Origin of the sequence: Streptomyces sp. NPDC058308 (genome assembly GCF_042880275.1) — a bacterium.
Lineage (GTDB): Bacteria > Actinomycetota > Actinomycetes > Streptomycetales > Streptomycetaceae > Streptomyces.
In genome coordinates this window covers 57,672-112,635 of the sequence record NZ_JBHVZA010000024.1, presented here as the reverse complement: position 1 = coordinate 112,635, position 54,964 = coordinate 57,672, and the positions used below count along the sequence as shown (strand labels likewise).

At 72.2% G+C, this 54,964-nt stretch carries 52 protein-coding genes (2 of these 52 only partly in view); 16 read left to right on the top strand and 36 right to left on the bottom strand.

The genetic code is table 11. The annotated features are described in order from the left end of the window. From ACFVYL_RS28680 to ACFVYL_RS28670, 3 genes are all read right to left on the bottom strand, one after another. Positions 1 to 128 carry the 5' end (the start) of a GNAT family N-acetyltransferase gene (locus ACFVYL_RS28680; RefSeq protein ID WP_389720922.1) on the bottom strand. Its footprint begins 385 nt before the window's first position, so the window shows 128 of its 513 coding nt (coding positions 1-128); it begins with the start codon at positions 126 to 128; its stop codon lies off the left edge, out of view. 37 nt (positions 129 to 165) lie between these two features. Beyond that, positions 166 to 681 carry an RNA polymerase sigma factor gene (locus ACFVYL_RS28675; protein WP_389720920.1) on the bottom strand — a complete coding sequence of 172 codons (516 nt, stop codon included), beginning with the start codon at positions 679 to 681 and terminating at the stop codon, positions 166 to 168. 114 nt (positions 682 to 795) lie between these two features. Next, positions 796 to 1,986 (bottom strand): glycerophosphodiester phosphodiesterase, encoded by a 1,191-nt coding sequence (locus ACFVYL_RS28670; protein ID WP_389720918.1) that lies wholly within the window; start codon positions 1,984 to 1,986, stop codon positions 796 to 798. Positions 1,987 to 2,353: 367 nt separating this feature from the next. Here ACFVYL_RS28670 and ACFVYL_RS28665 point away from each other — a divergent pair, with 367 nt between their 5' ends. Beyond that, a complete protein-coding gene (locus ACFVYL_RS28665) occupies positions 2,354 to 3,043 on the top strand; it encodes a lysophospholipid acyltransferase family protein (RefSeq protein WP_079074771.1) in 690 nt (229 codons plus the stop codon). Between the two features lie 718 nt (positions 3,044 to 3,761). Here ACFVYL_RS28665 and ACFVYL_RS28660 read toward each other — a convergent pair. The 4 genes from ACFVYL_RS28660 to argH form a co-directional block, all read right to left on the bottom strand. Further along, on the bottom strand, positions 3,762 to 5,303 hold the full coding sequence (locus ACFVYL_RS28660) for an MFS transporter (RefSeq protein ID WP_389720916.1): 1,542 nt from the start codon (positions 5,301 to 5,303) through the stop codon (positions 3,762 to 3,764). After that, positions 5,300 to 5,851 carry a TetR/AcrR family transcriptional regulator gene (locus tag ACFVYL_RS28655; RefSeq protein ID WP_389720914.1) on the bottom strand — a complete coding sequence of 184 codons (552 nt, stop codon included), beginning with the start codon at positions 5,849 to 5,851 and terminating at the stop codon, positions 5,300 to 5,302. Before ACFVYL_RS28655 ends, ACFVYL_RS28660 begins: the two co-directional genes overlap by 4 nt. A gap of 142 nt (positions 5,852 to 5,993) precedes the next feature. Further along, the gene (locus tag ACFVYL_RS28650) at positions 5,994 to 6,968 is read right to left on the bottom strand and encodes an aldo/keto reductase (RefSeq protein ID WP_389720912.1); all 975 of its coding nucleotides are present in this window, start codon (positions 6,966 to 6,968) and stop codon (positions 5,994 to 5,996) included. 104 nt (positions 6,969 to 7,072) lie between these two features. After that, positions 7,073 to 8,503: an argininosuccinate lyase gene (argH, locus tag ACFVYL_RS28645; protein ID WP_389720910.1), complete on the bottom strand. Its 1,431-nt coding sequence runs from the start codon at positions 8,501 to 8,503 to the stop codon at positions 7,073 to 7,075. 145 nt (positions 8,504 to 8,648) lie between these two features. Here argH and ACFVYL_RS28640 point away from each other — a divergent pair, with 145 nt between their 5' ends. Together ACFVYL_RS28640 and ACFVYL_RS28635 are read left to right on the top strand one after the other, a co-directional pair. After that, on the top strand, positions 8,649 to 9,254 hold the full coding sequence (locus ACFVYL_RS28640; RefSeq protein ID WP_389720908.1) for a pyridoxamine 5'-phosphate oxidase family protein: 606 nt from the start codon (positions 8,649 to 8,651) through the stop codon (positions 9,252 to 9,254). A gap of 57 nt (positions 9,255 to 9,311) precedes the next feature. Continuing rightward, positions 9,312 to 10,331 (top strand): bile acid:sodium symporter family protein, encoded by a 1,020-nt coding sequence (locus ACFVYL_RS28635; protein WP_389720906.1) that lies wholly within the window; start codon positions 9,312 to 9,314, stop codon positions 10,329 to 10,331. Positions 10,332 to 10,451: 120 nt separating this feature from the next. Here ACFVYL_RS28635 and ACFVYL_RS28630 read toward each other — a convergent pair whose 3' ends face one another. Genes ACFVYL_RS28630 through argC form a run of 5 tightly spaced genes read right to left on the bottom strand, consistent with a single transcriptional unit; the run spans position 10,452 to position 15,288 of the window. Beyond that, entirely contained in the window at positions 10,452 to 10,997 is a 546-nt protein-coding gene (locus ACFVYL_RS28630; RefSeq protein ID WP_389720904.1) for an arginine repressor, read from the bottom strand. 7 nt (positions 10,998 to 11,004) lie between these two features. Next, positions 11,005 to 12,210 carry an acetylornithine transaminase gene (locus ACFVYL_RS28625; protein WP_389720902.1) on the bottom strand — a complete coding sequence of 402 codons (1,206 nt, stop codon included), beginning with the start codon at positions 12,208 to 12,210 and terminating at the stop codon, positions 11,005 to 11,007. Then, positions 12,207 to 13,115 (bottom strand): acetylglutamate kinase, encoded by a 909-nt coding sequence (gene argB, locus ACFVYL_RS28620; protein ID WP_389720900.1) that lies wholly within the window; start codon positions 13,113 to 13,115, stop codon positions 12,207 to 12,209. Before argB ends, ACFVYL_RS28625 begins: the two co-directional genes overlap by 4 nt. Continuing rightward, the gene (gene argJ, locus ACFVYL_RS28615; RefSeq protein WP_389720898.1) at positions 13,112 to 14,263 is read right to left on the bottom strand and encodes a bifunctional glutamate N-acetyltransferase/amino-acid acetyltransferase ArgJ; all 1,152 of its coding nucleotides are present in this window, start codon (positions 14,261 to 14,263) and stop codon (positions 13,112 to 13,114) included. Before argJ ends, argB begins: the two co-directional genes overlap by 4 nt. Further along, positions 14,260 to 15,288, bottom strand: a complete 1,029-nt coding sequence (gene argC, locus ACFVYL_RS28610; RefSeq protein ID WP_389720896.1) for an N-acetyl-gamma-glutamyl-phosphate reductase — start codon at positions 15,286 to 15,288, stop codon at positions 14,260 to 14,262. Before argC ends, argJ begins: the two co-directional genes overlap by 4 nt. 217 nt (positions 15,289 to 15,505) lie before the next feature. On the opposite strand from argC, the gene ACFVYL_RS28605 reads away from it, so the two are divergent. Further along, complete coding sequence (locus tag ACFVYL_RS28605) at positions 15,506 to 16,276, top strand: alpha/beta fold hydrolase (RefSeq protein ID WP_389720894.1); 771 nt, start codon at positions 15,506 to 15,508, stop codon at positions 16,274 to 16,276. A 114-nt stretch (positions 16,277 to 16,390) separates the two neighbouring features. Next, positions 16,391 to 17,587, top strand: a complete 1,197-nt coding sequence (locus tag ACFVYL_RS28600) for an epoxide hydrolase family protein (RefSeq protein WP_389720892.1) — start codon at positions 16,391 to 16,393, stop codon at positions 17,585 to 17,587. Positions 17,588 to 17,654: 67 nt separating this feature from the next. Here ACFVYL_RS28600 and ACFVYL_RS28595 read toward each other — a convergent pair whose 3' ends face one another. Continuing rightward, positions 17,655 to 18,068: a DUF5997 family protein gene (locus tag ACFVYL_RS28595; RefSeq protein ID WP_389720890.1), complete on the bottom strand. Its 414-nt coding sequence runs from the start codon at positions 18,066 to 18,068 to the stop codon at positions 17,655 to 17,657. Positions 18,069 to 18,125: 57 nt separating this feature from the next. Between ACFVYL_RS28595 and ACFVYL_RS28590 the strand changes: the two genes are divergently transcribed. Continuing rightward, positions 18,126 to 18,905 (top strand): LysR family substrate-binding domain-containing protein, encoded by a 780-nt coding sequence (locus ACFVYL_RS28590; protein ID WP_389720888.1) that lies wholly within the window; start codon positions 18,126 to 18,128, stop codon positions 18,903 to 18,905. 81 nt (positions 18,906 to 18,986) lie between these two features. Here ACFVYL_RS28590 and ACFVYL_RS28585 read toward each other — a convergent pair whose 3' ends face one another. Then, positions 18,987 to 21,206: an NADP-dependent isocitrate dehydrogenase gene (locus ACFVYL_RS28585; protein ID WP_389720886.1), complete on the bottom strand. Its 2,220-nt coding sequence runs from the start codon at positions 21,204 to 21,206 to the stop codon at positions 18,987 to 18,989. A 129-nt stretch (positions 21,207 to 21,335) separates the two neighbouring features. On the opposite strand from ACFVYL_RS28585, the gene ACFVYL_RS28580 reads away from it, so the two are divergent. Both ACFVYL_RS28580 and ACFVYL_RS28575 read left to right on the top strand, forming a co-directional pair. After that, a complete protein-coding gene (locus ACFVYL_RS28580) occupies positions 21,336 to 21,944 on the top strand; it encodes a TetR/AcrR family transcriptional regulator (RefSeq protein WP_389720884.1) in 609 nt (202 codons plus the stop codon). Then, positions 21,941 to 23,449 (top strand): MFS transporter, encoded by a 1,509-nt coding sequence (locus ACFVYL_RS28575; protein WP_389720882.1) that lies wholly within the window; start codon positions 21,941 to 21,943, stop codon positions 23,447 to 23,449. The genes ACFVYL_RS28580 and ACFVYL_RS28575 overlap by 4 nt, the downstream gene beginning before the upstream one ends. On the opposite strand, the gene ACFVYL_RS28570 is transcribed toward ACFVYL_RS28575, so the two are convergent. Next, the gene (locus ACFVYL_RS28570; protein WP_389720881.1) at positions 23,352 to 24,554 is read right to left on the bottom strand and encodes a serine hydrolase domain-containing protein; all 1,203 of its coding nucleotides are present in this window, start codon (positions 24,552 to 24,554) and stop codon (positions 23,352 to 23,354) included. The genes ACFVYL_RS28575 and ACFVYL_RS28570 overlap by 98 nt on opposite strands. Further along, entirely contained in the window at positions 24,551 to 26,047 is a 1,497-nt protein-coding gene (locus ACFVYL_RS28565) for an alpha/beta hydrolase (protein WP_389720879.1), read from the bottom strand. Before ACFVYL_RS28565 ends, ACFVYL_RS28570 begins: the two co-directional genes overlap by 4 nt. A gap of 246 nt (positions 26,048 to 26,293) precedes the next feature. Here ACFVYL_RS28565 and ACFVYL_RS28560 point away from each other — a divergent pair, with 246 nt between their 5' ends. Together ACFVYL_RS28560 and ACFVYL_RS28555 are read left to right on the top strand one after the other, a co-directional pair. Next, on the top strand, positions 26,294 to 27,283 hold the full coding sequence (locus ACFVYL_RS28560) for an aldo/keto reductase (protein ID WP_389720877.1): 990 nt from the start codon (positions 26,294 to 26,296) through the stop codon (positions 27,281 to 27,283). A gap of 34 nt (positions 27,284 to 27,317) precedes the next feature. Then, positions 27,318 to 27,821, top strand: a complete 504-nt coding sequence (locus ACFVYL_RS28555) for a DUF6314 family protein (protein WP_389720875.1) — start codon at positions 27,318 to 27,320, stop codon at positions 27,819 to 27,821. Between the two features lie 57 nt (positions 27,822 to 27,878). Here ACFVYL_RS28555 and ACFVYL_RS28550 read toward each other — a convergent pair whose 3' ends face one another. Together ACFVYL_RS28550 and ACFVYL_RS28545 are read right to left on the bottom strand one after the other, a co-directional pair. Continuing rightward, entirely contained in the window at positions 27,879 to 28,337 is a 459-nt protein-coding gene (locus ACFVYL_RS28550) for a GNAT family N-acetyltransferase (RefSeq protein WP_389720873.1), read from the bottom strand. A gap of 91 nt (positions 28,338 to 28,428) precedes the next feature. After that, positions 28,429 to 29,865 carry a PLP-dependent aminotransferase family protein gene (locus tag ACFVYL_RS28545; RefSeq protein ID WP_389720871.1) on the bottom strand — a complete coding sequence of 479 codons (1,437 nt, stop codon included), beginning with the start codon at positions 29,863 to 29,865 and terminating at the stop codon, positions 28,429 to 28,431. Here ACFVYL_RS28545 and ACFVYL_RS28540 point away from each other — a divergent pair. After that, positions 29,864 to 30,832 carry a DMT family transporter gene (locus tag ACFVYL_RS28540; RefSeq protein WP_389720869.1) on the top strand — a complete coding sequence of 323 codons (969 nt, stop codon included), beginning with the start codon at positions 29,864 to 29,866 and terminating at the stop codon, positions 30,830 to 30,832. The genes ACFVYL_RS28545 and ACFVYL_RS28540 overlap by 2 nt on opposite strands. A gap of 96 nt (positions 30,833 to 30,928) precedes the next feature. Next, entirely contained in the window at positions 30,929 to 31,123 is a 195-nt protein-coding gene (locus ACFVYL_RS28535) for a DUF1918 domain-containing protein (RefSeq protein WP_389720867.1), read from the top strand. 10 nt (positions 31,124 to 31,133) lie between these two features. On the opposite strand, the gene ACFVYL_RS28530 is transcribed toward ACFVYL_RS28535, so the two are convergent. Then, positions 31,134 to 32,369 carry a glycoside hydrolase family 10 protein gene (locus ACFVYL_RS28530; RefSeq protein ID WP_389720865.1) on the bottom strand — a complete coding sequence of 412 codons (1,236 nt, stop codon included), beginning with the start codon at positions 32,367 to 32,369 and terminating at the stop codon, positions 31,134 to 31,136. Between the two features lie 182 nt (positions 32,370 to 32,551). Here ACFVYL_RS28530 and ACFVYL_RS28525 point away from each other — a divergent pair, with 182 nt between their 5' ends. Beyond that, the gene (locus ACFVYL_RS28525; protein WP_361733701.1) at positions 32,552 to 33,412 is read left to right on the top strand and encodes a 3-hydroxybutyryl-CoA dehydrogenase; all 861 of its coding nucleotides are present in this window, start codon (positions 32,552 to 32,554) and stop codon (positions 33,410 to 33,412) included. Positions 33,413 to 33,659: 247 nt separating this feature from the next. After that, on the top strand, positions 33,660 to 33,917 hold the full coding sequence (locus ACFVYL_RS28520; protein WP_384258130.1) for a hypothetical protein: 258 nt from the start codon (positions 33,660 to 33,662) through the stop codon (positions 33,915 to 33,917). On the opposite strand, the gene ACFVYL_RS28515 is transcribed toward ACFVYL_RS28520, so the two are convergent. From ACFVYL_RS28515 to infC, 10 genes are all read right to left on the bottom strand, one after another. Then, complete coding sequence (locus ACFVYL_RS28515) at positions 33,918 to 34,460, bottom strand: NUDIX hydrolase (protein ID WP_389720863.1); 543 nt, start codon at positions 34,458 to 34,460, stop codon at positions 33,918 to 33,920. 119 nt (positions 34,461 to 34,579) lie between these two features. Next, complete coding sequence (locus tag ACFVYL_RS28510) at positions 34,580 to 35,929, bottom strand: transcriptional regulator (protein WP_389720861.1); 1,350 nt, start codon at positions 35,927 to 35,929, stop codon at positions 34,580 to 34,582. A gap of 282 nt (positions 35,930 to 36,211) precedes the next feature. Further along, positions 36,212 to 37,201, bottom strand: a complete 990-nt coding sequence (locus ACFVYL_RS28505) for a PP2C family protein-serine/threonine phosphatase (protein ID WP_389720972.1) — start codon at positions 37,199 to 37,201, stop codon at positions 36,212 to 36,214. Positions 37,202 to 37,572: 371 nt separating this feature from the next. Continuing rightward, complete coding sequence (gene pheT, locus ACFVYL_RS28500) at positions 37,573 to 40,101, bottom strand: phenylalanine--tRNA ligase subunit beta (protein ID WP_389720859.1); 2,529 nt, start codon at positions 40,099 to 40,101, stop codon at positions 37,573 to 37,575. Beyond that, complete coding sequence (gene pheS, locus ACFVYL_RS28495) at positions 40,101 to 41,231, bottom strand: phenylalanine--tRNA ligase subunit alpha (RefSeq protein ID WP_389720857.1); 1,131 nt, start codon at positions 41,229 to 41,231, stop codon at positions 40,101 to 40,103. Before pheS ends, pheT begins: the two co-directional genes overlap by 1 nt. Before the next feature lie 148 nt (positions 41,232 to 41,379). After that, positions 41,380 to 42,522, bottom strand: coding sequence for an ATP-binding protein (locus ACFVYL_RS28490; protein WP_389720855.1), 1,143 nt, complete (start codon positions 42,520 to 42,522; stop codon positions 41,380 to 41,382). A 132-nt stretch (positions 42,523 to 42,654) separates the two neighbouring features. Continuing rightward, on the bottom strand, positions 42,655 to 43,500 hold the full coding sequence (locus ACFVYL_RS28485) for a TrmH family RNA methyltransferase (RefSeq protein WP_389720853.1): 846 nt from the start codon (positions 43,498 to 43,500) through the stop codon (positions 42,655 to 42,657). Positions 43,501 to 43,696: 196 nt separating this feature from the next. After that, the gene (rplT, locus tag ACFVYL_RS28480; RefSeq protein ID WP_389720851.1) at positions 43,697 to 44,080 is read right to left on the bottom strand and encodes a 50S ribosomal protein L20; all 384 of its coding nucleotides are present in this window, start codon (positions 44,078 to 44,080) and stop codon (positions 43,697 to 43,699) included. A 97-nt stretch (positions 44,081 to 44,177) separates the two neighbouring features. Continuing rightward, positions 44,178 to 44,372 carry a 50S ribosomal protein L35 gene (rpmI, locus tag ACFVYL_RS28475; RefSeq protein WP_007829094.1) on the bottom strand — a complete coding sequence of 65 codons (195 nt, stop codon included), beginning with the start codon at positions 44,370 to 44,372 and terminating at the stop codon, positions 44,178 to 44,180. Between the two features lie 106 nt (positions 44,373 to 44,478). Next, positions 44,479 to 45,141, bottom strand: a complete 663-nt coding sequence (gene infC / locus ACFVYL_RS28470; RefSeq protein ID WP_268775508.1) for a translation initiation factor IF-3 — start codon at positions 45,139 to 45,141, stop codon at positions 44,479 to 44,481. Between the two features lie 392 nt (positions 45,142 to 45,533). Between infC and ACFVYL_RS28465 the strand changes: the two genes are divergently transcribed. After that, positions 45,534 to 45,911 carry a DUF1844 domain-containing protein gene (locus ACFVYL_RS28465; RefSeq protein ID WP_389720849.1) on the top strand — a complete coding sequence of 126 codons (378 nt, stop codon included), beginning with the start codon at positions 45,534 to 45,536 and terminating at the stop codon, positions 45,909 to 45,911. Between the two features lie 12 nt (positions 45,912 to 45,923). On the opposite strand, the gene ACFVYL_RS28460 is transcribed toward ACFVYL_RS28465, so the two are convergent. Genes ACFVYL_RS28460 through ACFVYL_RS28450 form a run of 3 tightly spaced genes read right to left on the bottom strand, consistent with a single transcriptional unit; the run spans position 45,924 to position 49,252 of the window. Beyond that, on the bottom strand, positions 45,924 to 46,658 hold the full coding sequence (locus ACFVYL_RS28460) for an SseB family protein (protein ID WP_389720970.1): 735 nt from the start codon (positions 46,656 to 46,658) through the stop codon (positions 45,924 to 45,926). A 60-nt stretch (positions 46,659 to 46,718) separates the two neighbouring features. Further along, positions 46,719 to 47,885, bottom strand: a complete 1,167-nt coding sequence (gene mycP / locus ACFVYL_RS28455) for a type VII secretion-associated serine protease mycosin (protein WP_389720847.1) — start codon at positions 47,883 to 47,885, stop codon at positions 46,719 to 46,721. Then, positions 47,882 to 49,252, bottom strand: a complete 1,371-nt coding sequence (locus tag ACFVYL_RS28450; RefSeq protein WP_389720845.1) for a hypothetical protein — start codon at positions 49,250 to 49,252, stop codon at positions 47,882 to 47,884. The genes mycP and ACFVYL_RS28450 overlap by 4 nt, the downstream gene beginning before the upstream one ends. Before the next feature lie 194 nt (positions 49,253 to 49,446). On the opposite strand from ACFVYL_RS28450, the gene ACFVYL_RS28445 reads away from it, so the two are divergent. Beyond that, positions 49,447 to 50,697: an amino acid deaminase/aldolase gene (locus tag ACFVYL_RS28445; RefSeq protein WP_389720843.1), complete on the top strand. Its 1,251-nt coding sequence runs from the start codon at positions 49,447 to 49,449 to the stop codon at positions 50,695 to 50,697. Positions 50,698 to 50,749: 52 nt separating this feature from the next. On the opposite strand, the gene ACFVYL_RS28440 is transcribed toward ACFVYL_RS28445, so the two are convergent. The 4 genes from ACFVYL_RS28440 to ACFVYL_RS28425 all read right to left on the bottom strand — a co-directional run. Beyond that, positions 50,750 to 51,703 carry a DUF2510 domain-containing protein gene (locus ACFVYL_RS28440; protein WP_389720841.1) on the bottom strand — a complete coding sequence of 318 codons (954 nt, stop codon included), beginning with the start codon at positions 51,701 to 51,703 and terminating at the stop codon, positions 50,750 to 50,752. 28 nt (positions 51,704 to 51,731) lie between these two features. Continuing rightward, positions 51,732 to 53,030 carry a haloacid dehalogenase-like hydrolase gene (locus ACFVYL_RS28435; RefSeq protein WP_389720839.1) on the bottom strand — a complete coding sequence of 433 codons (1,299 nt, stop codon included), beginning with the start codon at positions 53,028 to 53,030 and terminating at the stop codon, positions 51,732 to 51,734. Between the two features lie 22 nt (positions 53,031 to 53,052). Further along, a complete protein-coding gene (locus tag ACFVYL_RS28430; RefSeq protein WP_389720836.1) occupies positions 53,053 to 54,378 on the bottom strand; it encodes a haloacid dehalogenase-like hydrolase in 1,326 nt (441 codons plus the stop codon). 95 nt (positions 54,379 to 54,473) lie between these two features. After that, positions 54,474 to 54,964, bottom strand: partial view of a 3-oxoacyl-ACP reductase gene (locus ACFVYL_RS28425; protein WP_389720833.1) — the 3' portion only. Its footprint extends 298 nt past the window's final position; 491 of the gene's 789 nt are visible here — the last part of the coding sequence; its start codon lies off the right edge, out of view; the stop codon is at positions 54,474 to 54,476.

Sequence of the window (54,964 nt, the reverse complement as noted above, 5' to 3'; positions counted from 1 at the left end):
GGTTCGATCGAGTAGTCGCCGTAGACCTCGGCCTCGCTCTGGTAGCAGAGGTACTGCAGTTTGAGGATCTGCTCGACGGCGTCCTTGTCGTCGGCCGCCGCCACCGAGATGGTCACGCTCATGCCCATGTGTGCATGCCTCCCGCTCACCTGCTCCACCGGTTGTCTACCGCTCCATTCCCCACGGAGCAGGAGCCGCAACCTCCGCCGTCAGCATTCTGCGCAGGCATCCCAGGCATCGGGAACGTTCCGGCCCCAGACTGCCCTGTGACATTCCCAACGCCCCTGCGATTTCCCGGTAGGTGAGGTCCTCGGGGGACAGCAGTGCGGCCATGATGCGGGGGCAGCGGCCGGGCAGTCTGCGCACCGCGTCGTGCAGGGTGCGGTGCCGGTCGGCGGTCAGGGCGCGCTGCTCGGGGCCGCGGTCGGCGTCGTCGGCGGGCTCGCTCGCGTACGCCGCCTCGCGCCGACTGGTGTGCCGGGTGCGGCGCGCCTCGGACCGGACGGCGCCGCGCAGCCACAGCGCCGGGTCGGCGGGCGGCCCCGCCACCTCCAGGCGCTCCAACAGGCGCAGCCAGACGGCCTGTTCGAGATCGCCGGGGTCCGCGCCGGAGCCGAGGGCCTCCGCGGACGCCTCGGCGGCGAGCAGCGGCCGCAGGGTGGGGATCAGTTCGTGGGTCATGCCCGGCGGGACGCGGCCGCCGCGGTACGAGGTTTCCCCAGCGGCCGCTTCTCACCCCAACCGGGGCCGGGCGCTCGGCCGTTGACGCGAGTCACCCGGCGCCCGAGGGGGCCGTCAGTCCTGTGCGAAGTCCGCGGCGGCGAGCAGCGCGGTGTCGCAGTTGTCGGAGAAGATCCCGTCGATGCCCGTCTCGAAGTAGGCCTTGAAGGCGCCGAAGGCGTCTCCGTAGGCGTTCGGGTCGGTGCCCTTCCTGAAGTTCGCGGGCAGGAAGGTGTTCTCGTTGCGCATCGTGTACGGGTGCAGGATCAGGTCCGCCGCGTGCGCGTCGTCGACCAGCGTGGTCGGGGTGCCGAGGCTGCCGTCCGCCTTCTTCGGGATGACCAGGTCGAGGGTCGGGCCGATGCCCTGGGCGAAGCCCGCCATCCACCGCAGGCCCTTGGGCGTGATCAGGTCGGCGACGGTGCGCGGGTCGCCCGCCTCGACGAAGTCCCAGGGGCGGGAGTTCGCGGTGGAGAGCAGCACGACGCGGGGGCCCGAGACCAGTTCGGCCAGGCGCTGGAGGCTGGAGGGCTCGAAGGACTGCAGGAAGTTCGGCGAGTTCTTCTTGTGCCGGCCGTAACGGCGCAGGAGCTTGGCGAGCGGCTCCTCCAGGCCCAGGCCCAGCTTGCGGAAGTACGTGGGGTGCTTGGTCTCGATGTGCAGCCAGACCGGCCTGCCGCGCCGGCGCCCCTCCTTCTCCGCCCAGCGGAGGACCTCTTCGAGGGTGGGGACCTCCCAGCGGCCGTCGTAGAGGGTGTTGCGCTGGCGGGTGCCCGGGATGCGCTCCTTGGCGCGCAGCGTCTTCAGCTCGGCGAGCGTGAAGTCCTCGGTGAACCAGCCGGTGAGCTTGACGCCGTCCACGGACTTGGTGGTCTTGCGGGACGCGAACTCGGTGTGCGCCGAGACGTCCGTCGTCGCGGTGATGTCGTTCTCGTGACGGCATACGAGGTGGCCGTCCTTGGTGGGCACGACGTCCTGCTCGATCACGTGCGCGCCCATGTCGAGGGCGAGCTGGTACGAGCCGAGCGTGTGCTCGGGGCGGTAACCGCTGGTCCCCCGGTGCGCGACGACCGTCGGCACGGGCAGGCTCCGGTAACCGCCGTGCCCGCCGTGCTCCCCGTGACCGCCGCCGTGCCGCTCGCCGGCTCTTGCCACGCCGGGCACTCCTGCCACCGCCGTGCCCGCGCCGAGGACCGCGGCCCCCAGCACCGCCCGCCGCCCCGGACTCGTCCCCGGCTGCTGCTGACCCGATCCCTGCGTCGCCATTGGCGCTCCTCCCGATGTGCTGCCGCCTTGCACCTGACAAAGCGGGACTGATCGTAGGTGGCCGGGAGTGACGTGTGGGAGACCCCTGACGGAACGGCGGGATGACGCGGCGTGGCGAGTGGGCGCACCATGGAGGTGGCGGCCCGCGCCCCGCGGCCCGCCACGCAGAGCGACGGGTGTGCGTGACAAGGACCACTGGTTCGGGCCACAACGATCCCGCGGGGATACGGTCGTCACAAAGGCGACGGCTCAGGGCAAGATCCCGCAAAGTCAGGTCAACACTGCGTATCGAGTGCATGAACCCGATGTGCAAAGGGCGGTGGCCCGCGAGTATCGTCCTCACCTGCATTTACTCGTCGTCGACCCGTTGACACCGGAGGGCCTGTTGTCCCGTCTAGCGCTCATCAAGGCAGTGCTCGGACCGATCTTGCGCCTGATGTTCCGCCCACGGGTAGAAGGCGCCGAGAACATTCCTGGGACCGGGCCCGTCATCCTGGCCGGAAACCACCTGACGTTCATCGACTCGATGATCCTGCCGCTGGTGACCAACCGTCCGGTGTTCTTCATCGGCAAGGACGAGTACGTCACCGGCAAGGGCCTCAAGGGGCGCCTCATGGCCTGGTTCTTCACGGGCGTCGGCATGATCCCGGTGGACCGTGACGGTGGCCGCGGAGGCGTGGCCGCGCTGATGACCGGTCGGCGCATTCTCGACGACGGCAAGGTCTTCGGCATCTACCCCGAGGGCACGCGGTCGCCCGACGGGCGGCTGTACCGGGGCCGTACGGGCATCGCTCGCCTCACCCTGATGACCGGTGCGCCCGTCGTCCCCTTCGCGATGATCGGCACGGACAAGCTCCAGCCCGGTGGCAAGGGGCTGCCGCGGCCCGGCAAGGTGACGGTCCGCTTCGGCGAGGCGATGGAGTTCTCCCGGTATGACGGCATGGACCGTGACCGGTATGTGCTGCGTGCGGTGACGGACTCCGTGATGACGGAGGTCATGCTCTTGTCGGGGCAGGAGTACGTGGACATGTACGCCACCAAGGCGAAGGCGGCCTAGCCGCCCGGGTAACGGTTCTTATCGGCGCGCCCGCGCCGGGGTCGGGGTCTTCCCCCGGCGCCGGGGCGGGCGTTCTTCGTCCCTTGCGGGTCGTGCGGGGTTGGTCGCGCAGTTCCCCGCGCCCCTGGGGGCTGGCCATTGCTCGTCGCCTGCGGGCCGTGCGGGGTTGGTCGCGCAGTTCCCCGCGCCCCTGGGGGCTGGCCATTGCTCGTCGCCTGCGGGCCGTGCGGGGTTGGTCGCGCAGTTCCCCGCGCCCCTGGGGGCTGGCCATTGCTCGTCGCCTGCGGGTCGTGGGTGGTTGCTCGCGCAGTTCCCCGCGCCCCTGGGGGCTGGGCCTCTGTTCGTCGCCTGCAAGTCGTGTGGGGTGGCTCGCGCCGTTCCCCGCGCCCCTTAGAAGGTGGTTCGTCGTCTGCGGGTTGGATTCGGCTGGTCGCGCCGTTCCTCGCGCCCCTGGAGCCCCTGCCGGGGCAATCCCCCAGCGGGGGTGCGAGGAACGGCGCGAGCAACCACGCACTACCAGGGGCGCGGGGAACTGCGCGAGCAACCACCCACGACCCGCAGACAACACTCAACCCCTCAAGGGGCGCGGGGAACTGCGCGACCAGCCACACACGGCCCGCAGGCACAACACAACCCCCTCAGGGGCGCGGGGAACTGCGCGACCAGCCACGTAGCGCCCGCAGCCCGCACGGCATACACCCGCCCCCCCGGGGAGCCCCTAGTGATCGACGCCCGACTCCAGTTCCTGGCCCTTCAGGAGGAACCACGCCACCGCAGCCGTCGCGAGAAGCACCGCCGCCCCCACGCCCGCCGCCAGGCGCAGACCGTCCACGAAGGCCGTCTGGGCGGCTGAGAGCAGGACGTCCGCCTGCCCCGCCGGCAGGCCCGCCGTCGACTCCACCGCGCCGCCCAGCGACTCGTGCGCGGCCGACGCGACATCGGGCGGCGTACCCGGCGGCGCCGTGAAGTCGCGGTAGACGCCGGTGACGATGGAGCCGAGCAGGGCGATGCCGAGCGCGGCGCCCAGTTCGTACGCCGTCTCGGAGACCGCGGACGCCGCGCCCGCCTGTTCCTTGGGGACGCTGGAGAGGATGACGTCGGCGGTCACGGTGAACGAGAAGCCCGCGCCGATGCCGACGACCAGGAGCGAGGCGCCGAGCAGCGGATAGCCGGTGTGCTGGCTGAGCCCCGTGAGCGCGGCGAGGGAGAGGCCGACCGCCGCGAGGCCGCCGGCGACCACGATCCGTACGGAGAAGCGCCGCGCCACCATGCCCGCGATGAGACCGGCCCCCACCGCGCCGACCGCCGCGGGCAGTTCGGCGAGGCCCGCCTCGAACGGCCGTCGGCCTTGGACGAGTTGCAGGAACTGGGAGAGGAAGAAGACCAGGCCGGAGAGGCCGAGGACGGTGAGCAGGTCGGCGAGGACCGCCCCGGAGAAGCCGCGGTTGCGGAACAGCCGCATGTCAAGGAGCGGCGCGCTGAGCGTCAGTTGGCGGCGTACGAACCAGGTGAGCGCGGCGACGCCCACGACGGCGCCCGCGACGGCGTCCCAGCGCAGACCGTGCGCGGCCGCCTCCTTGATGGCGTACACGACGGCGATCATGCCGATGAGGGAGAGCACGACGCTGACCAGGTCCCAGGGGCCCGGCGCCGGGTTCTTGGACTCGGGCAGGAACTTGATGCCGACCAGCACGAGCACGGCCATCACGGGCAGGTTGATGAGGAAGACCGAGCCCCACCAGAAGTGTTCGAGCAGGAAGCCGCCGACGACGGGCCCGACGGCGGCGCCCGCGGACGCCATGGCGCCCCAGATGCCGACCGCGAGGCTGCGCTCGCGCGGGTCGTGGAAGATGTTCCGGATCAGCGCGAGCGTGGACGGCATGAGCGTCGCACCCGCGACGCCGAGCAGCGCACGGGCCAGGATCATCAGCTCGGGGCTGGTGGCGTAGGAGTTGAGCACCGAGACCGCGCCGAAGGCGACGGCCCCGGTGAGCAGCAGCTTCTTGCGGCCGATGCGGTCGCCGAGGCTGCCCATGGAGACGAGCAGGCCGGCGATGACGAAGGAGTAGACGTCGCCGATCCAGAGCAGCTGGGTGCCGGAGGGCTTGAGGTCCTCGCTGATGTACGGCGTCGCCAGGCCGAGCACGGTCGCGTCGACGGCGACGAGGAGCACCGCGAGGGCGAGTACGGCGAGGGCGAGCCAGCGGCCGGGGCTGCGCTCCGCCTCGGGCCCCGCCGTCTGCTGATGGGTGCTGGTCATGAGTCCACTCTCCGCTGTGCGCCGCCGATCAGCAGCTCGGCGATCATGTACGAGAAGTCGTTGGCGGCCACCCGGCCGTCCTGCACGGCCCAGGCGCCGGAGCCGACGAGGCCGTACAGCGCCTCGGTCAGCCAGGCGGGGGTGAGGTCGATGCGGAACTCACCGTTCTCCTGGCCGCGCCGGAAGAGCGCGGCGAGCCGGTCGTCGATGCGGGACCAGCCCACGTGCTGGGTGTCGCCCTCGAACAGCTGGTTCTCGGTGTACAGGAACGCGAGCAGACCGGCGGCCGGCTCGATCTCCTTCACCAGGCGCCGCAGCGCGTCGCTCGCGCTGCCCTCACGGAGGCGGGCCCGGTCGACGGCGGCTTCGCACTCCTGCAGGCCGAGGTCTTCGAGGGCGCGCACGAGCGCGTCGCGGCCCGCGAAGTGGCGGTGGAGGGTCGCCCTGCTGATGCCCGCGGCGCGGGCGACCTCGTCCATGGTGGAGGTGGCTTTACGGGTGAGCAGGGCCGCGGCGCTGCGCAGGACCTGCTCGCGATCGACTGACATGAAACAACCATAAGCCGCATGAGACATGAATGTCTCATGGGTTGGGTGTCAGTGAGCCGTCACCGGGCCCTCGTGGGGCCGGGGCGGAGCCATCGTCGAGCCGTCGCGACCCGGGCGACCTCCGTTCGAGAGGACAGGCTCTTCAGTTCCAGGGCAGCCGCGCCCGGCCCTCCCAGTACGCGGCGGGGTCCTGCGCGAGCCCCACGAGCCGCTCCAGCTGCCCGGCGTCCAGATCGACGGCTGCGGCGTGCAGGTTGGAGACGAGCTGGACCGACGTGGCCGCGCCGGAGAGCACGACGCCCGCCCACGGCTCGGCAAGGAGGACGGCGAGCGCGACCGCGTCGCAGCCGAGCCCCGTCTCCTGCGCGACCTCGCGCAGCGCGGGCGGCGCGTACGGCCCCGCGAGCCTGCCGTTGGCCATGCCCTCCTTGACGATCACGGTGAGTCCCGCGTCGTGCGCCTCGGCGAGCGCGGGCCCCGCCGAGGTCTCCAGGATGTTGTACGTGGCCTGGACGGTGCGGAAGAGCGGCTCGCCGTCGACGGTCACGGCGAGGGCGGCGCGGATCGCGGCCGCCTGGTCGGGACCGCTCACGGAGAGGCCGACCGTGACGCCTTCGGCGGCGAGCGCGGCCAGGTGGCCGTGGAGTTCCTTGTCGGTGAGCGCCGGGCTCTGGGGCGTCACGGAGTGGATCTGGTAGAGGTCGAGCCGGTCGCCGAGCAGTTCGGCGGTCTCGGCGCGCTGGCGGGCGTACGCGGCGACACTGTGGTCCTTGACCTCGTGCGGGCCCTCGACGTCGGTGCGCCAGTCCGCCGTGTACGTGTAGCCCCACTTGCTGCCGATGACGACGTCGGTGAGGTCGGGCCTGGCGCGCAGCCAGTCGCCGAGGAACTCCTCGGCCCTGCCGTACGACCGTGCCACGTCGAAGTAGCGGACCCCCGACGCGTAGGCGGCGTCGAGGAGTTCGAGGGCGCGCTCGCGCAGGTCATCGACGCTGCGGGAGGGCGGCAGGTCGGTCTCACGGCCCAGCGTGATGTAGCCGGGCCTGCCGACGGCGGCGAGGCCGAGTCCCAGGTGGGCGGTCGGGGTCGTGGCTGCGGCCAGCCGTGCGAAGGGCATCGCGGGCTCCTCGTCGTAGGGGGTTCCCCGTCAACGTAACCCGCGACGCCCTTTTGTCACCTACAGGCACCCGGTGTCACCGTTGTCCTCGCGGACACCGGCCGTCACTTACGGGCGCCCGCCCACTCCTGCTGCACCGCCAGGTCCGCCTTGACCTCGGCGAGTTGGACGGCGACGGCGGAGGGGGCGGTGCCGCCGCGGCCGTCGCGGGAGGCCAGGGCGCCGGGGACGTTCAGGACGGTCCGCACCTCGGGGGTGAGGTGTTCGGAGATCTCGGCGAACTGATCGTCGGTGAGGTCGTCGAGCTCCTTGCCCTCGGCCTCGGCGACCTTCACGCACGCGCCCGCGACATCGTGCGCGACACGGAACGGCACGCCCTGCTTGACCAGCCACTCGGCGATGTCCGTGGCGAGCGAGAAACCGGCCGGGGCCAGCTCCTGCATGCGCTCGCGGTGCACGGTGAGCGTCGCCATCATGCCGGTGAAGGCGGGCAGCAGGATCTCCAGCTGGTCGCAGGAGTCGAAGACCGGCTCCTTGTCCTCTTGGAGGTCGCGGTTGTACGCGAGCGGGAGCGCCTTGAGCGTCGCCATCAGGCCCGTCAGATTGCCGATGAGGCGGCCCGACTTGCCCCGCGCCAGCTCGGCGATGTCCGGGTTCTTCTTCTGCGGCATGATCGAGGAGCCGGTCGAGAAGGCGTCGTGGAGGGTGACGAAGGAGAACTCCTTCGTGTTCCAGATGATGACCTCCTCGGCGATCCGGGAGAGGTTCACGCCGATCATCGCGGTGATGAACGCGAACTCCGCGACGAAGTCCCTGGAGGCCGTGCCGTCGATGGAGTTGGCGGACGAGCCCTGCTCGAAGCCGAGGTCCCTGGCGACCGCCTCGGGGTCGAGGCCGAGCGAGGAACCGGCCAGCGCGCCCGAGCCGTAGGGCGACACGGCCGTCCGGGTGTCCCACTGGCGCAGCCGCTCCGCGTCCCGGGAGAGCGACTGGACGTGCGCGAGGACGTGGTGCGCGAAGAGCACCGGCTGGGCGTGCTGCAGGTGCGTCCGCCCGGGCATGGCGACGTCGGGGTGCGCCTCGGCGAGGCCGACGAGCGCGCCCTGGAGTTCGGCGAGCAGGCCACCGATGATGCGGGCGTGGTCGCGCAGGTACATCCGGAAGAGCGTCGCCACCTGGTCGTTGCGGGACCGGCCGGCCCGCAGCTTGCCGCCCAGGTCGGGGCCGAGCCGCTCAAGCAGGCCCCGCTCCAGGGCGGTGTGGACGTCCTCGTCGGCGATGGTCCCGACGAAGGAGCCGTCGGCCACGTCGGCCTCCAGCCGGCCGAGTCCGTCCAGCATGCCGGCGAGCTCTTCGTCGGTGAGCAGGCCCGCCTTGTGGAGCACGCGTGCGTGGGCGCGGGAACCGGCGATGTCGTACGGCGCCAGGCGCCAGTCGAAGTGGACCGACGCCGAAAGCTTCGCCAGGGCCTCCGCGGGCCCGTCGGCGAACCTTCCGCCCCAGAGCCGGACGTCACCGCCGTTGTTGCTGCTCACTGCACGTGCTCCTCAAGGCCGTTGCCTGCATGCACCGTCCTGCATGAGTATGCAGTACTCCGTATGTTTCGTCAATCGAGGCACTGCACGGGCGGTGGCCCATTTCGTTAGACAAACAAAAAGCCTTGCCCAATAATCACTGGCCATGGGAAAAACCTATGAACGCATCGACGGCAGACTCCGCACCTTCATCGAGGCGCAGCCGATGTTCTTCGCGGCGACCGCCCCGCTCGCCGACGACGGCACGATCAACCTCTCCCCCAAGGGCCTCCAGGGGTCCTTCGTGGTCCTCGACGAACTGCGCGTCGCCTACCTCGACTTCGCGGGCAGCAACGCCGAAACCATCGCCCATCTGCGGGAGAACGGCCGCATCACGCTCATGTGGTGCGCCTTCCAGGGGCCGCCCAACATCGTGCGGGTGCACGGGGCGGGCGAGCCCGTCTTCCGCGACGACCCGCGCTTCGCGGAGCTCCTCGGCCACTTCCCCGGCATCGACCCGACGCCGCACGGCCTGCGCGCCATCATCGTAGTGACGGCCGATCTCATCCGCGACACCTGCGGGTACGGGGTGCCGTTCATGACGTACGACGAGGACCGCGACCTGCACGGCAAGCGGTTCTCGCGGGAGGACGACGAGTCACTCAGCGCATACTTCGCCAAGAAGGACCACATCGCGCAGAGCATCGACGGGCTGCCGGGGCTGCCCTTGCCGCTGCCGCCCGGCGTCCCCCGTACGCGGACCTCCGTGTAGCGACCACATACCGAGACGGGGTTGCACGCGCGCCCGGCCGGGGCGTTGCATCGCGCCGTGCGATCCGAACAGCCCGTGCGACCCGACCAGACGCTCACCGGCCCGACCGGCGGGGCGGACCCGACCGGCGGCGCGGACCCGGCCGACAAGGCCGCCCGCCGCGCCGTCACCGTCTTCCCCGTCCTCGTCCTCGCGGCGGGCGCGCTCGGCCTCGCCCTGCCGGACGCCTTCGAAGGCTGGGGCACGAACGTCCCGTACCTGCTGGGTGTGGTGATGTTCTGCATGGGCCTGACCATGACCCCGCTCGACTTCCAGGGCGTGGTCAAGCGTCCCTGGGCCGTCGCGCTCGGCCTCGTCGCGCACTACGTCATCATGCCGGGGCTCGGCTGGCTGATCGCCCACGCGCTCGGCCTGTCGCCGCAGCTGGCGGCCGGCGTGATCCTGGTGGGCTGCGCGCCGAGCGGCACGGCGTCGAACGTGGTCACCTACCTCGCGCGCGGCGACGTGGCCCTGTCCGTCTCCGTCGCCACCGTCTCGACCGTCCTCGCACCACTGGTCACGCCCCCGCTGACGCTGCTGCTCGCGGGCGAGTATCTGCCGGTGGACGCGGGCTCGATGGTCACCGACATCCTCAAGACCGTGCTGCTTCCGGTCCTCGCCGGGCTGGTCGTACGGCTGCTCCTCGGGCGGTACGTCGACCGGGTGCTCGGCGCGCTGCCGTGGCTGTCGGCGCTGACCATCGCGGCCATCGTGGCGATCGTCGTCGCGGGCAGCGCCGCGGCCATCAAGTCGGCCGCGGCCCTGGTGTTCCTCGCGGTGTTCCTGCACAACGGGCTCGGTCTCGCGCTCGGTTACGGCGCGGGCAAGCTGGCCCGCCTCGGCCCGCCCGCCTCCCGGGCCATGGCCTTCGAGGTCGGCATGCAGAACTCGGGCCTCGCGGCGTCCCTGGCCACGGCCCACTTCAGCCCGCTGGCGGCGCTGCCTGCGGCGGTGTTCTCCGTGTGGCACAACGTTTCGGGGGCGCTGGTCGCGGCGTGGCTGGCGCGGCGGAATTCGAGCAGTCCGTCCGGCGCTTGAGGAGGACCCCGGCAAAGCCGGTGGTCAACGCCGCCGTCCAGCCCGTCCAGCCCGTCCGGCGCTTGAGGACGAACCCGGCGGAGCCGGTGATCAACGCCGCCCAAGGCCCCCGGGCCAGAATCAGTGCTCGTTCGACGCCAGCCGCAGCAAATGGTCCGCGAGCGCCTGCCCCCCGGTAGCCTCCCGGCTGATCAGCATCAGCGTGTCGTCGCCCGCGATCGTCCCGAGGATGTCGTGCAGTTCGGCCTGGTCGATGGCGGACGCCAGGAACTGGGCCGCACCCGGCGGGGTGCGCAGGACGACGAGGTTCGCCGAGGCCTCCGCGGAGATCAGCAGCTCCGCGGAGAGGCGCCGCATCCGCTCCTCCTTGGCCGACTCCCCCAGCGGCGCGCGCGGGGTGCGGAAGCCGCCCTCGCTCGGTACCGCGTAGATGAGGTCGCCCTCGGTGTTGCGGATCTTCACCGCGTTCAGCTCGTCGAGGTCGCGGGAGAGCGTCGCCTGCGTGACGGTCAGTCCGTCGTCGGCGAGCAGCTTCGCCAGCTGGCTCTGTGAGCGCACCGGTTGCCGGTTGAGGATGTCCACGATCCGGCGGTGGCGTGCGGTGCGGGTCTGCGGCACGGCGGGACCCGCGTGGTCGCCGTGCTCGTTGCCTTGCGCCTGGCTCATCGTCGTCTCATTCTCCGGATCGTCCGTCCCCGTCGGCTTCTGAAGCCCTGCCCAGGATGCCGGGCAGTGCCTCCAGGAACGCGTCCACCTCGTCGTCGCACACGTTCAGCGGCGGCATCAGCCGTACGACATCGGGGGCGGGCGCGTTCACGAGGAAGCCGGCGTCCTGAGCCACCTGCTGCACCCGCGGCGCGAGCGGCTCGGTGAGCACGATACCCAGCAGCAGCCCCGAGCCCCTTACATGACCTACGAGCGGGTGCCCCGATGACTCGATCGCGTCGCGCAGTTTCTCGCCCGCCCGCTTGGTGTTCTCCAGGAGCCCCTCGGCCTCGACGGCGTCGATGACGGCACGGCCCGCGGCGCACGCGACGGGGTTGCCGCCGAACGTCGTGCCGTGGTGACCGGGCTTGAAGAGCTCCGCGGCGGCGCCGAACGCGACGGTCGCGCCGAGCGGAAGACCGCCGCCAAGACCCTTCGCGAGCGTGACGACGTCCGGCTCCACGCCGTCGTGCGCGAGGTACTCGAACCAGTGCCCGGTGCGGCCGATTCCGGTCTGCACCTCGTCGAGGACGAGCAGCGTGCCGGTGGCCGCGGTGATCTCCCGGGCCGCCCTGAGGTAGCCCGCGGGCGGCACGACGACGCCGTTCTCGCCCTGGATCGGCTCGATGACCACGAGGGCGGTCTCGGTGGTGACCGCCGCGCGCAGCGCCTCGGCGTCGCCGTACGGGACGTGTGTGACGTCGCCGGGCAGGGGCAGGAACGGCTCCTGCTTGCCGGGCTGACCGGTGAGGGCGAGCGCGCCCATGGTCCGGCCGTGGAACCCGCCCTCGGTGGCGACCATGTGCCGGCGGCCGGTCAGCCGGCCGAGCTTGAACGCGCCCTCGTTGGCCTCGGCGCCGGAGTTGCAGAAGTACACCCGGCCTTCGCGCCCGAAGAGCTGCAGCAGCTTCTCGGCGAGCGCGACGGGCGGTTCGGCGACGAAGAGGTTCGAGACGTGCCCGAGGGCGCCGATCTGCGCGCTCACGGCCTCGACGACGGCCGGGTGGGCGTGACCGAGGGCGTTGACCGCGATACCGCCGACGAAGTCGAGGTACTCCTTGCCGTCGGCGTCCCACACCTTGGTGCCCGCGCCGCGCACGAGAGGCAGCCTGGGCGTGCCGTAGTTGTCCATGAGCGCGCCCTGCCAGCGCGCGGTCAGCTCCTGGTTGCTCATGACTCCCCCTCCTCGTCGGGCACGACCATCGTGCCGATTCCCTCGTCCGTGAAGATTTCCAGCAGGATCGAGTGCTGGACGCGTCCGTCGATGACGCGGGCGGTCTCGACGCCGTTGCGCACGGCGTGCAGGCAGCCCTCCATCTTCGGGACCATGCCGCTGGCCAGCTCGGGCAGGAGCTTCTCCAGCTCGGCGGCGGTGAGCCTGCTGATGACCTCGTCGGAGTGGGGCCAGTCCTCGTACAGGCCCTCGACGTCGGTCAGGACCATCAGGGTCTCGGCATCAAGCGCCGCAGCGAGTGCCGCAGCCGCCGTATCAGCATTGACGTTGTAGACATGGTGGTCGTCCTGGGAGCGGGCGATCGAGGAGACGACGGGGATGCGGCCGTCGGCGAGCAGCGCTTCGATGGCGCCCGTGTCGATCTCGGTGATCTCGCCGACGCGGCCGATGTCGACCAGTTCGCCCTCGATGCGGGGCTGGTGCTTGGTGGCGGTGATGGTGTGCGCGTCCTCGCCGGTCAGGCCGACGGCGAGCGGGCCGTGCTGGTTGAGCAGCCCGACGAGCTCGCGCTGCACCTGTCCGGCGAGCACCATGCGTACGACGTCCATGGCGTCCTCGGTGGTGACCCGCAGGCCCGCCTTGAACTCGCTCACGATGCCGTGCCGGTCGAGGGCCCTGCTGATCTGCGGTCCGCCGCCGTGCACGACGACGGGCCTGAGGCCCGCGTGGTGCAGGAAGACGACGTCCTGGGCGAAGGCGGCCTTCAGTTCCTCGTCGACCATGGCGTTGCCGCCGAACTTGATGACGACGGTCTTGCCGCGGTGCCGGGTCAGCCAGGGCAGCGCCTCGATGAGGATCTGTGCCTTGGGGAGCGCGGTGTGCTTGCGCGCGGTCGGCTGGCTCATGAGCTGTACGCGCTGTTCTCGTGCACGTAGTCCGCGGTGAGGTCGTTGGTCCAGATCGTCGCGGTCTCGTCGCCCGCCGCCAGGTCGGCGGTGACGACGATCTCCCGGTAGCGCATGTCGACGAGCTCGCGGTCCTCGCCCACGGAGCCGTTCTTGCAGACCCAGACGCCGTTGATGGCGACGTTCAGCCGGTCGGGTTCGAAGACGGCGGACGTGGTGCCGATCGCGGAGAGCACGCGGCCCCAGTTGGGGTCCTCGCCGTGCAGGGCGCACTTGAGGAGGTTGTTGCGGGCGATGGAGCGGCCGACCTCGACTGCGTCGGCCTCGCTCGCGGCGTTCACGACCTCGACCTTGATGTCCTTGCTCGCGCCCTCGGCGTCGCCGATCAGCTGCCGTCCGAGGTCGTCGCAGACCTCGCGTACGGCGGCGGCGAACTCGGCGTACTCCGGGGCGACTCCGGACGCGCCCGAGGCGAGCAGCAGGACCGTGTCGTTGGTGGACATGCAGCCGTCGGAGTCGACACGGTCGAAGGTGAGCCGGGTGGCGTCGCGCAGCGCCCGGTCCAGGACGTCGGCTTCGAGGTCGGCGTCGGTGGTGAGCACGACGAGCATGGTGGCGAGGCCGGGGGCGAGCATGCCCGCGCCCTTGGCCATGCCGCCGACGGTCCAGCCTTCCTTGGTGACCACGGACGTCTTGTGCACGCTGTCGGTGGTCTTGATGGCGATGGCGGCCTTCTCGCCGCCGTGCGCGGAGAGTTCACCGGCGGCCTTGTCGACGCCCGCCAGGAGCTTGTCCATGGGGAGCGTGACGCCGATGAGCCCGGTCGAGGCGACGGCGACCTCTCCGGCGTTCACGGACAGCGCGTCGGCCACCTTCTCGGCGGTGGCGTGCGTGTCCTGGAAGCCCTGCGGGCCCGTACAGGCGTTGGCGCCACCGGAGTTGAGGACGACGGCGGAGACCAGGCCGCCCTTGAGGACCTGCTCCGACCACAGGACGGGAGCGGCCTTGACGCGGTTGGAGGTGAAGACGCCCGCGGCGGCCAGGCGGGGCCCGGTGTTGAGGACGAGGGCCAGGTCCGGGTTGCCGTTCTCCTTGATTCCGGCGGCGATGCCCGCGGCCGTGAATCCCTTGGCTGCCGTCACACTCACGGCGCGACTCCGATCGTAGTCAGCCCGGTGGCCTCGTCGAGGCCGAGGGCGATGTTCATGCTCTGCAGGGCGCCGCCCGCGGTGCCCTTGGTCAGATTGTCGATGGCGCCGATCACGATCACGCGCCCGGCCGCCTCGTCGTACGCGACCTGGACCTGCACGGCGTTCGAGCCGTACACGGCCGCGGTGGCGGGCCACTGCCCCTCGGGGAGCAGCCGCACGAACGGCTCGTCGGCGAACGCCTTCGCGTACCCGGCCCGCACCGACTCCGCGGTGACGCCCGCCTTGGCCTTCGCGCTGCACGTGGCGAGGATGCCGCGGGGCATCGGGGCCAGGGTCGGCGTGAAGGAGACGGTGACGGGGGTGCCCGCGGCGGCGGAGAGGTTCTGGACGATCTCGGGCGTGTGCCGGTGTCCTCCCCCGACGCCGTACGGGGACATGCTCCCCATGACCTCCGAGCCGAGGAGGTGCGGCTTGACCGCCTTGCCCGCGCCGGAGGTGCCGGACGCCGCGACGATCACCGCTTCGGGCTCGACGAGGTCCGCCGCGTACGCGGGAAAGAGCGCGAGGGAGACCGCGGTGGGGTAGCAACCGGGCACCGCGATGCGCTTGGCACCCTCCAGGGCGGCGCGGCCGCCCGGCAGTTCGGGGAGGCCGTAGGGCCAGGTCCCGGCGTGCGGGCTGCCGTAGAACTTCTCCCACTCCCCCGCGTCCGTCAGCCGGAAGTCCGCGCCCATGTCGACGACGAGGACGTCGGGCCCGAGCTGCTCGGCGACGGCGGCGGACTGCCCGTGGGGCAGCGCGAGAAAGACGACGTCGTGCCCGGCGAGGACCTCGGCGGTGGTCGGCTCCAGAACCCGGTCGGCGAGCGGAAGCAGATGCGGTTGCAGCGCGCCGAGGCGCTGCCCCGCGTTCGAGTTGCCGGTGAGGGCGCCGATCTCGACCCCGGGGTGCCCGAGCAGCAGACGCAGCAGCTCGCCGCCCGCGTACCCACTCGCCCCTGCCACCGCTGCGCGTACCCTCATGGAACCCTCCTCTTGGATGGCATGACTATACGTTTCGCCACAGTTTTATGCAATGTGCTGCCTTGCGGATGCCCCGGCGAATGCCCCGGTCGGCGATCACCATCCATGATCGCTGCACGCGCGAAGTGCCTCTTGGCCGGCGGAAGCGACCGCGGTTGGCTTAAGGCCATCACCCACCGCGCGGCCCCCGCCGGGGCCCACGAGGCCGAGGAGAACCGTGCCCAGCCTGGACGTCAACGACACGACCCTGCACTACGAGGACGAGGGGAGCGGCCCCGCGCTGCTGTTCCTGCACGGGTGGGGCACCAGCGGGCGGGCCTGGGACGCCCAGGTGCCCGAGTTCGCCCGGGACCACCGGGTGGTCACTGTCGACTGGCGAGGCTGCGGGCGGTCGGCCCACCCGGCCCGGGGCAACACCGTCCCGGACGTGGTCGACGACCTGGTGGCGCTGACCGAAGCGCTGCGGCTGGCGCGGCCCGTGGTCGTCGGCTCGTCGATCGGCGGGGCCTTCGCCGTCGAACTGGGGGTACGGCGGCCCGAGCTGATCGCGGGCATCGTCTCGGTGGACGCGCCCGGGTACTGGCCGTCAGAGCAGGCCCAGGCGGAACTCGTCGCCGCCCTGCGCCGCGACCGGGCCGGCACGGTCGCCGACTGGGTGCCCACCTGGTTCGCGCCGGGCACCGCGCCCGCCCTCATCGACCGGACCGTCCGCCAGATCCTGGCATCCGGCGTCCACATCGACGCGCACCAGGCCACCGCCCACCGCTACGACCCGCGCCCCGCGCTGCCGGGGCTGCGGACACCGGTCCACTACCTCCACGGCGAACTGGACACCGCGATCCCCGTGGAGGTGGCCCGCGCCTGCGCCGCCCTCACCCCGGGCGCCACGCTCGACGTAATCGGCGACGCCGGCCACATGCCGCACCAAGAGCTCCCCCACCGCTTCAACGCGGCGCTGCGGGCCGCGCTCGCCGGGATGACGGGATGACACGGGCCGCCGACGCCTTCCGAAGTGCCGTGGGTCCGGCCGTGGGATTCCGCCACGGGCGATCATCCAGGTCATAGGGGGCGGGCCGGGGCACCCGACGTAGCATGCGCAGCGATGACGACCTTGGACGACAGCACCCTTTGGCCCTACCGCCTCGACATACCCCAGGCGGATCTGGACGACCTCCACGCCCGGCTCGACCGCACGCGCTGGCCCGACGAACTGCCCGGAGTCGGCTGGGCGTACGGCATCCCCCGTGACTACCTCAAGGAACTCGTGCACTACTGGCGGCACGCGTACGACTGGCGGGCCGCCGAAGCCGCGCTGAACGAGTGGCCGCAGTTCACGACCACGATCGACGGGGCGAACATCCACTTCGCCCACATCCGGTCCCCCGAGCCGGACGCGACGCCGCTCCTCATGACCCATGGCTGGCCCGGCTCGATCGTGGAGTTCGCCGACGTCGTCGGCCCGCTCACCGATCCGCGGGCGCACGGCGGCGATCCGGCCGACGCCTTCCACCTGGTACTCCCCGGCATTCCCGGGTTCGGCCTTTCCGGTCCGACCCGGGAGACCGGCTGGGAGTTCCGGCGGGTCGCCCTCGCCTGCGCCGAACTCATGGCACGGCTCGGCTACGAGCGGTACGGGGTGCAGGGCGGCGACTGGGGTGCGGGCATCTCCCGCGAGCACGGCAGGCTGCGGCCGGACCACGTCATCGGCGTCCATCTGAACCTGCTGCCGAACTCGGCGCAGACCCACGAGCCGGACGCGCGGGAGCTGGCCGCGCTCGACGCTCAAGAGCGCGAGCGGACGCTGGCCTCCTGGGAGCGGATGCGGGCGTGGAGCCGGGACCGGCAGGGGTACGCCGACATCCAGGCCACCCGCCCGCAGACCCTCGCGTACGGCCTGACGGACTCGCCGGTGGGCCAACTGGCCTGGATCGTCGAGAAGTTCAAGGAGTGGACCGACTCCGAGGACCGTCCGGAGGACGCCGTCGACCGGGACCGGATGCTCACGAACGTGATGCTGTACTGGCTGACCGGCACGGCGGGTTCGTCCGCCCGGATCTACTACGAGCGGGCGCAGGCCGCCTATACCGGCAACCCGCCCGCGCCGTCACCGACGCCGACCGCCCTGGCCGACTTCCCCCGCGACAACTTCATCCCGCTGCGCCACATCGCGGACCGCACCAACAACATCGTGCAGTGGACGACGTACGACCGTGGCGGTCACTTCGCGGCGATGGAGCAGCCGGACCTGCTGGTGGCCGACGTACGCAGGTTCTTCCGCACGCTCCGTACGGGAGGCTGACCGCCTCAGGAGCAAGGAGCGGCCGGAGTCGGCGGAGCAGGGGTCAGCCGGGGGGGGGCAGCGGGGGTCAGCGGCCGTCTTCGCCGCGTGCCGCGCGCTTCTCCGCCTGCTCGGCCCGCTTCTCCTTGATGCGCACGGTCTCCTTGCGGACCTCGGCCTGGGTGGCGCGCTCCTGGCGCAGCCAGCCGGGCTGCTCCTCCTTCAGCGCGTCGATCTGCTCCGTGGTCAGCGCCTCGGTGATCCCGCCGCGGGCGAGGCCCGCGATGGAGATCCCGAGCTTGGCCGCGACGACGGGGCGGGGGTGCGGGCCGTTGCGCCGCAGCTCCTGCAGCCACTCGGGCGGGTCGGTCTGCAGCGCGTTCAGCTCGCTGCGCGAGACGACACCCTCCTGGAACTCGGCGGGCGTGGCCTCGAGGTACACACCCAGCTTCTTCGCCGCGGTCGCGGGCTTCATGGTCTGGGTGGTCTGGTGCGACGTCATGGGTCAAGGGTATCGAGCATGTGCGCTACTCCTGACCACGCCGGGTAGCCTGGCGAGGTGACAGGCTCGGAAAGCTCCCCTTCGTTCCGGCTCGCCTACGTCCCCGGAGTGACGCCCGCCAAATGGGTGCGGATCTGGAACGAGCGGCTGCCCGACATCCCACTGACCCTCCTCCCGGTCTCCGCCGACGAGGCGCCCGGCGTGCTGCGCGCGGGCGGCGCAGACGCCGGTTTCGTGCGGCTGCCCTTCGACCGTACGGACCTCAGCGCGATCCCCCTCTACACCGAGACCACCGTCGTCGTGGCCCCCAAGGACCACGTCGTGGCCGCGGTCGACGAGGTGTCCTGCGAGGACCTGGCCGACGAGATCGTGTTCCACCCGCTCGACGAGACCCTGGAGTGGGAGCGGCGGCCCGGCCGGGCCGCGCACGAGCGCCCCGCGACCACCGAGGACGCCGTCGAGCTCGTCGCGGCGGGCGTGGGTCTCCTCGTCGTCCCGCAGTCGCTCGCCCGCCTGTACCACCGCAAGGACCTCACCTACCGCCCGGTGACGGACGCCCCGGAGTCGCGCGTCGCCCTGTCGTGGCCGGAGCACGAGACCACCGATCTGGTCGAGGACTTCATCGGGATCGTCCGCGGCCGGACGGTCAACAGCTCGCGGGGCCGCGCCCAGGCCCCGGCCAAGAAGCAGGCCAAGGCGGCGGCCCAGCCGAGGCGGAAGCCCGCGGCGGGCAAGGCGGGGAGCAAGTCGGGGGGCAGGACGGCCGGGAAGCCGCAGCGCGGCGCCGCCGCCCGGCCCAAGCCCGCCAAGCGCGGCAAGCCCCGGCGCCGCTCGTAGCACCGCATCGTCACGTCGTACGCGAAGGGGCCTCCCGCCACATCGGCGGGAGGCCCCTGTGTTCACTGCGTACCGGGAGCGTCAGCCCAGGATCGAGAGCGCCTGGTTGAGCGTCGCGGACGGGCGCATGACCGCGGCGGCCTTGGCGGCGTCCGGCTGGTAGTAGCCGCCGATGTCGGCCGGGGAGCCCTGCACCGCGACGAGCTCGTCGACGATGGTCTGCTCCTGCTCGGTCAGCGTCTTGGCCAGGGCCGCGAACGCCTCCGCGAGCTGCGCGTCGTCGGTCTGCCTGGCCAGCTCCTGGGCCCAGTACAGGGCGAGGTAGAAGTGGCTGCCGCGGTTGTCGATGCCACCGAGGCGACGGCTCGGCGACTTGTCGTTCTCCAGGAACGTCGCCGTGGCGCGGTCCAGGGTGTCGGCGAGGATCTGCGCGCGGGCGTTGCCCGTGGTGGTGGCGAGGTGCTCGAAGCTCACCGCGAGGGCGAGGAACTCGCCCAGGCTGTCCCAGCGCAGGTAGTTCTCCTTGACCAGCTGCTGGACGTGCTTCGGGGCGGAGCCGCCGGCGCCCGTCTCGAAGAGGCCGCCGCCGTTCATGAGCGGGACGACCGACAGCATCTTGGCGCTGGTGCCCAGCTCCAGGATCGGGAACAGGTCGGTGAGGTAGTCGCGCAGGACGTTGCCGGTGACGGAGATGGTGTCCTCGCCGCGGCGGATGCGCTCCAGGGAGAACGCGGTGGCGTCGACCGGCGACATGACCCGGATGTCCAGGCCGTCGGTGTCGTGGTCGGCGAGGTAGCGCTCGACCTTGCCGATGAGCACGGCGTCGTGGGCGCGGCTCTCGTCGAGCCAGAACACGGCCGGGTTGCCGGTGGCGCGGGCGCGCGTGACGGCGAGCTTGACCCAGTCCTGGATCGGCGCGTCCTTGGTCTGGCACATGCGGAAGATGTCACCGGCGGCGACGGTCTGCTCCAGGACGACGTTGCCCGCGCCGTCGAGGACCCGGACGTTGCCCGTGGTCGGGATCTCGAAGGTCTTGTCGTGGCTGCCGTACTCCTCGGCCTTCTGCGCCATCAGGCCGACGTTCGGGACCGAGCCCATCGTCGACGGGTCGAAGGCGCCGTTGGCGCGGCAGTCGTCGAGGACGACCTGGTAGACGCCGGAGTAGCTGCTGTCCGGCAGGACCGCGAGGGTGTCGTGCTCGCCGCCGTCCGGGCCCCACATGTGGCCGGAGGTGCGGATCATGGCCGGCATGGAGGCGTCGACGATGACGTCGCTCGGAACGTGCAGGTTCGAGATGCCCTTGTCGGAGTCGACCATGGCGAGCTCGGGGCCCTCGGCCAGCTCGGCCTCGAAGGACGCCTTGATCTTCTCGCCCTCGGGGAGCGACTCCAGGCCCTTGAAGATGCCGCCCAGACCGTCGTTCGGGGTCAGGCCGGCGGCGGCGAGGACGTCGCCGTACGCCGCGAAGGTCTTCGGGAAGAAGGCGCGGACCACGTGGCCGAAGACGATCGGGTCGGAGACCTTCATCATCGTGGCCTTGAGGTGCACGGAGAAGAGGATGCCCTCGGCCTTGGCGCGGGCGACCTGCTCCTTGAGGAACTCGCGCAGGGCGGCGACGCGCATCACGGAGGCGTCGACGACCTCGCCCGCGAGGACCGGTACGGACTCGCGCAGGACCGTGGTGGAGCCGTCGTCACCGGTGAGCTCGATGCGCAGCGAACCGGCGTCGGCGATCACGGCGGACTTCTCGGTGGAGCGGAAGTCGTTCTCGCCCATGGTGGCGACGTTCGTCTTCGAGTCGGCCGTCCAGGCGCCCATGCGGTGCGGGTGGGCCTTGGCGTAGTTCTTGACCGACGCGGGGGCGCGGCGGTCGGAGTTGCCCTCGCGCAGGACCGGGTTGACGGCGCTGCCCTTGACCTTGTCGTAGCGGGCGCGGATGTCGCGCTCCTCGTCGGTCTTCGGGTCGTCCGGGTAGTCGGGGAGCGCGTAGCCCTGGCCCTGCAGCTCGGCGACCGCGGCCTTCAGCTGCGGGATCGAGGCCGAGATGTTGGGCAGCTTGATGATGTTCGCCCCGGGCGTCTTGGCGAGCTCGCCGAGCTCGGCGAGGGCGTCGTTGATGCGCTGGCCCTCCTCCAGACGCTCCGGGAAGCTCGCGATGATCCGCCCCGCGAGCGAGATGTCACGGGTCTCCACGCTGACCCCGGCGGTCGAGGCGTAGGCCTGGATCACCGGCAAGAACGAATGGGTCGCCAGGGCCGGGGCCTCGTCAGTGTGGGTGTAGATGATGGTCGAGTCAGTCACCGGGTGCTCCGCTCCGCGTCTGCAACATTGCTCGACATCAAGATATCTCCTACCTCCCCCGTCCCGGACAGGGCCCTCGGGCCCCCAATCTTCGTAGACACTGTCTACGCGATGTAGTAGACAGTGTCTATGACGGAAACGGCGGGCAGGAACGAACAGGACGCCGGGCTGCGGGCCCGGCTGGTGGACGTGGGGGTGGAGCTCCTCGCGGCGCAGGGGGTGCAGGCGCTGACGCTGCGGGAGATCGCCCGCCGGGCCGGGGTCTCGCACGGAGCGCCCCGGCGCCACTTCCCCACACATGTGGCGCTGCTGTCCGCCATCGCCCGGCGCGGCTTCGCCGAGCTGGCGGCCGAGGCGGAGAAGGCCGCGGGGGACGGGGCCGACGGGGACGCGCGCACGCGGTTGAAGGCGCTGAGCCGCGCGTACCTCGGGTTCGCCGCGGCGCACCGCGGCATGTTCGAGCTGATGTTCCGCCACGACCTCCTGGAGAGCAATCAGCTCGGCCTGCGGGAGACCAGCCTGCCGCTCTTCGACGTCCTGGTCGGACTCGTCGCCGAGGCCCGGCCCGCCGCCGCCGGCTCGGGGGCGCGGGTCGCCGCGGCCGCGCTGTGGGCGAACCTGCACGGGATCGCGCAGCTGTGGGGGTGGGGCAGCCTGCGTCTCGCCTCGGGCGCGGACGACGTGGAGCCGCTGATCGACGCCGCGCTCCAGGCGCACCTCGGGCCGGAGCGCACATGACCCGGCCGAACGCGGTCGGGCGGACCCTCACCCTCGCCTGCAGCGTGGTCGGCGCCATGGTCGTCGCACTGGACGGCACCGTGCTGACCGTCGTCCAGCCCGCTCTGCGGCACGACCTGGACGCCTCGTTCGCCCAGGTGCAGTGGACAAGCACCGGATATCTGATCGCCGTGGCGAGCCTGCTCGTCTTCGCCGGGCGACTCGGCGACCGGTACGGGCACCGGCGGCTCTTCGCCGTCGGAACGCTCGGCTTCGCCGCCGCCTCCGCGGGCGTCGGCCTCGCCCCGGACGTCGGCTCGGTGATCGCGCTGCGCGTCGCCCAAGGGGTCTTCGGGGCGCTGCTGCAGCCCGCGACGCTCGGCATGCTGCGGGCCGCGTTCCCGCCCGACCGGCTCGGCATGCCGATCGCGCTGCGGACGAGCGCGATCGGCCTCGCGGCCGCAGCGGGACCCGTACTGGGCGGGGCACTCGCCACCCACCTGGGCTGGCGCTCCGTGTTCTTCCTCAGCGTCGTGCCCGCGCTCGTGATCGGCGTCCTGGCGCTGGTCGTGCGCGTGCCGGACCCGCGCGGGCAAGGACCGGCGCCCGGGCTCGACCTGCCCGGTGCCGGGCTGCTCGCGCTCGCGCTCGCCTGCCTCGTGCACACGCTGGTCGGCGTCCCGAAGAGCGGCTGGACGACGGCCACCGCGGCGGGTTCCCTGGTGGCGGTGGTCGCGGGCGGCGCGTTCGTCCGGCACGAACGGCGTACGGCGGGGCCGCTGGTGCCGCCCCGCCTGCTCCACTCGGCCGCGGTCGGCCCCGCGCTCGGCGTGCTCGTCACGGCGTCCGCATCGATGTTCGGGGCGCTCTACGTCGCGACGTACTTCCTCCAGGACGTGCTGGCGCTCGACCCGCTGCACAGCGCGCTCACCGCCCTGCCGCTCGCCGTGATGATGGTGGTGGGCGCGCCGCTCTCGGCCGTCCTGCTGCGCCGGGCGGGCCCGCGCCGGACGCTCACCGGCGCCATGGCGGTGCTCGCCCTCGGCGTGCTGGCCCTCTCCCGCCTTGACGAGGCGTCGGGACCGGTGGCGGCCGGCGGCGCGTTCGTCCTCGTGGGGGCGGGGTTCGGGACGGTGATGGTCGCGGCCACGGCTGTCGTCGTACGCCATGCGCCGGTGGCCGACGCCGGGGTGGCGGGCGGCCTCCAGCAGACGGCGATGAACGTGGGCCCGGCGCTGGGCATCGCCCTGGCGACCACGCTGATGACCGCGCTCGCCTCCCCCGCGGCGGGTCATCCACGCCGGCCCGGCGACGCGTTCCTCCCCGCGATGCCCCCGACGCTGACGGCCCTGGCCGTGGTGGCGGCACTCGGCACCCTGCTGGCGACGCGCACGCCGACACTCACCCCGAACCCGAACCCGAACCCGGCTACGGCCCCAGCCCCGGACTCAACACCGCGTCCACCATCCGGAGCGTCGCCCGCGCCTGCGCCTCATGGGGCTCGGGGCTGTCGATCCGCAGAGTGAAGGCCGCGCTGGTCACGGATGTCGTGCCGTCCGGGGTCACGCCGCCCTCGCTGACACAGCCGAGGCTCGTGCCACCGTGGAACCAGAGGCCGTCCGCACGCCCGGCGACGGGCCGCCACGCGATGCCCAGGCCGTAGCGGACCCCGTCGGCGGGTATCCAGTCCTTCACCGGCACGGTCCGCCTCATGGCCGTCAGCTGCGCGGGCCGCAGCAGCCGGCCGCCCAGCAGCGCGCGCAAGAAGACGCCGTGGTCGCGCGTCGTGGAGATCAGACAGCCGTCGGCTCCGCCGCCGAAGCCGAGCGTGGTGTCGATGGGGCGGGTCTCCCCGGGGAAGTACGTGTAGCCCGTGGCTGTCGGCCGCGGCACGTACGCCGAGGTGCCCGGCGCGAAGGTGTCGCGCAGACCGAGCGGTTCGATGATCCGCTCGTGGACCTCCTGGGCCCAGGGGTGCCCGGAGACCGCCTCGACGATCATCCCGGCGACGACGTAGTTGGTGTTGGAGTACTCCCAGCGCCGCTCCCCCGCCGGGTCGTCGGCGTCGGGCAGCCACTGCGGCGGCGCGCCGAGAGCCACCGCGAGCTGTTCCTCCGGAGTCTGCGAGCGGAAGCGGTTGCGCCGGTACGCCTCGGGCGTGAAGTCCCCGCTGTCCGCGCTGATGTAGTCGTTGAGGCCGCTGGTCTGCCGCAGCAGGTTGGAGACCGTGATCCGGCGGCCGTCGTTGCCGTGGCCGCGGACCGCTCCGGGCAGCCACCGCTCGACGGTGTCGGTGAGCTTCAGGCGTCCCTCGCCGACGAGTTGGAGGACGACCGTCGCGGTGAACGTCTTGGTGTCGCTGCCGATGCGGTAGTACGAGCCCCAGGGCACGGGCTGCCCGGCCGTGCGGTCGGCGACGCCCGCGCGGGCGGTCGTGCGGCCCAGCGGGCCGCCGCTCACCTCGGCGATGACGCCGGTCGCGCCGGTGGCGCGGATCGCGTCGACGTGGTGCTGGAGGGCGCGGTGCCGCCGGGAGGGGGCGGGAGTGGCGGAAGCGGGGGCGGCGGCCGCTCCCGTGAACAGTGCCGCCGCGGTGGCCGTAAGACCGGTACGCCTGCTGATCCGCGTCATCGGGAACCCTCCGGCTTCGCACACGTGCGGTCCGCCGCGGGCAGCTTCCCGTCACGCAGGTAGGTGTTGACCGTGCGGTCGGCGCACGGGACGGGGGTGAGCCCCTCGATGCCGCGTCCGTAGACGCCGTGCGAGCGGATGTCGGCCGTCACCAGGCGGGAGGCGGTGAGCTTCGCGTGCAGGGCGAGGGCGCCTTCGTAGGGGACGTTGTTGTCGTGGCGGGCCTGGAGCATGAGGAGCGGCACGTCGTTGCCGATCTCCGTGCCTGCTTCGCGCGGCTCGCCCCGCCAGAACGCGCACGGGGCGATCATCCCGTTGACGTACGGCCCGAACACCGGCTGAGCGGCCCGGCTGCGCTGCATGTTCTTCCAGTACGTCGCGGGATTCTTCGGCCACCCGCCCGCGGGCCAGCCCCCGTCGCCGCACATGAAGATCGCGCCGCCCACCATGCTGTCCGCGAGCTCGGGCGAGGAGAGCAGCTCCAGCATTGCGGCGAGCGCGGGTCCCGGCTCGACCTCCTCGCCCGCGGCGGCCTTCTTCACATCGGCCACGACACTGAGCAGTTGCGGGTCGTACTCCTCGTGCTGGACGAGCTGCTTGAGGATCATCCGCAGTACCGGGGCGTTGAGGCGCTGCCCCTTGACGGCGATGGGGTGCCGTTCGGCCTGTGCGAGCAACGCCCTTACGTCCGCGCCCACTTGACCGTCGAGGCCGCGCAGCGCGGCTTCCGCCGGCGCCCCCGACCGCTGGAACAGCTCGTACTGCGTGGCCGCCGGATCCGTCGAGGAGTCCAGGACGATCCGGTCCGCCCGCCGCGGGAAGAGCTGGGTGTAGACGGCGCCCAGGTCGGCGCCGTACGAGATGCCGTAGTACGACAGCTTGCGTTCGCCGAGCGCCGCGCGGATCGCGTCCATGTCGCGGGCGACGTTCCGCGTCGACGCGTGCGGGAGCAACGTGGCGTTGTCACCGTGCTCCTGGCACCGGCGCGCGGTGTCGCGCGACGACCGCACCGAGTCCTCGAAGTCCCTGCGCGGGGTGGTGGTCGCGCCGGGCGGCGTGGGCCTGGGGGCCTTGCCGCACGTGAGGGGCGTGCTCTCGCCGAGGAAGCGGGGGTCGAAGCCGATCAGGTCGTAGCGGTCCGCCACGTCCTTCAACGCGGGCCGCAGGGCCAGGGTGTTGGCGAGCCCGGTGCCGCCCGGGCCGCCCGGGTTGGAGAGCAGGATGCCGCGCCGTTTCCCCGGTGACTTCGCCTTGATGCGGGAGACGGCGATCTCGATCGTACGGCCGCCGGGGTCCGCGTGATCGAGAGGCACGGTCACCTTCGCGCACTGCGCGCCCGCCGCGTTCAGTTCCTTCTGGCCGGCGGAGCAGGGGCCCCAACCGAGCGTCTTCCGCAGCCTGTCGGGGGATGCGGGCCTCTCCGCGGCGGCCACCGATCCCCCGAGTAACGCGACAAGACCCAGTCCCGCGGTGACTGCTGACGCGACGCGCATGGTGCTCCTCGTTTCGACGGTCCCTGGTCCGGTCGCCCGGCCTGCGGGTTGATCACCACGCTAGGAAGGTCCACGCCGCCGGACCATCGTGCTGGCGGGCCGAACGCCCCTGGGGCCAGCCCCCGTACCCGGCCTCCGGTTCTCCGGAGAATCACGCCTTGACCTGGAGTCCGCTCCAACTCCTAGTGTCGTTCTCGATCACGGGGAAGATCCCGGATCACCCGGAACATCCCAGGAGGTACCCGCATGACCAGCCTTCCCACGCGCCGTCTCGGCGCGCTGACCGTCTCGGCGCAGGGCCTCGGCTGCATGGGGATGAGCCACGGCTACGGCACGTCGGACGACACGCAGTCGGTCGCGACGATCCACCGCGCCCTCGACCTCGGCGTCACCCTGCTCGACACCTCCGACTTCTACGGCAACGGCCACAACGAGCAGCTCATCGGCCGTGCGCTCGACGGCGCCCGTCGTGAACAGGCCGTCGTCGCCACGAAGTTCGGCTTCGCCAACCGGCTCGGCGAGGCGCCGCACATCCGGGGCGACGCTGCGTACGTGCGCGAGGCCTGTGACGCCTCGCTGCGCCGTCTGGGCGTCGACCACATCGACCTGTACTACCTGCACCGGGTGGACAGGACCGTGCCGATCGAGGAGACCTTCGGCGCGATGGCCGAGCTGGTCGCGGCCGGGAAGGTGCGCCACCTCGGGCTCTCCGAGGCCAGTGCGCGCACCATCCGGCGGGCGCACGCCGTGCACCCGGTCACGGCGCTGCAGAGCGAGTGGTCGCTGTGGACCAGGGACCTGGAGGCGGAGATCGTGCCGGTCTGCCGTGAGCTCGGCATCGGCCTGGTGCCGTTCTCGCCGCTCGGGCGCGGCTTCCTCACCGGCCGTTACACCTCGCTGGACGGGCTCCCGCAGGACGACCTGCGCCGCACCCAGCCCCGCTTCGCGGACGGCAACCTGGAACAGAACCTGTCCATAGTGGAGACCCTGCACGCGCTCGCCGCCGAGAAGGGCGTCACGGCCGGGCAGCTGGCGCTGGCCTGGGTGCAGCACCGGGGCGACGACGTGGTGCCGATCCCGGGCACGCGCCGCGAGAAGTACCTGACGGAGAACGTCGGGGCCGTCGCGATCGAGCTGTCCGCGGACGATCTCGCCGCGATCGACGCGGCGGCGCCCGCGGACGAGGTGGCGGGCCCGCGCTACGACGAGCGCAGCCTGACGGTGGTGAACGGCTAGGGCCTAGATGTATTGGCCCGCGTAACCTGCGGGTATGTCCTCTCATCCCGCGCCCCAGGCTCTCCATCCCGTGCCCCGGGCTCTGGAGCACCTCGCCGGGCAGTGGCGTGTCGAGCGCACGGTGTACGACCTCGCGGACGGTTCCGAGGGCCGCTTCACCGGGACGACGCTCTTCTCGCCGCTGCCCGCCCCGGAGGCCGGCGGACTCCTCCACCACGAGTCCGGCACCTTCACCTGGCGCGGCACCGCCCGCCCCGCCGAGCGCACGCTGCGCTTCCTGCCCGGTGAGGCGGCGGGCACCGCACGCGTGGAGTTCGCCGACGGACGCTTCTTCCACGACCTCGACCTGCGCTCGGGCCGCTGGACGACGGAGCACCCCTGCGTGCGCGACCTCTACCGCGGCGAGTTCGAGGTGGTCGACGCGGACCGCTGGCGCACCCGGTGGCGGGTCGGCGGTCCGGCCAAGGACCTGCTGCTCGTCACGGAGTACCACCGGCTGGATCGAGCCGGAGGTTCCAGCGGCCGCCGTGCCGGGTGAGGGTGACGGTCGGGAGGGGGCGCATGTCGAAGTTCCAGCCTCGCCGCGGGCGGACCCCTACTGGTTGCCGCGCGCCATCCACTTCTCCGGGGCTTCGAGCCCCTTGAAGCCGAGCTTTTCGTAGACGCCGTGCGCGTCGCCCGTGGCGAGCAGCATCCGGCGCACCCCGAACGGCTCCAGGTGTTCGCAGATCGCGCCCACGAGCGCGGTGCCGAGCCCCTTGCCGCGCGCTTCGGGGGCGACGTACACGTCGCAGAGCCACGCGAAGGTGGCCCGGTCGGTCACCACCCGGGCGTACGCGACCTGCTCCCCCGCACCCGAACTCCCCTCGTATACACCGTAGTTGAGCGATCCTGCGATGGCCGCGTCCTGCTTCTCGCGCGTGCGGCCGAGCGCCCAGTACGCGTCGGTGGAGAGCCAGTGGTGGACGCGGGCGGCGTCGATGCGGGCGGGGTCGGCGGACATCTCGTAGCCGTCGGGAAACGTGGCGCTGTCATACGTGGCACTGTCATTCATGGGCACGAGCCTGGCAGCGGCCACCGAATCGCGTCGAGCGGATTTCACCTGGCGGGACGGGCGCCCGCGGCCGGCGGACGGCACCCCTCGCTCACCCCAGCACTTCGTCGCAGGCCACCCGCAGCCGCCGTACCCCCTCCGTGATCTCCCCCAGCCCGGCGACCGCCGCGAAACTCAGGCGGACGTGTCCCGCCGGGGGTTCGGCCGCGAAGTACGGGCGGCCGGGGGCCACGGCAACCCCCGCGCGGAGGGCCGCGGAGGCGAACGCGGACTCGTCCGCGCCGTCGGGAAGCCGCAGCCACAGGTTGTAGCCGCCCGCCGGGACGTGCGGCACCGCGAGCTCCGGCAGGCGCAGCCGCAGCGCCGCCGTCATCGTGTCCCTGCGCTCCTTCAACTCCCCCGCCACCGCCCGCAGATGGCGCGGCCAGGCCGGGGAGCCCACCAGTTCGAGCGCCGCCTCCTGCAGCGGCCGCGGCACGAAGAAGTGGTCGACGACCTGGATGGCGCGCAGCCGCTCAAGGACCGGACCGCGGGCCACGAGCGCGCTGACGCGGAAGCTGGGCGAGGTGGCCTTGGTGAGCGAGCAGACGTGGACGACGACGCCGTCGCGGTCGTCGGAGGAGAGCGGGCGCGGCAGCGGGCCCGCGTCCTCGTGGACGAGGCGGCGCACGAAGTCGTCCTCGACGACGAACGCCCCCGCCGCGCGGGCGATCCGCAGGACCTCGGGGCGGCGCTCGGCGGACAGCACCGCGCCGGTCGGGTTCTGGAACAGCGGCTGGCAGACGAAGACCTTGGCTCCCGTCGCCTCGAAGGCGGCCGCCAGGAGTTGGGGGCGCACCCCGTCGGTGTCCACCGGCACCGGCACCGGACGCAGCCCCGCCGCCCGGGCGATGGCCAGCATGCCCGGATACGTGGGGGACTCGACGAGGACCGGCGCCCCGGGCGGGGCGAGCGCCCGCAGCGCCGTCGTGAGCGCGCTCTGGCCGCCCGCCGTGATCAGCACCTCGGCGGCCGTGATCGCCCCGCCGATCCCCCGCGCGAACCACTCGCGCAGTTCGGGCAGGCCGTCGACCGGCGGGCGCCCCCACGCCCCGGGCCGCCGTCCCGCCCGCGCGAGGGCCGCCGCCATCGCGCGCTCGGGCTGCAGGGCGGGGTCGAGGTAGCCGCCGTTGAACTCGATGATGCCCGGCGGCGGCGCGGCGAGGGTGGCGAGGACCCCGGACGCGTCGACCGAGCGCGGCACCAGCTCCGCGGCGGCGTCGGCGCTCAGCGTCACCTCCTGCCAGGACGTGTCGCCGACGGGCTCGGCGGGCGCGGCCGCCTCGGCGCGGAAGACGCCCGCGCCGGGGCGGGTGACGACCAGCCCCTCGGCGGCCAGCTGCGCCAGGGCCCGGGACACGGTCACCGGGCTCACCCTGAACCGCTCGACCAAGGCCCGGCTCGATGGCAGCTTTCCACCCGGAGAGTAGCGGTCGAGCTCCTCTCGCAGGCTTTTCACCAGTTCACCCACGCTGCTACTGTCATGCATGACAGCACAGGATAGCGCTACTCGCCCGACCCGGATAGCGGTCCCGGCCTCCGAGACCGCGCCCCCGACTCCGGCGCCGGGGCCGACCCCGGGCCCGGCCCCCGCGGGCACGCACCGAGCCGGCACCGTGATGGCCGCCCTCGGCGTGACGGCCTTCTCGCTCACCTTCCCCTCCACCGCCTGGGGTCTCGAAGGCATCGGCCCCTGGAGCTTCGTGACCCTGCGCGGCGTGCTCGCCGCGTTCGTCGCGGGCAGCGCTCTGCTCGCCCTGCGCGTCGTCGTCCCGCACCGCAGGCACTGGGCGGGGCTCGCGGTGGTGGGCGCCGGTGTGGTCGTCGGTTTCCCGCTGCTCACCACGCTCGCCCTGCAGACCTCGACCACCGCGCACGCGGCCGTGGTCGTGGGGCTGCTCCCCCTGACGACCGCCGTCTTCTCGGTGCTGCGCACCGGGGCGCGCCCCTCGCGCGCGTTCTGGGCGGCGGCGCTCGCCGGGGCCGCCGTGGTCATCGCGTTCACCGTGCAGCAGAGCGGCGGCGCCCTGACCACCGCCGACCTCTACCTCTTCGGCGCCCTGCTGATCTGCGCGGCCGGCTACACCGAGGGCGGTCGGCTGGCCCGCGAGATGCCCGGCTGGCAGGTGATCGGCTGGGCGCTGGTCCTGTGCCTGCCGCTCAACGTCGCGGGCGCGCTCGTGGCCCTGCCCCACGAGTCCTTCCACCTGACCGGGCACAGCACGGCGGGCCTGCTGTACTCCGCGATCGGCTCGCAGTTCCTCGGCCTGGTCGTCTGGTACCGGGGGATGGCGGCGATCGGCGTCCCCAAGGCCAGCCAGCTCCAGCTGGCCCAGCCGCTCCTGACACTGGTCTGGTCGCTCTTCCTGCTCGGCGAGCACCTCACCGTCGCGGCCCCGCTCACCGCGGTCGCCGTCCTCGCCTGCATCGCGGTCACCCAACGGGCCCGCGGCTGACCGGTCACTCGCCCGACAGGGCCCCAACTCCCGCCACACGTCGTACACTTGCGGCCACAGATCGCGACCACTGAGCGGGACGAGGGGGCACTGGAGATGCGTGCGACCGTAGGCGACGACCTGGTGGTGCACGGCAGGATCGTCGGGCAGCACGACCGGATCGCGCAGATCGTCGAGGTACTGGGCCCGGACGGCGGGCCGCCGTACCGCGTCCGCTTCGAGGACGGCCACGAGACCCTGATGTCACCGGGCCCCGACACCGTCGTACGGCACCAGGACCCGGCTCCGTAGCCCACCCGGATCAGCGCGGTGGCTTCGCCGGCTCCTGGTAGTGGTCGGCGACCACCCGGGCCATCGCGCCGATCCTGTCGACGCCGACCTCCTTCGCCGAGAAGAAGACGTGCCCGCGCACCTCGGGGTGGTTCTCGGCGAACGTGAGGTGGCGGGACAGCTCCGCCGGGTCCTGCCAGGCCGCGGGCTGCGCCGGGTCGCCCGCCTTGTACAGGGCCTCACCGATGTACAGGCGCACGTCCGTGCCGCGCACGACGTCGCTCCACCACGGGATCAGCTTGGCGTAGTCCGCGGCGGCGAAGCCGATGTTCCAGTAGACCTGCGGAACGATGTAGTCGAGCCAGCCCTTCTTCACCCAGCCGCGCGTGTCCGCGTACAGGTCGTCGTAGGTCTGCACCCCGGCCCGGGTGTCCGAGCCCGTGGGGTCCGTCGCGATGTTGCGCCAGACCGCGAAGGGGCTGACCCCGAAGTGGGCGCGCGGCCGCGCCTTCTTCACCCGGACGGACATCTCGCGCACCAGCCGGTCGATGTTGTCCCGCCGCCAGGAGGCCCGGTCGGGGAAGCCGCCGCCGTAGCGCTCGAAGGCCTCGTCGTCGTCGAAGACCTGGCCCGCGGCGGGATAGGGGTAGAAGTAGTCGTCCCAGTGCACCGCGTCGATCGGATAGCGGCGCACGGCGTCGAGCATCGCGTCCTGCACGAAGCGCCGCACCGCGGGCAGGCCCGGGTTGTAGTAGAGCTTCCCGCCGTAGGGCACCACCCAGTCGGGGTGCACGCGTGCGGGGTGGGTGGCCACCAGGCGGGACGGATCCGTGTGGTTGGCGATCCGGAAGGGGTTGAACCACGCGTGCAGCTCCAGACCCCTGCGGTGGGCCTCGTGCACGGCGGTGCCCAGCGGGTCCCAGCCCGGGTCCTTGCCCTGGACGCCGGTGAGGTACTCGGACCACGGCTCGTACGGCGAGGGCCACAGCGCGTCGGCCGTGGGCCGCACCTGGAAGACCACCGCGTTGAGTCTGCGGCGGACGGCCGCGTCCAGGTGCGCGAGGAGCTCGCTGCGCTGCTGCGCCGCCGGGAGCCCCGGCTTGGACGGCCAGTCGCGGTTGACGACGCTCGCCAGCCACATGCCGCGCAGCTCGCGGCCCTTCTTCGGGCGCCGGCGGCCGACGGCGGCCGCGTCTCCCGCCGTAGCCAGGCCCGCGACCGTCGCCGCGGCCGCCACCGAGAAAACCCGACGTGACATACGCCTCATCTGCAGGCCCCCTGAGCTAGCAGTCGTCCGGCACCCCTTGCCGGTTGCGCACAGCATGCCCGACCCGGCCCCTCATGGACCCTTCATTGCGGAGTAACGTTCACGGCCGAGGCAGGCACCGCATCCATACGGGGGACCTGCCGGCCCCGTTGATCAGCGAAAGGCACGAGGTGACCGACTCCATGACCGATATCGCACGCGTCGGAGTGGTGGGCTGTGGCCAGATGGGCGCCGGAATCGCAGAGGTCTGCGCCCGCTCCGGACTGGACGTGAAGGTCGCGGAGACCACCGGCGAGGCCCTGGAGATCGGCCGTACGCGGCTGTACAACTCCCTCTCCAAGGCGGCGGAACGCGGCAAGATCTCCGACGAGGAGCGCGACGCGACGCTCGACCGCCTCAGCTTCACCACCGACCTGGGCGAGTTCGCCGACCGTGACCTGGTCATCGAGGCCGTGGTGGAGAACGAGCAAGTCAAGACCGAGATCTTCCAGGTTCTCGACCAGGTGGTGACCCGGCAGGACGCGATCCTCGCCTCCAACACCTCCTCCATCCCGCTGGTGAAGCTGGCCGTCGCGACCTCGCGCCCTGACCAGGTCATCGGCATCCACTTCTTCAACCCGGCGCCGGTGCAGCAGCTCGTCGAGCTGATCCCGGCGCTGACCACCTCCGAGGGCACCATCAGCCGGGCCCAGGCCGTGGTGGAGAAGATCCTCGGCAAGCACGCGATCCGCGCCCAGGACCGCTCGGGCTTCGTGGTCAACGCGCTGCTCATTCCGTACCTGCTCTCCGCCATCCGGATGTTCGAGTCGGGCATCGCGAGCCGCGAGGACATCGACAACGGCATGGAGATGGGCTGCGCCCACCCGATGGGCCCGCTCAAGCTCTCCGACCTGATCGGCCTGGACACGGTCGCCTCGGTCGCCGACTCCATGTACGCCGAGTACAAGGAGCCCCTGTACGCCGCTCCCCCGCTCCTGCAGCGGATGGTGGACGCGGGCCGCCTCGGCCGGAAGTCCGGCTCGGGCTTCTACACGTACGCCTGACGAAGCGCATGCCTGACGGAACCTACGCCTGACGGAACGCACGCCTGACGCGCGCACACCCCGTACGAACACGTTCCGTACCGACGGGCCCGGCACTCCTGCGAGTGCCGGGCCCGCGGCGTTCACACACCGTGTGCGCAGGGGGCTCGCATATGCCCATCGCACACTCTCCCGCCCTGCCCACCACGCGGGTTCACTTTCTGTGCGGAAGGAGGGGGGACGCGCCACTACAGAGAGGAGCGGACTCGTGACCACCGACGGCGAAATGGCCGTGGTCCCGGAAGAACTCGCGGAGTTACGCCGTAGCTTGGACGTGGGCCTCGCCCGCGTCGACGGACGGCTGGCGTTGCTCACTCAGCACGACGAACAGACCGCCAAGAACGTGGAGACCATGGAGGCCCGGGTCGCCGCACTGGAGAACACCCGCTGGCCGCTGCCCACGATCGTCGCCCTCGCGGCGGTCGCGGCGATCGCCGTAGCGGTCTGGCAGGCCATCGGCCATTAGCTAGGGCCCGTCCTGGCCGAGGCGCAGATGGTGCAGGAGGAGGAGCGCCGCGGCCATGTTGGCGGCCGGGACCTCTCCGCGGGCCACCATGTCGGGGACCAGTTTGAGCGGTACCCACTCGCGGCGGTCCGACTCGAAGTCGTCTTCGGGGTGGCCGATGTACGTCCCCTCGTCGGACCAGTAGATGTGGTGCCGGGCGTCGGTGAGTCCGTTGGACGGCTCGACGCTCATGAGGTGCCGCAAAGGGCCCGGTCGCCAGCCGGTCTCCTCCTCCATCTCGCGTGCCGCCGCGTACGCGATGTCCTCGCCGTCCTCGACGACGCCGGCCGCCAGTTCCCACCCCCAGCTGTCGGTGATGAAACGGTGCCGCCACAACAGCAGCACCTCGTTGGCGTCGTTGACGACGGTGGCCACGGCGACGGGCCGCAGCCGTATGAGGAAGTGGTCCAGATGCCGGCCGTCGGGTAGTTCGACATCTGCGAGATTGACCGTGAACCAACGGTTTCCGTACACAGTTTGTTCGCTCTGTTTCGTCCACTGCACGGTTCTGCCACCTTCCGCCGAGTAGATGGCAATATCGCAGCAGGCCGAATGTCGGAGCAGAGTGTGTGCGGCTCGGAGCTGTGCGTGTGCGAGGGCGGCGAGGCGGCGCCGCTAGCGCGTCACAGCGGTACGCGCAGCGCGCCGTCGATCAGTTCGGCCGCCTCGGCCGTGCCCGCGCAGTCGCTGCGGACCAGGTGCTCCCGCACGGCGCGCAGCCGGTCACGAAGCCGCTGGGACTCCATCCCCCGCGCCTGTTCTGCCATTTTCACCGCCGAGGCCACCGCCTCGTCGGTGTTGCCCTGGCGGAGTTCGATCTGACTGAGCATGGCGAGGCGGTGCACCCGGCCCCGGTCGTGCGCCGGAGTGTCCACGGCCGCCGCGGCGTGCTCGTGGGCGCTCGCCAGATCACCCAGGCTGAGCAGCGCCTCCGCCACTTGCACATTGACGAGACCGGGCTGGACATAGCCCGTCTCGTCCGGCTCGCGGCCGCGCAGGATCCGGTCGGCCGCCACCTCCGCACGCCGGATGCAGGACAGCGCGCTCCTGCCGTCGCCCAGGTGCGCGTACGCCTTGGCCTGCATCGCGTACAGGTCGGAGGCGAGGGCCGGGGTGAGGTCACGCCCGGCGGCGCGCAGCGCGGCCTCGGCGAACGCCACGGCCTGGCGGTACTCGCGCATGAACAGGGACTGGTTGACGAGCAGCGCGATCACGTACGCGCCGAGCCCCTGGTCGCCGCTCGCCTTGGCCAGCCGCAGCGCCTGGTGGAAGTAGCGCTGGGCGAGGCCGTGCGCGTCGGAGTCGTACGCGCAGATGCCCGCGATGGCGACCAACCCGCCGGTGGAGCGGTGCAGTTGGCGGCCCATCTCGTCGGTGTAGCTGCCGCGCAGCAGCGGCGCGGCCTCGGCGTTGAGGAAGCCGACGATGCGGGTGCGGGTCGCGATGCCGCCGGTCTTGCGGTACATCTGCTCGTAGTGGGCGCGGGCGGCGCGCATCATCTCGATGTCGGCCGTGCTGACGGGGTGCCGGCCGCCGCGGGAGACGTCGACGTCCTCGGGCGGGTTCTCCCACTCCCAGACGGGCATCACGGCGGGCGTGCCCGTGACGGCGGGCGCGCCGAGCAGGTGCGGGCGCTGCTGTTCGTCCGAGCGCCACAGCGCGGTGGCCCGTTCCACGAAGCCGGAGAGCGTGGAGGACGCCGAGCCGGTCCGGGCGGCGGGGACCCCGGGCAGGCCGAGGCCGATGTCGTCGAGCGTGACGGACCGCTGCAGCCGGGCGGCGAGCACTTCGCAGATCAGGTCGGGGACCTGACCGCGCGGGCGCTGCCCCTTCAACCAGCGGGAGACGGCGGTGTGTTCGTAGCGCAACGCGAGTCCTCTGGATCTGCCCGCCTGGTTCACATGTGCGGCAAGTCCCGCGTGGGAGATGCCCGCTTCGTCGAGGATCGCGTCGAGCAGGGTGTTGGGCTGCATGGATGCCCTCCGGTGGCTCGGTGCTGTTCAGATTAGTGGAGGGCCCTTCACACGGGGTGTGAACGCAGTGCCCGGATCCGGGGGGTGTGCGCACTGCCGCATGGGGTGTGGAATCGCTTGACTGAGATGCCTCATCAGTTAAGGAGGCCGGCCGGGCCGCCGGCTCCCCCTCGTACAGTACGGCGGCCCTCACCAGCGCCATTCGTCCCGCCGTCTGCCCGACAACTCCATGGCGGGGCGGATGGCGCACGCCGCCGTCCCCGTTCTCCGTACGGGGGCGGCTCAGCTCATGGTGCGGGCGTGCCGCCCGGGCTCCGGCTGCTGGGCGGGGACCCTGGCCCGGTCGTTGCGCAGCACGAGCAGCGCCGCGTCGTCGGACGGCAACCGGCCTGCGTGGCGCGCGAGTCGGGCGTGGACCGCGCGGACGAGGCCCTGCGGCGAGACCGGCTGGGTGCGAGCGGCCTCGGTGAGGACGCTGCGCAGCGGGAAGTACGCCCCGGCGGCGTTCCGCTCGTCCTCCATCCCGTCCGTGTGCAGGATGAGCGCCTCGCCGGGCAGCAGCGGACCGCAGTGCAGTACGGGCAGTTCGGCCGGGAGCGGGAAGGAGCCGAGCGGCGGCAGTGGCTCGCCGTCCGTCAGGGGCCGCGCCTGCCCGCTCAGCAGATGGGGCCAGGGATGTCCGCAGTTCAGCGCCGAGATCTCGCCCCCCTCACTGATCTCCAGGAGCAGGACGGTCACGAACTCCTCGGCGAGCAGGGCGTCCTGCGCCGCCACGCCGGTCACGGGCGACTCGGTGTACGAGCGCTCCCGCAGGTGCCGCCCGAGGGCGCGCTCCAGCCTCCGCAGCACCAGCGGCAGTTCGGGCTCCTCGTGGGCCGCCTCGCGGAAGCTGCCGAGGACGGCGGCGACGGTCCCGATGGCGGCGAGGCCGTGCCCGCGCACGTCGCCCATGACCACCCGGACGCCGTAGTCGGTGGCGGCCACCTCGTACAGGTCACCCCCGACGGATGCGCCGCGCGACGCGGAGAGCCGCTCGGCGGCGAGCGCGAGTCCTTCGAGGCGGGGCGGCAGCGGCCGCAGGAGCACGTTCTGCGCGGCGCCCGCGACCTCGCGGATCTGCCGCAGCTCCCGCAGCAGCGCCCGGCGGACATGGAGGACGAGCCCGGTCCCGACGGCGAAGAACACGGCGCTGCTGACGATCCGCGCCCCCATGCCGTTCTGCTGCGCGAGCGGACAGGCCAGCTTGTACGTGATCGCGACGGCGCCCCACATGGTGGGCAGCCCCAGCGCGAACACCCGTCGGCACCGGACCGGGCGCACTCTGCGCAGCACACGGGGCAGCATGCGGGGCAGGGCACGGGGCAGCATGCGGACGACGCGTCGGGGACGCCCGTCCCGCACGCCCGCCCGGAGCAAGCCCCTGCGGGGCGCCCCAGCTCTGATACGACTCATGCTGTCGGCCCCCCTCGGCCCTGTCCAGCGAGCAGCCGACCCCTACGGCCGGACTGATTCTTACGACCGTATGGACCGATCGGACCAGGGTGACGCCCCATGTCACCCGAACGAGTGAGGGGCTCATCCGATGGTCCGGATAAGCCCCTCTATGCGCCTCTTGTGCGCCTGTTGCCGACTACGCGCGGTGGTTACGCTCCGCGCAGCACCGCACCCGTCCGCTCGGCCGCCAGGGCGACGGCCGCGTCACGGGCCGCGGAGGCCTCGTCGACGGTGAGCGTGCGGTCCGCCGCACGGAAGCGCAGCGCGTACGCCAGGGACTTCTTGCCCTCGCCGATCTGCTCGCCCTCGAAGACGTCGAACAGCCGGATGGACTCCAGGAGTTCACCGGCGCCGCCGCGCAGGAAGTACTCGACGACGGCGGCGGGCACCTCGGCGTCGACCACGAGGGCGACGTCCTGGGTGGCGACCGGGAAGGTCGAGATGCGCGGGGCCTGGACGGCTCCGTCGCGCGCCGACTCAAGGCGGTCCAGGTCCAGCTCCATCGCGCAGGTGCGCGCGGGCACGCCGAGCGCCTTCACGACGCGCGGGTGCAGCTCGCCCGCGTGGCCGACGGTGACGATCTCACCGTCGACGACGACCTTGAGCTCGGCGCAGCGGCCGGGGTGCCACGGGCCGTACTGCCCCTTGTCGACGATGAGCTCGACGCCGGCCTCCCGGGCGATGGTCCGCGCCGACTCGACGGCGTCGGCCCAGTCCGCCGGGCGGCCCTTGCCCCACCAGCCGCTCTGCTCGCGGGCGCCCGCGAGGACGACGGCGGCGTGCCGGGGCTGGACGGGCAGCGCGTCGGTCAGGGACGCGATCTCCTCGTCACTGGGGCGCCGGTCGACGGGCAGGCGCACCGCGACCTTGAGCTCCTCGCGCGGGTGGAAGACGAGGCCGGTCTCGAACAGGGCCTGGTCGTGCGCGCCGCGGCCGTCGTTGCGGCGCAGCGCGGCGAGCAGCCCCGGCAGCAGCGTCGTACGGAGCGCGGGCTCCTCGTCGGAGAGGGGGTTGGCCAGCTTCACGACGCGGCGGGCGGGGTCGTCCGCCGCGAGGCCCAGCTGGTCGAAGACGCCCTCGCCGATGAAGGGGTAGCTCAGCGCCTCCACGTAACCGGCGCCGGCCAGTGCGCGGCCGACGCGGCGGTGCAGCCGCTGCCGCTCGGTCAGGCCGCGGCCCGCCGGAGGCTTGGGCAGCGTGGAGGGCAGGTTCTCGTACCCCTCGAGGCGGATGACCTCTTCGGCGAGGTCGTTCGGCTCGGCGAGGTCGGGGCGCCACGACGGCACGGTGACGGTCAGGGCGTCCTGGCCGTAGACGTCGCAGCCGACCTCCTGGAGGCGGCGTACGACGGTCTCGCGGCCGTAGGCGACACCGGCGACCCGGTCCGGGTGGTCGGCCGGCATGGTGATCGTGCGCGGCGCGGTCGGGGCGATGACCTCGGTGACGCCGGCCTCGGCGCTGCCGCCCGCGAGGAGCACGAGCAGGTCGACGGTGCGCTGCGCGGCGGCGGCCGCGGCCTGCGGGTCGACGCCGCGCTCGAAGCGCTTGGACGCCTCGGAGGCCAGCTTGTGGCGGCGCGCGGTGCGGGCGATGGAGATCGCGTCGAAGTGCGCGGCCTCGATCACCACCTCGCGGGTACCGCGGACCTCGCCGGTCTCCGGGTCCGTCTCGGAGTCGGCGATCTCGGTGTTGGCACCGCCCATGACGCCCGCGATGCCGATGGGGCCGCGGTCGTCGGTGATGACGAGGTCCTCGGCGTCCAGGACGCGCTTGGCACCGTCGAGGGTGGTGAACTTCTCGCCCTGCTCGGCCCGGCGCACGCCGATCGTGCCCTGGACGCGGGAGCGGTCGTACGCGTGCAGGGGCTGGCCGAGCTCCATCATCACGTAGTTGGTGATGTCGACGGCGAGCGAGACCGGACGCATGCCGACCTTCTGCAGGCGGCGCTGCAGCCAGATCGGGGAGCGGGCCTCGGGCTGCAGGCCCGTGACGGTGCGCGCGGTGAAGCGGTCGCAGCCGCGCGGGTCACTGATCTTGACCGGGTAGCCGAAGGAGTTCGGCGCGGGCACGTCGAGCAGCGCCGGGTCGCGCAGCGGCAGGCCGTACGCGATGGCGGCCTCGCGGGCGACGCCGCGCATCGAGAGCGCATAGCCGCGGTCGGGCGTGACGGCGATGTCGAGGACCTCGTCCACCAGCTCCAGGAGCTCGATGGCGTCGGTGCCCACCTCGTGCTCGGGCGGGAGCACGATGATGCCGCCGCTGCCGTCGTCGCCCATGCCGAGCTCGTCGCCGGAGCAGATCATGCCGTGCGAGGTCTTGCCGTACGTCTTGCGGGCGGCGATGGCGAAGTCGCCGGGCAGGACGGCGCCGGGCAGGACCACGACGACCTTGTCGCCGACCTGGAAGTTCCGGGCGCCGCAGACGATCTCCTGCGGCTCGCCGGTGCCGTTGGCGGTGCCGACGTCGACGGTGCAGAAGCGGATGGGCTTCTTGAAGCCCTCCAGCTCCTCGATGGTGAGGACCTTGCCCACGACGAGCGGGCCCTTGAGGCCGGCGCCGAGCTGCTCGACGGTCTCGACCTCGAGGCCGACCTCGATCAGCTTGGCCTGCACGTCACGGCCGGTCTCGGTGGCGGGGAGGTCGACGTACTCCCGCAGCCAGGAAAGCGGGACCCGCATCAGATCTCCATCCCGAACGGCCGGGTGAACCGGATGTCACCCTCGACCATGTCTCGCATGTCTTCGACGTTGTGGCGGAACATCAGCATCCGTTCGATGCCGAACCCGAAGGCGAATCCGCTGTACTTCTGGGGGTCGACGCCACAGGCCGTGAGCACCTTGGGGTTGACCATGCCGCAGCCGCCGAGCTCGATCCAGCCCTCGCTGCCGCAGGTGCGGCAGGGGCGGTCGGGGTTGCCGACGGACTCGCCGCGGCAGACGTAGCAGACCATGTCCATCTCGGCGGACGGCTCGGTGAACGGGAAGTAGTTCGGCCGCAGGCGGGTCTTCATGTCCGGGCCGAAGAGCGACTGGACCATGTGGTCCAGGGTGCCCTTGAGGTCGGCCATGGTGAGGCCCTCGTCGACGGCGAGCAGCTCGATCTGGTGGAAGACCGGGGTGTGCGTCGCGTCGAGCTCGTCCGTGCGGTACACCCGGCCGGGGCAGACCACGTAGACCGGCGGCTCGCGGCGCTCGAGGAGCGCGCGCGCCTGCACGGGCGAGGTGTGCGTGCGCAGCACGACACCGGACTCGTCCCCGGTCCCGCCCTCGGGGCCCTGGACGAAGAACGTGTCCTGCATCTGCCGGGCCGGGTGGTCGGGCGTGAAGTTCAGGGCGTCGAAGTTGAACCACTCCGCCTCGGCCTCGGGACCCTCGGCGACCTCGTAGCCCATCGAGACGAAGACGTCGGCGACGCGCTCCATCATCGTGGTCAGGGGGTGCCGGGCGCCGGCGGGCGTGCGGTCGTACGGCAGCGTGACGTCCACCGCCTCCTCGACCAGGACGCGGGCGTCGCGCTCGGCCTCGAGCTCGGTCTGGCGGGCGGCCAGGGCCTTGCTCACGGCGCCGCGTGCCATGCCGACGCGCTTGCCCGCCTCGGCCTTGGCCTGCGGCGGCAGCGCGCCGATCTCGCGGTTGGCGAGCGCCAGGGGCGAGGTGCCGCCCGTGTGCGCGACCTTGGCCTCCTGGAGCGTTTCGAGGGAATCCGCGGCCGCGAAGGCGGCGAGCGCCTCGTCCCGCATGCGCTCGATCTCTTCAGGTTTCAGTGCCTCGACCTCAACAGGGTCGTACGACTTGTTCGGTGCCGACATCTCTTCCCGTGCTTCCGATTGGCTGGCGGATGGGTCCCCGTCAACGACTCGGAGACAAGCTGTCCCAGTTTTGGGGACACAAAGTGCCAACGACCGAGTCTAACGGGGGTGCGGTGAACGAATGAGCCCGCGGGCTGCTCACGGCGCCTTACTGGAGATACGCCGGGGCCCCCACGGGCAACGTAAATCGGAACTGGGCGCCGCCGCCGGGTGCACGGCCGACGGTGATCGTCCCGCCGTGTGCCTCCACGATGCCCTTCACGATGTACAGCCCCAGTCCCGTCCCGCCGCGCTTGCTGCCCCGCCAGAAGCGGGTGAAGACGCGGCCCATCGACTCCTCCGGAATGCCGGTACCTTCGTCGCTCACGGTCACGGCGGTCTCCTCGCCGCCCCCCTCGCGCGGCGAGGAGGATGCGGCCACCTCGATGGTGACGGTTCCCTCGCCGTGCCGCACCGCATTTTCCAGCAGGTTGCTGAGCACCTGGTCGATCTTGTCGGGGTCCGCCCAGAGATCGGGCAGCGGCTGTTCGACGCGGGCGAGGAAGCGGTCCGCGTCCTGTCCCGCGGCGACGTGGGCCTGGATGTGCCGGCCGACGGCGGCACCTATGTCGACGGGCTGGCGGCGCAGCTCCAGGCGTCCGGAGTCGATGCGGGAGATGTCGAGGAGCTCGGCGATCAGCCGGGTGACGCGGTTCGCGTCGGCGTCGACGGTCTCCAGCATCAGTTTCTTCTGGTCGTCGGTGAACCGCTCCCACTTGGCGAGCAGCGTCGCCGTGAAGCCCTTGACGGAGGTGAGCGGCGAGCGGAGCTCGTGGGCGACCGTGGCGATCAGCTCGGCGTGGCTGCGCTCGGTGCGGCGGCGGGCCTCGGTGTCGCGCAGGGAGACGACGACGCGGCGGACGGGCCCGGTGCGGGTGGTGCGTACGTAACGGGCGGAGACGAGGACCTCGCGGCCGCCGGGCAGGAGCAGGTTGCGCTCGGGCTGGGCGATGCGGATGGCGAGGCCGCCGTAGGGGTCGGTCAGCTGCCACCAGCGGCGGCCTTCGAGGTCCTCTAACGGAAGCGCGCGCTCCAGGGGGGCGCCGAGGGCGTCGGCCGCGGGGACCGCGGTGATCCGGGCCGCGGCCGCGTTGAAGCAGATGATCCGGCCGCCCTCGTCGGCGACGACGAGCCCGTCGGGCAGCTCGTCGGGGTCGAGTCCGAGGTCGCCGAGGTCACCGGGACCGCCGCGGTCCGCGCGAGCACGGACGACGTCCTGTACTCCCGGTGCTCTGCTCGTGCCGACACTCATTCCCCGTACCCCACCTCTCGGACTGTCGGTGGGGGTGCCTCCCTGCTCGGGGTCCCCCCTGACCGGGCGGAGCCGGGATTGCGGGGGGAAAGCCGAGAGCCTGGGGGAGGGCCCCCCGAGCCCGTCACACTACTAGCTCGATGTGACGGAGCGGCACCCTCCAGCGGCGCGCTGTGCACGGGCGGACGCATAGAGGCACACGGCCGCGGCCGTCGCGAGGTTGAGGCTCTCGGCTCTGCCGTGGATCGGAACACGCACCACCGCGTCGGCGAGTGCGCGGGTCTCCTCCGGGAGCCCCCAGGCCTCGTTGCCGAAGATCCAGGCGGTGGGGGTGCCCATGGTGCCCCGGTCGAGTTCGGTGTCGAGGTCGTCCTCACCGGCCCCGTCGGCGGCGAGGAGGCGTACGCCCGCGGCCTTCAGCCCCTGCACGGCCTGCTCGACGGGGACACCGACGGCGACGGGCAGATGGAAGTGCGAACCGACCGACGCGCGCACCGACTTGGGGTTGTAGAGGTCCACGGAGGCGTCGGTGAGGATGACGGCGTCGGCGCCCGCGGCGTCCGCACAGCGCAGCACGGTCCCGGCGTTGCCGGGGTCGCGGACGTGCGCGAGGACGGCGACGAGCTTCGGGCGCCCGGCGAGGATCTCCTCGAAGGGCACGTCAAGGAACCGGCAGACCCCGACGAGACCCTGCGGGGTGACGGTCGTGGAGATGTCGGCGATGACGTCCTCGTCGGCGAGGTGCACCCGGGCCCCGGCGGCGCGGGCCTCCCCCACGATGTCGGCGTGGCGCTCGGCGGCGTCGACGGTGGCGAACAGCTCGACGAGCGTCTGCCCGTGCCCCGCCGCCTCCCGCACGGCCTGCGGCCCCTCGGCGAGGAACAGCCGCTCCTTCCCCCGGAAGTTCCGCTTGGCCAGCCGCCGCGCGGCACTGACACGGGGCGACCTGGGGGAGATCAACTCGGGGGCGACGGCCATGAACTCACCTTCGGCATGGGGACGGCGGGGGCGCCCCGCCAGGGGCGCCTTCTGGGGCGCGGGGAACTGCGCGATCAGCCGGGACGGACCCGCGGACGGCAGCGAACAGACATGGGCGGACGAGCGGCCGAACAAAGTCGGACCCGCAAGCCAGACGGCTCACGGGTCCGAACATCACGCTCAGCTCAGCGCAGCGTCACGCAGCCTTCGGCGCGTTGACGTCCGACGGCAGCGCCTTCTGCGCGACCTCGACGAGCGCGGCGAACGCGTTCTCGTCGTTGACGGCCAGCTCCGCCAGGATCTTGCGGTCCACCTCGATGTTGGCGGCCTTCAGACCCTGGATGAGGCGGTTGTACGTCATGCCGTTCTGGCGGGCAGCAGCGTTGATGCGCTGGATCCACAGCTGACGGAAGTCGCCCTTGCGCTTCTTGCGGTCGTTGTAGTTGTAGACCAGGGAGTGGGTGACCTGCTCCTTGGCCTTGCGGTACAGGCGCGAGCGCTGGCCGCGGTAGCCGCTGGCCGCTTCGAGAATCGCCCGACGCTTCTTGTGGGCGTTTACTGCCCGCTTGACGCGTGCCACTTGTTAACTCCTTGTAGCGGGGCCGTGGTTGGACTCACACGGCCCGGTTTCGATTGGGTCCCGGTCAGAGGTCAGGTGCCGTGCCCGGCACCCGAGCTCACTTGCCGAGAAGCTTCTTGATCTTCTTGGCGTCGCCCGGGGCCATCTCGGCGTTGCCGGTGAGGCGACGCGTCAGACGGGACGACTTGTGCTCGAGCAGGTGGCGCTTGCCGGCGCGCTCGCGGAGCACCTTGCCGGAGCCGGTGACCTTGAAGCGCTTGCTGGCACCGCTGTGCGACTTGTTCTTCGGCATAGCGCCGTTCTCTCCTCGTCAGTGGCACTCCGATGCCCGGTCGTGGAACCGGGCATCCGGGAGCCATATGTGTCGATTGGCATCCCCTGGACTCACGTCCGGGGGATCAGGCCTCGGCAGGAGCCTCGGCCGGGGCCTCGGCGGGAGCTTCGTCGAGCTCCTCTCCCTCGGCGGAGTTCTGCGAACGGCCCGGATTGGCCTTCGCGTCCGCCTTGCGAGCCGCCTGGGCCTCACGGGCCTCGGCCATCGCCTCGGTCTTCTTCTTGTGCGGACCGAGAACCATGATCATGTTTCGGCCGTCCTGCTTCGGGTTCGACTCGATGAACCCGAGGTCCTCGACGTCCGAAGCGAGACGCTGCAGCAGTCGGAAGCCCAGTTCGGGGCGGGACTGCTCACGACCACGGAACATGATCGTGATCTTGACCTTGTCGCCCTGCTTGAGGAACCGGACGACATGACCCTTCTTGGTGTCATAGTCGTGCGGGTCGATCTTCGGCCGGAGCTTCATCTCCTTGATGACCGTGTGCGCCTGGTTCTTGCGCGCCTCACGGGCCTTCATGGCCGACTCGTACTTGAACTTGCCGTAGTCCATGAGCTTGCAGACCGGCGGACGCGCAGTCGCGGCCACCTCGACCAGGTCAAGGTCGTACTCCTGTGCAAGCTCCAGGGCCTTGGCAAGCGGAACAATCCCGACCTGCTCGCCGCTGGGACCGACAAGTCGCACCTCGGGAACGCGAATCCGGTCGTTGATGCGGGGCTCGGCGCTGATGGATCCTCCTCGGTAGCACCACGCGACCGTCTGGCGGACAGCCGCGTTACGTCTGTTGACTGGACCAACCGAGCGAGGCAACAAAAAATGCCCCGACCGATCACAGAAGGGGCTCCACGTACTACCGGAGCACCTCCGCGGTGATCGCGGGGCGCACATCGGGCGACCTGAAGCCTCGGGGACTTCGGCTGCCTGACCGGTGACCCGCCGCTCCGGAGAGCGGCCAGGTGGGAGATCGGAGCCTCCACTTGTGGGCCGGATCCTTGCGTTGACACACGGATGTCCGGCCGGTCGTTACACAAGGTTAGCAGCTCTGCGGGGGTGGGGCGAACCAGCGCGCGCACCGGCTCCCGCGGCTCGGGTCACCCGGGGCGCGGCTTATCGTGTGGGACATGAGCGACGCGACCCCCACCCCCGAGTCCCCCGCCGGTGACTCCCCCGACTTCGACACCCTGACCCGTGACATCGCGGACGTCCCCGCGGTCGAGGTGATCACCACGGTGGCGGTCCACCTGATGAGCGCCGCCGCCGTGAATCTCGGCCTCGCCGACGGCGGCGAGGGCCACAAGGACCTCGACGAGGCCCGCAAGCTGATCCACTCGCTGGCCGGCCTCATGGACGCCTCCGCCACGGAGATCAGCTCGTTCCACGCGGCGCCGCTGCGTGACGGCCTGAAGTCGCTGCAGCTGGCGTTCCGCGAGGCCTCGCTGGTGGCCGACGAGCCGGGTCAGGGGCCCGGCGAGAAGTACACGGGCCCGGTCTTCGGCTGAGAGCCTGAGTCCTCACACCGTACGTACGTAGAGGGGCCCGCCCGGCGGCGTCGCCTCGGCCGGCAGGAGTGCCAGGTCGAGGCCGCGCACCAGGCGGGCCCTCAGTGTTTCGTCGGCGGCGATCCGCCGGGCCACGCGCTGGGCGGCCTGCGCGGGGTCCGCGGCCGGGTCGAGGACCAGGGCGAGGGTGCCGTCCGCGGTGCCGGGGCCCAGGTGGGCGCGGAGCACGGCGGGCTCGGCGGCGACGGCCGCGCGCACCGCGCCGGTGACGGCCGGGTCGGCCAGCGGGTCGGCGCTTGCACGGCCCTCGGCGAGGGCGAGCAGGGCGGAGCGGCCGAGCTCGTAGGGGACGGGCCCCGCGAGGTCGAGGACGATGGTGTCGGCCTGTTCGTGGGCGGCGGCCTGCAGCGCCTGGTGCAGCGGTACGGCCACGGGGCGGGCCGCCGGGTCCCACAGGGCGAGGGCCTCGATGGAGGTGAAGGCGGGCAGCGCCTTGCGGTCGCCGGCCTTGAGGGTGGGAACCGCCATGTCGCTGGTCTTCTCGCGGCGAAGGCCGTTCTCGTCCTCCTCCACCTCGCCGAGCACGGCGACGACGGGGACGAGGAGCCGGGCGCCGGCCAGGGCTTCGAGGACGGGGCCGTGGGCCGTGCGGTCCGCGGACCAGGCGGTGAGCGCCTCGGTCAGCCGGGGGTCGGCCGTCCCGTCGTCGTCGGAGAAGCCGGGGTCGGGAATGTTCTTGTTCGCCATGTTCGCCACGGTGCCGACCCTACAGAGCGGGTCCGGCGCCCCGAGCGGGCGCCCGGGATCTCAGCCGCGGCGGGGCGCTGCCGACCTGGTCCGCCAGAGGTGGACCGCCGCCGCGAGCAGCGCGATGCCGAGACCGCCGGCGACCGGGCCCACCCAGCCCGCGGGGCCGTCGTCGCCCCGCGCCGCGTCCGGCCCCCGGCCGAAGTACTTCGCGCCGTGGGCCGCCGTGCGGGGCTGGTCGGGCCTGAGCCTGCCGCCGCGGGCGAGTGCGGCCGCGGGGTCGATCAGGCCGAAGCCCCGGGAGTCGTCGCGGCCGCCGGAGGGGACGTCGCGGGCGGTGTGCTCCAGGAGCTGCTTGAGCTGGGCGGGCGTGAGCGCCGGGTGGGCGGCGCGGATGAGGGCGACGGCCCCCGAGACGAAGGCGGAGGCGGCGCTGGTGCCCCAGCCCTCGTAGTACTTGTGGTCGGGGTCGGCGATGACGATGTCGTCGCCGGGCGCCGCGACGGTGGCGTACCAGCGCCGGGTGGAGAAGGAGGCGCGGGCGCCGTTCTCGTCGACGGCCGTCGCGGCGATGACCCCGGGGTAGGCGGCGGGGTAGGAGACGTGGTCACCGCGCTCGCCGCCGTTGCCCGCGGAGGCGACGACGGCGACGCCCTTCTTCAGGGCGTACTGCACGGCGGCGTCCTCGGCCGGTTCGGGATGGGCGGACTTGGAGTCGTCGCCGAGGGAGAGATTGATGACGTCCGCGCCGTGGTCGGCGGCCCAGCGGATGCCGTCGGCGAGGGCGTTGCCGCGGGTGCTGCGGGCCTTCTTGCGGGCGGGGTCGCCGTCCTCGAGGATCACGCGGACCGGCAGGATCTTCGCCTCGGGCGCGATGCCGAGCACGCCGTCGGCGCGGCCCTCGCCGTGTCCGTGCCCCGCGATGATGCCCGCCATGGCGGTGCCGTGCCGGGCCCAGGGGCGGTCGCCGCGGCCCGCGCCGAAGCCGACCATGTCCGTGCCGTCGAGGACGTTGCCCACGAGGTCCGGGTGCTCGGCGTCGATGCCGGTGTCCAGGACGGCGACGGTGATGCCCTCGCCCTTGGTGGTCTGCCAGGCCTGGCTGGTGTGCATGGCGTCGAGGGCCCACTGCTGGGCGCGGATGCCGTCGTCCGCGTACGCGGTGGTGGCCGGGGCCAGCGCCAGGGCTGCGGCCACGGTGGCGACGAGCGCCCGGCGGATGCTCATGACTTCTTCTCCGCGGCCGCGATGGTCTTGCGCAGGCCCCGCTCGACGCGGTCGGCTATGCCCTTCGCCTCGTGGCCGAGGCCGGACTGGGCGGGCGCCGACGTGGTGTTGGTGCCCATGGCCTCGGTGGCGGGCTCGGGGTCCGTGACGACGCGGCCGTCGGCGAACCCGGAGACGGCGTACGCGACGACGGGCGCGTCCGGGAGCACGGACATGGTCCAGGAGGCCCGTTGGGTGTCGCCGAAGCCGTCGGCCGCGGTGCCCTTGGCGGCGTATGGCCGGGGCATGAGGTCGGGGCGCCGGTCGAGCCCCTCCTCCGTGAAACGGTTCCGCAGCGTCTGCATGCCGTCGGCGTCGGCCTTGGTGAACAGCAGGCCCACGGTGGTGACGTGGCTGCGGGTGGCGTCCGTGTACGTGGCGCGCAGCAGCCGCAGACAGCCGACCGGGGCGAGCGCCTTCCTCAGCAGCGGGTCGAAGGCGTCCGCGCAGTTGCTGTCGGGTGCGACGGCGATCCGGGTCCAGGCGCGGTCGGCGCCGCCCGGGCCCGCGCCCTCGCCCTCCAGCGCGGGCGGGAAGAGCCGGTCGACGGGGACGCTGTGCCAGAGTCCGCCGGTGACGGTGTACGCGCTGCGGGTGGCGCCGCCCGCGGCGGACTCCCCGGTCAGCCAACTCCCGGTCACCGCGCCGCCGATGAGGCCGAGCCCGAGGACGACACAGGCCACGGCGGCGGCCGCGCGCGGGCGCGCCCAGGCGCCGACGGGGCGCGGTCGGGCGGTGCTGTCGTCGTACAGCCCGGGCCGCGCGAAGAACACGAAGGGCCGCCCGGCGCCGGGCCCCGGCGCCGGATCGACGGCTCCGGCCGCGCGGCGGGCGGCAGTTGTCCCGGTCGGCGCGGTACGGGGCGCAGCGGCCGCGAGCGGAGACCGGCCCTCGCACGCCCCCGAGTCGTCGGCCACCGGAGGCGGGGTGTCGGGCAGGCGGGCGGAGGCCGGGGGCGGCGGGGCCGTGGCGCGGGCCTGTTCGAAGGGGGCCAGCAGGTCCTGGATGCGGGCCGCCTGAGCGGGGTCCTCGTCGTCGTCGAGGGCGGCGGGGCGCGGGCTGTCGAGCACCCAGTCCCGGTCGACCGGCGGCCTGACGTCGGGGAAGCGGGCGGACGGCACGGGCGGCGGCTCGGCGGCCTCGTCGGACGGGTCCGCGGCGGCCTTGCCTGCAAAGGTCTGGTCCGCGGCGGCCTTGTCCGCAAAAGCCTGGTCCGGGGCGGGCTGTTCCGCGCGGGGCCGGTCCGTGGGGGCCGGTGGGGATATGGGACGAGGAGGAGGCGTGGTGGGGCGTGGGGGGATGGGGCTGCGAGGCGCCTCCGTGCTCATGCTCCCCCGTTTCCTCGCGCTCCGGCCGGCCGGAGCGCGAGCCGGCGAGGTTCTGTGCACACCGCTCGGTCGGGCTCCGTGCGCGTCACTCTACGGGCTGACGTCGGACCTACGGGAACCCAGTCCGCGCCCCCGGGCGATCTGCCCGGATCATCCCCCTACCCTCCGGTAATCGTGTCTGGCAGGCTTCGGCCATGACAGCCCACCCGACTCCCGGCCACCGCCCTTCACCGAGGCGTCACGCGTCGCGGAGCGCAGCAGACCGGGCCCGTTACGACCGGGCCACCGCGCACCTCGACGCCCCCGTCGCGATCGTCGATCTGGACGCCTTCGACGCGAACGCGGACGATCTCGTGCGCCGGGCCGCCGGCAAGCCGATCCGGGTCGCGAGCAAGTCCGTGCGCTGTCGGGCCCTGCTCGAACGGGTGCTGGCCCGTGACGGCTTCGCGGGGATCATGTCGTTCACGCTCGCCGAGTCGCTGTGGCTCGCCCGGTCCGGCTTCGACGACGTGCTGCTCGCCTATCCCTCGGCGGACCGCGCCTCGTTCGCGCGACTGGCCGCCGATCCGAAGCTCGCGGCCGCGGTGACCGTGATGGTCGACGACCCGGCGCAGCTGCGGCTGATCGACGAGGCCAGGGACGGCGGGACCGAAGAGGTGCGGGTCTGCCTGGAGTTGGACACGTCGTTCAAAGTGCTGGGCCGTCGCGTGCGCGTGGGCGCGCTCCGTTCGCCGCTGCACTCCCCCGTCCAGGTCGCCGCGCTGGCCCGCGCCGTCGTCCGGCGGCCCGGCTTCCGGCTCGTGGGCGTGATGGCGTACGAGGGTCATGTCGCGGGCGTGGGCGACGCGGTCGAGGGGCATCCGGCGCGCTCGCGGGCCATCCGGATGATGCAGGCCGCGGCCCGCAAGGAGCTGGCGGCGCGCCGGGGTCAGACGGTCGCGGCGGTGCGGGCGGTCGCGCCGGACCTGGAGTTCGTGAACGGCGGCGGGACCGGCAGCGTGCAGCACACCGCGGCCGAGCGTGCGGTCACCGAGATCGCCGCGGGGTCGGGGCTGTTCGTGCCGCGGCTCTTCGACAACTACACGTCGTTCAGCGGGAGTCCGGCCGCGCTGTTCGCGCAGCCCGTGGTGCGGCGGCCCGGAGTGGGGACGGTGACGGTGCTCGGCGGCGGGTATCCGGCGTCGGGTGTCGCGGGCGCCGACCGCTCGCCGGAGCCGTACCTTCCCGAGGGTCTTCGGTACGACCCGCAGGAAGGCGCGGGCGAGGTGCAGACGCCGCTGCACGGCCCTCCGGCGGACGATCTGCTGATCGGCGACAAGGTGTGGTTCCGGCACGCCAAGGCGGGCGAGCTGTGCGAGCGGTTCGAGACGCTGCAGCTGGTCAAGGGCGACAAGGTGACGGGGAGCGTCCCGACGTACCGGGGCGAGGGCAAGACCTTCCTCTGATCCTGGAAGCGTCTCCCCTGTCGCTTAATCCTGGGACCGTCTCCCCTGTCGCTCAGGGGGTCGCGCCTACGTCGTCGCCGACGCCGCCGCCCGTCCCGCTGTCGTCGACCGAGCGGATGCCGTCGGTGATCTCGTCCATGACGGCGACTTTCGGGTCGCCGTCCCCCGCGCCGACGGCGAAGCGGACGATGACCATCGACTCCGATCCGACGCTCGACTTGAACGCCAGCGACTGGACGTATCCGCCGGCGCCCTTGGCCGTGTGCACGCGCCAGCGCACGTAGTAGCCGGTGCGGCCCGCGACCGCCACCTGCCCTTCTCCTAGCTTCTCGTGGCCGGTGATGCCGCCGTAGGGCTCGTTGTCCAGCTTGTCGTGGTCGTAGGCCTCGTCCGCCGCGTCCTTGATGTCGCCCCGGGCGAGCGCCTTGGGGTCCGTCTCGTCCGTGCCGGTCACGGTGCTGGACGTGACGGTGCCCGCGCGGCAGAGCCCGGAGTCGCCCGGGCAGTCGATGATGTCCGGGGTCTGGACGGTCGCGCCGCCGCCCAGCGAGTCGTTGTTCTTCTCCCAGCCGTCGGGGACGGGGAGCGTGATGCCGTTGAGGTCGTCGACGAGGGTGTCCGGGTCGGGGTCGGAGGACGGGGACGCCGACTCCGACTCCGTCCCGGTGGGCGCCGGGCTGCTGTCGGCCGGCGCGCTCGGCGCCGCCACGCCGCTCGTCGGGTCGCCGTCGTCCTTGGTCAGGACGACGGCGCCGGTGACGATCGCGCCGACGAGGACGACCCCGGCGGCGGCCAGTGCGACGGCCTTGCCCCGGCCGCCGCCCGGGGCGGCCGGGGCCATCACGGCGGTGGTGTCGCCGGCCGGGCCGAAGCCCTGCCGGTCCTGCGGCACTTGGGCGTACTCGGGGGTCCGCCGGTGCTCGGTCCAGGCGGTCCCGTCCCACCAGCGTTCGACTGCCGGTGCCGACGGGTCCGGGTACCAGCCGGGAGGGGTCGTCATGCTCATCCCGGCACTCTAGGACGTGCCGCGAAGATCAGTACACCGAGTCCCGCTGGTCGGCGACGACGGAGCCGTCCGCGCGCCGGACGGGACCCTTGTCCCCGTTGTGCTCGTTGTACGCGCTCGTCGAGCAGGGGTAGCGGCCGGGCATCTGCTTCAGCGGCTCGATGAACATGGGGTTCACGATCCAGCGGCCGTCCGCGTCGTCGTACGCGCGGCACATGACCTCGTTCTTGTTGCGGTTGAGCACGAGGTGCGCGCCGGTCGCGTCGCCGACGAAGGTCACGTCGGTGTCGGCGTCACCGCCGCCGAGCGCGATGCGGTGGGCCCGGTCCTGCTTGTCCCAGGCCTTCTTGCCCTTGAGACGGAAGATCTCCTGGTTGATCCAGCAGCGCTTCCCGTCGATGTACGGGATGGCCTCGCCCTTGTTCACGGGGACGCCGCCGCAGCCCTGGTTCCAGGTGGTGATGCGGCCCGCGCGGTCCAGGACGGAGCGGATGGCGACGGTGTGCTCGCGGTCGATGCCCACGCTCTTCGACCAGACCTCGGTGACCGGCTCCGAGCCCGCCGAGACGATGTAGACGTCGAACCCGGCCTTCTTGAGGGTGCGGATCAGGTCGCGCTGCTGGTCGTAGTAGCGGACGTACCCGGGGATCTCGTGGGTGCCGACGGTCTGGGTGGCGCCGACGGGGGCGGCGAGCGCCTCCTTGCGGGCCTTCGCCGCGTACGACTCCAGCTCGGGGACGGTGTGCCCGGCGAAGATCTGCGGCACCCAGGCGTACTGCGGGACGGTGTGGCGGTGGTCCCACTTCCCGGCGAAGGCGGCCGCGCCGCTCATCGTCCTCCCGTCCTCGCGGACCTCGAAGATCTCGTCCGCACAGGCCTTGTTCGTGGAGGTCCGCAGCGGCTTGCCGACCGGGACCTTCGTGCCGCAGGCCTTGGTGAGCGCGCGGTGGGCTTCGTCGGTCATCCACTTGCTGGTGGACTTCCAGCTCTTGGGACGCAGGATCTTGTCGTGGCGCAGGGCCCAGGCGATGGTCGCGTCGGTGACGTCGTTCTTGGTGACGGTGTTGTCCCAGTCGAAGGCGGCGACCGGCCGCTTCTGGCCGTGTCCGAGGTGCGGGTGGGAGCAGCTGCCGCGCTCGTCGATCACCCGCTGCAGGTGGGCTCGGTTGTCGCCGTACCAGGTCAGCTTCTTCGACAGCTGGGGGCAGTCGCCGGTGGCCGTACGGGGGTTCGCGGGCGTGGCGGCGGCCGCGGGGAGAGCTGCCGGCACGGCCGCCAGGGTGGCGGCCGCTGCCAGGGTCAGCGCCAAAATGTTTCTGTTACGCATGCGAGTGGACCGTACATCAGTCCTACGGCGCTGACGACGGCGCCGACTCCCCGTACACCGTGTCCCTCTGATCGGGGATCACGGAGCCGTCCGTACGGCGCACCGGGGCCGGCGTGCCGTCCCCGCGCGTGTAGCCCGTGGTGGCGCAGGGGTAGGGGTCGGCCTTCTTGCCCTTGGGCTCGATGAACATGGGGTTGACCAGCCAGCGGCCGTCGCCGTTCTCGTAGGCGCGGCACATCAGTTCGTTCTTGTTGCGGTTCAGGACGAGTCGCAGGCCGGTGGCGTCGCGCAGGAAGGAGACGTCCGTGTCGGAGTCGCCGGCCGCGAACACCTGGCGCCTGTCGGCCGGTTGGACTTTCTGGGCGGCCGCGCCGTGCACGCCGAGGATCTCCTTGTTGATCCAGCAGCGCTTGCCGTCGATGTACGTGATCATCGAGTCGTCGCCGTCCCTGACGGTGCCGCAGCCCTTGAGGTGGGCGGTCTGCCTGCCGTGTGCGGTGATGTTGCGGATGCCGAGGGTGTGCCGGGCGTCGATGCCCACGGCGTCGGCCCACACCTCGGCGACGGGCTCGGGCGAGGCGGAGACGATGTGGACGTCGAAGCCGGCCTTCTTCAGGGTGCGGATCAGGTCGCGCTGCTGGTCGTAGTAGCGGACCCAGCCGGTGACCCGCTCCGTGCCGACGCGCTGTTCGGCGCCGACGGGTGCGGCGAGGTTCTCCCTGCGGGCGGCGGCCGCGAACCGCTTGACCTGGCGGGTGGTCCAGCCTCGGGTGAGCTGGGCGAGCCAGGCGTACTGCGGTTCCATGCGGCGGCGGTCGAAGCCGTCGAAGGCGTGCTTGCCCGCGGTGGTGGTGGCCTCGCTGTAGACGGAGAGGATCTCGTCGGCGCAGGCGGTGTTCCGGTGCGTGGGCAGGGTGGTGCCGGTGGCGGGGCAGGCCTTCGCCAGGGCCTTGGCCGCCGGGTCCGTCAGATAGCGGCTCGTGGTGTGCCAGTCGCCGCGCTCGGGCGTGCGGATTTTGCCGTTGCGCAGCAGCCAGAACATGGTGGCGTCGCCGATGTCGTTCTTGATGACGGTGTTGTCCCAGTCGAAGGTCGCGACCGGCCTGGCACCGCCCTTGTGCCGCTGGGGGCCGCAGTGACCGTACGTGTCGATCATGCGCTGGAGCCGCGCCTTGTTCTCGCCGTACCAGCCCTTCGAGACGGTGAGGTCCGGGCAGGCCTCGGGCCGCCCGCGGGCCGGGTGGGACGCGGGCTGGGTGGCTTCCGCGGTGGCCTGGACGGTGGCGAGACCGGCCCCGGCGACGGCGAGCACGGCTGCGGCCGCGACGGCGCGGCGCTTGAAGTTCACGAACACACTCCAGTTCTTACGCAGGTCAGCCGGGCGTCGCGCGACGCCCGGCTGACGGGTGGGTGGCTGCTGGGTGAACTACGAGGAGGCCCGGCCTAGAGTGGGGTGACGTACGCCCCGGAGATCCCGCCGTCGACGAGGAAGTCGGTGGCGTTGACGAAGGAGGAGTCGTCGCTGGCGAGGAACGCCACGGCGGCGGCGAGCTCCTCGGCCTCGGCGAAGCGGCCCACCGGGATGTGCACGAGGCGGCGCGCGGCCCGCTCGGGGTCCTTGGCGAACAGCTCCTGGAGGAGGGGGGTGTTGACCGGGCCGGGGCAGAGCGCGTTGACGCGGATTCCCTCGCGGGCGAACTGCACGCCGAGCTCGCGGGACATGGCGAGGACGCCGCCCTTGGACGCGGTGTACGAGATCTGTGACGTGGCCGCGCCCATCTTCGCCACGAACGAGGCGGTGTTGATGATCGAGCCCTTGCCCTGCCGCCGCATGTAGGGGATGGCCGCCTTGCAGCACAGGTACACGGAGGTGAGGTTGACCTCCTGGACGCGCTTCCAGGCTTCGAGGCCGGTGTCCAGGATGGAGTCGTCGT

What these genes read in the sequence shown, in the direction of transcription:
- ACFVYL_RS28640 (WP_389720908.1), top strand. Translation starts at nt 8,649, where the DNA reads ATGGGAAAAACCTATGAACGCATCGACGGCAGACTCCGCACCTTCATC.
- mycP (WP_389720847.1), bottom strand. Translation starts at nt 47,885, where the DNA reads ATGAGCATCCGCCGGGCGCTCGTCGCCACCGTGGCCGCAGCCCTGGCG.
- ACFVYL_RS28580 (WP_389720884.1), top strand. Translation starts at nt 21,336, where the DNA reads ATGACGGAAACGGCGGGCAGGAACGAACAGGACGCCGGGCTGCGGGCC.
- ACFVYL_RS28655 (WP_389720914.1), bottom strand. Translation starts at nt 5,851, where the DNA reads ATGTCAGTCGATCGCGAGCAGGTCCTGCGCAGCGCCGCGGCCCTGCTC.
- ACFVYL_RS28485 (WP_389720853.1), bottom strand. Translation starts at nt 43,500, where the DNA reads ATGGCCGTCGCCCCCGAGTTGATCTCCCCCAGGTCGCCCCGTGTCAGT.
- ACFVYL_RS28445 (WP_389720843.1), top strand. Translation starts at nt 49,447, where the DNA reads ATGACAGCCCACCCGACTCCCGGCCACCGCCCTTCACCGAGGCGTCAC.
- ACFVYL_RS28600 (WP_389720892.1), top strand. Translation starts at nt 16,391, where the DNA reads ATGACGACCTTGGACGACAGCACCCTTTGGCCCTACCGCCTCGACATA.
- argC (WP_389720896.1), bottom strand. Translation starts at nt 15,288, where the DNA reads ATGAGGGTACGCGCAGCGGTGGCAGGGGCGAGTGGGTACGCGGGCGGC.
- ACFVYL_RS28625 (WP_389720902.1), bottom strand. Translation starts at nt 12,210, where the DNA reads ATGAGCAACCAGGAGCTGACCGCGCGCTGGCAGGGCGCGCTCATGGAC.
- ACFVYL_RS28650 (WP_389720912.1), bottom strand. Translation starts at nt 6,968, where the DNA reads ATGCCCTTCGCACGGCTGGCCGCAGCCACGACCCCGACCGCCCACCTG.
- ACFVYL_RS28560 (WP_389720877.1), top strand. Translation starts at nt 26,294, where the DNA reads ATGACCAGCCTTCCCACGCGCCGTCTCGGCGCGCTGACCGTCTCGGCG.
- ACFVYL_RS28570 (WP_389720881.1), bottom strand. Translation starts at nt 24,554, where the DNA reads ATGACGCGGATCAGCAGGCGTACCGGTCTTACGGCCACCGCGGCGGCA.
- ACFVYL_RS28450 (WP_389720845.1), bottom strand. Translation starts at nt 49,252, where the DNA reads ATGAGCACGGAGGCGCCTCGCAGCCCCATCCCCCCACGCCCCACCACG.
- ACFVYL_RS28630 (WP_389720904.1), bottom strand. Translation starts at nt 10,997, where the DNA reads ATGAGCCAGGCGCAAGGCAACGAGCACGGCGACCACGCGGGTCCCGCC.
- ACFVYL_RS28675 (WP_389720920.1), bottom strand. Translation starts at nt 681, where the DNA reads ATGACCCACGAACTGATCCCCACCCTGCGGCCGCTGCTCGCCGCCGAG.
- ACFVYL_RS28535 (WP_389720867.1), top strand. Translation starts at nt 30,929, where the DNA reads ATGCGTGCGACCGTAGGCGACGACCTGGTGGTGCACGGCAGGATCGTC.
- ACFVYL_RS28595 (WP_389720890.1), bottom strand. Translation starts at nt 18,068, where the DNA reads ATGACGTCGCACCAGACCACCCAGACCATGAAGCCCGCGACCGCGGCG.
- ACFVYL_RS28505 (WP_389720972.1), bottom strand. Translation starts at nt 37,201, where the DNA reads ATGTGGGGCGCCGTCGCGATCACGTACAAGCTGGCCTGTCCGCTCGCG.
- ACFVYL_RS28660 (WP_389720916.1), bottom strand. Translation starts at nt 5,303, where the DNA reads ATGACCAGCACCCATCAGCAGACGGCGGGGCCCGAGGCGGAGCGCAGC.
- ACFVYL_RS28565 (WP_389720879.1), bottom strand. Translation starts at nt 26,047, where the DNA reads ATGCGCGTCGCGTCAGCAGTCACCGCGGGACTGGGTCTTGTCGCGTTA.
- ACFVYL_RS28545 (WP_389720871.1), bottom strand. Translation starts at nt 29,865, where the DNA reads ATGCATGACAGTAGCAGCGTGGGTGAACTGGTGAAAAGCCTGCGAGAG.
- ACFVYL_RS28670 (WP_389720918.1), bottom strand. Translation starts at nt 1,986, where the DNA reads ATGGCGACGCAGGGATCGGGTCAGCAGCAGCCGGGGACGAGTCCGGGG.
- ACFVYL_RS28490 (WP_389720855.1), bottom strand. Translation starts at nt 42,522, where the DNA reads ATGAGTGTCGGCACGAGCAGAGCACCGGGAGTACAGGACGTCGTCCGT.
- ACFVYL_RS28510 (WP_389720861.1), bottom strand. Translation starts at nt 35,929, where the DNA reads ATGCAGCCCAACACCCTGCTCGACGCGATCCTCGACGAAGCGGGCATC.
- argB (WP_389720900.1), bottom strand. Translation starts at nt 13,115, where the DNA reads ATGAGCCAGCCGACCGCGCGCAAGCACACCGCGCTCCCCAAGGCACAG.
- rpmI (WP_007829094.1), bottom strand. Translation starts at nt 44,372, where the DNA reads ATGCCGAAGAACAAGTCGCACAGCGGTGCCAGCAAGCGCTTCAAGGTC.
- ACFVYL_RS28440 (WP_389720841.1), bottom strand. Translation starts at nt 51,703, where the DNA reads ATGAGCATGACGACCCCTCCCGGCTGGTACCCGGACCCGTCGGCACCG.
- ACFVYL_RS28575 (WP_389720882.1), top strand. Translation starts at nt 21,941, where the DNA reads ATGACCCGGCCGAACGCGGTCGGGCGGACCCTCACCCTCGCCTGCAGC.
- ACFVYL_RS28525 (WP_361733701.1), top strand. Translation starts at nt 32,552, where the DNA reads ATGACCGATATCGCACGCGTCGGAGTGGTGGGCTGTGGCCAGATGGGC.
- pheS (WP_389720857.1), bottom strand. Translation starts at nt 41,231, where the DNA reads ATGTCGGCACCGAACAAGTCGTACGACCCTGTTGAGGTCGAGGCACTG.
- ACFVYL_RS28460 (WP_389720970.1), bottom strand. Translation starts at nt 46,658, where the DNA reads ATGGCGAACAAGAACATTCCCGACCCCGGCTTCTCCGACGACGACGGG.
- ACFVYL_RS28465 (WP_389720849.1), top strand. Translation starts at nt 45,534, where the DNA reads ATGAGCGACGCGACCCCCACCCCCGAGTCCCCCGCCGGTGACTCCCCC.
- ACFVYL_RS28550 (WP_389720873.1), bottom strand. Translation starts at nt 28,337, where the DNA reads ATGAATGACAGTGCCACGTATGACAGCGCCACGTTTCCCGACGGCTAC.
- pheT (WP_389720859.1), bottom strand. Translation starts at nt 40,101, where the DNA reads ATGCGGGTCCCGCTTTCCTGGCTGCGGGAGTACGTCGACCTCCCCGCC.
- ACFVYL_RS28555 (WP_389720875.1), top strand. Translation starts at nt 27,318, where the DNA reads ATGTCCTCTCATCCCGCGCCCCAGGCTCTCCATCCCGTGCCCCGGGCT.
- ACFVYL_RS28540 (WP_389720869.1), top strand. Translation starts at nt 29,864, where the DNA reads ATGACAGCACAGGATAGCGCTACTCGCCCGACCCGGATAGCGGTCCCG.
- ACFVYL_RS28530 (WP_389720865.1), bottom strand. Translation starts at nt 32,369, where the DNA reads ATGAGGCGTATGTCACGTCGGGTTTTCTCGGTGGCGGCCGCGGCGACG.
- ACFVYL_RS28435 (WP_389720839.1), bottom strand. Translation starts at nt 53,030, where the DNA reads ATGCGTAACAGAAACATTTTGGCGCTGACCCTGGCAGCGGCCGCCACC.